The sequence below is a fragment of the Streptosporangium sp. H16 genome (assembly GCF_051918855.1).
GTDB lineage: Bacteria > Actinomycetota > Actinomycetes > Streptosporangiales > Streptosporangiaceae > Streptosporangium.
Map to the genome: position 1 here is coordinate 1 of NZ_JBPXMD010000007.1, position 56,577 is coordinate 56,577.

The window sequence follows — 56,577 nt, forward strand, 5'->3', positions numbered from 1 at the left end:
GACCGGACCTGCCGTTCGCCTACGTCTTCGGCCGCGGCCACTTCACGGTCTCCTACTACGGCGCCAACGTGTACCCGGAGAACATCGCGATCGGCCTGGAGCAGCCGGAGGTCAACACCCTGGTGACCGGCAAGTTCGTGCTGGAGGTGACCGAGGACGCCGAGCGCGACCGGCATCTGACGGTGACCGTCGAGCTGGCGCCGGGCCTGCGCGGCTCCGACGAGACGTCCCAGGCGATCGGCCGCTCGATCCTCGCCCAGCTGCGCCGCCTCAACAGCGAGTTCGCCGGCTACGTCCCTCCGGCGAAACAGCCCCCGATCGTCCGTCTCCGCGAGACGGGCGACCCCGAGTACTTCCCGCCCGGCGCCAAGCACCGCTACACCCGGGCGTGATCGCTCCTCAGACCACGCGTCCTTTGGTCGATGCGGCGGCTCGAAGGGTTCACCGCGGACGAACCCGCCCTTTCAGCGTGCTCACCAGAAGTCGAACCGGGCCGGAGAACACCGGTTCGGACAACGTCACCTACGCGACGTCGGGCCGTGTCATCAGCGGGGACCGCAGATGCGACGCCAGGCTGGGGCCGGTCAGGGGCACGGTGCTCCACGTCGCCGCCGCTGTCCCCGCGGCGGCGTCGACCACCAGCCGGACCCGGTGCGGGGTGGTGATGACGTAGAGCTCGGCGACGAACGTGTCGCCCCGCCAGGCGCCGGCCGCGACGACAGGGCGGCCGAGCGGCGAGCTTTCCCGCCAGTCGCCGTGACCGACCTCGACGTCGAGGAACGACCCGAACCGCAGCAGCCATCCACCGTCCACGGGATCGACGATCACCGTGGTTCCGTCGGGCAGAGCCGAATCCTCGCCGGAGGCCTCGACTCTCGCCTTGACGGAACGCTCCGGGGCGGCCGAACCCGGCACCGGCGCGAACGACAGCCGCCGCAGCCGATCGGCGAGGACCTCGTCGTCCCGGGTGCTTCCCGCGTGGTCCGTGCCGGGCAGCAGGCACTCCCATATCGCGTCGAGCACCGCCTGCGCCTGCGTGTGGGCGCCGGTCACGGCGACCACGAGATCGTGCGACGGGACGACCACGCACAGCTGGCCGAAGGAGCCGTCACCGTGGTAACCGTGACGCGACACCCAGAACTGGTAGCCGTAACCGCAAAGGTAGTCGGCGTCCCCCGACCCGTCCCCCAAGCGCAGCGTCTCGATGTGCCGTCTGGTCGCGAGCTCCACCCATTCGCGCGGAACGAGCCGCCGGTCGCCCCAAAGGCCTCCGCGCAGCAGCAGTTCGCCGAAGGCTGCGACGGCCTCGGTCGTGAGGTGCAGGCCGTGGAATCCGAAGGCGGCACCGCTCGCCACCCGGTCCCATTCGGCGTGGTCGACGCCCATCGGCGTGAAGAGGCGCTCGTCGAGCAGTTCCGGCAGGCCGCGGCCCGTGACCCGTTCCACCATCCGGGCCAGGACGAAGGTGGTCGGATTGTCGTAGGCGTGCCGTGTTCCCTCGGCCTCGGGAAACGGTACGCGCAGGAAGCCCTTCACCAGGTCGCCCGGTTCCAGGCGCCAGGCCTCGGCGAGGCTGTCCGTGCGGTGTCCGGCCGTCATGGACAGCAGGTGGTGAACGGTGAGGCGGCGTCCCCGCTCCGAGATGCCGGCCGGAACGTGGTCGGGCAACACGTCCACCACCCGATCGTCCAGCGAGAGCAGCCCGTCGGCGATCGCGAGCCCCACGGCGATCGAGGTGAACGACTTGGTCATCGAGTAGAGAAGGTGCGGGCGATCAGCCGAGTACGGCGCCCACCAGCCTTCGGCGACGACGTGACCGTGGCGTACGACCATGACGGAGTGACACTCGACGGATCGCGCTTCGAGCCGGTCCAGCAGCGCGGTGACCGCGCGGGACGACATCCCCGAGGCGGCCGGTGTCGACCGCGGCAGCAGGGTGCGCTGAGAAGGCATCCCGGCACCCTAACAAAACCTCCCGATCGAGGTGCGAGACATGTCTCGGAGCCGCCGGCTACGCGAAGCCCGTACCGGGCGAACGCCGGTTCCCAGGGTTCTCGTTGCGATCCAACCCCCGTTCAGCCCCGTTCCGGAGGGACCGACTGCGCCCGCTGGTCCAGATGGAACCGATCTGAACGGGCAGGAGCAGAACCGCTGACGCGGTTTGTGTTTCCCGCGCGACATCTGGTCAGCCATGACAGGGAGCAACCCAGAAGGTTCCGCTGGAGTGCGCCGCCTTAGGCTTGACGCATGCCAGGCTTTGAGATTGTCACGCATGTCATGGCGCCACCGGAAAGAGTCTTCGACATCTCGTTGGACGTGGATGTTCACGCGGCCTCAATGGCGGGATCTTCCGAGAAAGCGGTCGGAGGTGTGACCACCGGTGGCTTGAAGCTGGGCGATACCGTTACATGGTCGGCACGACACTTCGGCATCCGCTGGCGAATGACGTCTACGATCAGCGCTTACGATCGCCCTGGTCATTTCGTCGATGAGCAGGTGTCAGGACCCTTCAAGCACTGGTACCACGCTCACCATTTTCAACCTTACGACCATGGCGGCACGGCAATGCGCGACGTCATCGAATTCGCCGCGCCTCTCGGTCCTCTCGGAAGGATCGCCGAAATGCTGGCTCTCCGTCACTACATGCCAAAGTTGATCCGGGTTCGCAATCAGCACATCAAGCAGGTCGCCGAAGCCACTCTCGCGGCTGATTGAAGGTATCCCCGTTACCTGTGCCGCGTGTAACGGGACCACCGGCCCACACTTGCCAAGCTCGCCTCATGCGCAACAGCAGGGACACACAGAAGCGTCACTCGGCAGGCAGGTGATGGCCCATCAGCTTTCCGGGGGCTACTTGGGGAGCCACTCGAACAGGCGATCATAAACTGAACCAGACGGATCGGAACGCCTTGACGGTCACCGCCGCAGATCGAGAACCTTGCCTGCATGGCAACAAAGGCATGGTTCAATGCCGAATCTCAGATGGAGCCCGGTACAGAGCTTTTTCAAAGTGGGCGCAGGTTCCAACTCTGGGGCCATACCGCCAGCCACGGCCAGCCACTGCTTCGCAGCACGGCCGGACCGGGCAGGCAGGGCAGGAAGCACGAGACCACGATCGAAGTGCTGTTCAAACCGATCGGCGCAGGATGACCGACCATACCGAACGCCCGCTGCTCTTCCTTGACGTCGACGGGCCGCTTCTCCCGTTCGGCGAGGATCCGCACCGCGCACCGCGAGCTACTACACCGGACTCGCGCCCGGCGCGGTTCACCTGCGAGGTGGGGCGTCGGCTGGCGGCGCTGCCCTGCGAACTTGTTTGGGCGACGACCTGGGAAGAGGAGGCGAATGCCGAGATAGCACCCCGGATCGGGCTGCCGCGGCTGCCCGTCGTGAGCTGGCCGGAGTCAACCGACCAGCATGAACGTGAGGACCAATGGTTCGGGCTCTGCTGGAAGACCCGGACCCTGGTGAACTGGGCGGGAGGACGCCCGTTCGCCTGGGTCGACGACGAGATCACCGACGCCGACAGGGAGTGGGTCTCCGCGCACCATAGCGGCCGGGCTCTCCTCCACCACGTGGAGTCATATCGGGGACTCACCGACGAAGACTTCACAGTCCTCGATCAATGGCTTCGAGCCCTGTGAATCACCCGCGATCCACGGGGTTTGACAATTGCTCTCCACGTGGTCGCTCACCCGCCGAAGCGCCTCAGCCTCATCGAGCCCACGCACAAAGGTGAGGCACCACAGGTCGCCCAACCCATGGTCATTGGCGAGCCAGGCGACGTCGGCGTGACTGATCTTCACGTGTGCGCTCCCTACGGATGCTCCGGATGTGCCGCCACGGTAACGATCAGATCCGACAACCACGCCACCCTTCAGTACCCCACGACCTCGCGCGGCGTCTGTCTCCGTCGGGGGCACTCGGGATCCGGGATGGACAGGCGGGCGAGGGGCCGGTTCGGGTCGCGGTCCGGCGCCGTCCCGTGCCGTTCCGGACGGACCGGGCGCGCCCGCTGGTCCAGGCCGAACCGATCGGGACGGGCAGGACCAGAGCCGCTGACGCGGTTTGGCTAGCATCCATGCTTACCGGACAGACACGAGGGAGGACGGCGTGGTGATCGTGCAGCGGATCGTGATCCGGTGGACCAAGCAAGCGCGCGGTGCCGAGGAGGCCACGCGCCGGCGCGAGATTCCCTCGGCGTTCGAGCTGCCGCCGACGCCCGACGCGCCGCTGGTCGTCCACGACCTTCTCGCCGACGAACGGACCGGATACGCGCCCACCGCGACGGTCGACGGTCATTCGTTCCCGGCGCGGCTCAACGGGCTGCGGTTCCAGCTGTCCGGAGCAGCGGTCGCGGTGGAGCGAACCCCGGTGTGGGCCGCGTACCCGACCAACCGTCACCCCAGCCGGGTGTTCCTGCTCCACCCGGGAGAACGTGCGCGTTACCGGGCCAACTTCCGCTTCAGCGGCTACGGCACCCAGTGGTACTACGAGCAGTGGACCGTCAACATCGCTCACGAGCCATGGCGGCGCGACCTTTTCCTGGCGGAGAAGGTAGACCATGACAAGGACGAGCGGGTTTCCCTGTACGGCGGGTACCGCTGATCCACGAGCGACCTGCCTCAGGACACGTGAGCCGGCCAGGTGAGCGGGACACCCGCCGCTCACCGGCACCACATCCGTTCGAGTTGGCCTGAGTGCCAACGGTCACACCGGGAGCGGCAGGTATTCGAACCAGTCGAAGGCGGCCGTGTTGGTGCTCGGGTGGCCGTTGGAGGAGGCGTAGAGGCCGATCATGGCGCCGGTGAAGCCTCCGGCGACGGTGGAGCCGAGGACGCGGCCGTCCACCGGGGCAGCGAGGTCGGTCCACTCGCCGGGGCGCAGCGCGTAGCGGGCCTGGTAGTCCTGGCCGTGGGCCTCCACGCCCAGCCACAGCGGGCCGGACGGAACGACGTCGGCGCGGGCCAGAAGGGTGTCCGTGCCGCCGGAGCGGCGGGTGAGTTCCAGGCCGTGCGCGGTGAGGACGAGCGTGATGTGGAAGTCGTCGTTCTGGAACAGGACGAGCCCGGCGCACTCCTCCCCCCGCGGGCGGAACTCCATCACCGTGTGGGCCGCGAAGGCGATGTGCTGCTGCCGCCGGGCGACCAGGCTGGGCGCGGCCCGCTCGCGCAGGCTCTGCGGTCGCAGTCGCAGGGTGAGACGGCTGTCGGCCAGGTTCCAGTACGGTTCGCGGGGCGTGCGCAGGTGGTTCCACACCGGTGCGAGGCGCGGGGCGTCGAAGTGGTCGCAGGCGGGGGCGGCGGGCCAGCGGCGCGCGGGGGTCGAGGGGGCCTGCGCGTACGGTTCCACCTGGTCGAAGACCGGCCAGTCGTCCTCCCAGTGGACGCGGGTGAGGAAGGTCTCGCGGCCCAGGTTGTAGCCCTTGGAGGCGCGGACGGCGGCCGTCGTGGGCTGGTCGCCGGCGGGTTCACCACGGGAGCCGCCGTCCGGGGAGTCGGCGGATCCGGTGTGGAGACGGTCCTCAGCGAGAGGGACCGGCAGATCGCCGTAGGGGCGGGTGGCGAGAAGGACCGACCACCACTCGCCCTCCGCGTTCCGGACCAGGTCGGGGTGGCCGACGCTGGTGATGGGGTGGCGCAGCCCGAGGTGGCGGTGGGTGAGAACGGGGTTGCGCGGGTTGCCCAGGTAGGGTCCGGTGATCCGCTCGGCTCTCGCGACCATCACGGCGTGGTCCTCGGCGGTGCCGCCCTCCGAAGTGAGCAGGTAGTAGAAGGCGCCGATCCGGTAGATGTGCGGGCCCTCGCACCAGACGCCGCCGCGCTGCGCCGCCTCCCAGATCACGTGCTCCTCGCCGAGCAGCTTCAGCGTGGCCGGGTCGAACTCGCGCAGCCAGATCTCGCTGTCGCCGTCGTAGCGCCCGGCGTCTCTCGGCCGGGTGCCGGTCATCCAGGCGCGGCCGTCGTCGTCGAAGAACAGCGAGGGGTCGAAGCCCCTGGTCTCGGGGAACCACACCGGCTCGCTCCACGGCCCGGCCGGGTCGGTCGCGGTGACCAGGAAGTTGCCCGGCTCGTCCATCAGCGTGGTGATCATGTAGAAGACACCCTCGTGGTGCCGGATGGTGGGCGCGTAGATGCCGCCGGACGGCCGTACGCCGTCCAGGTCGAGCTGGGACGGCCGGTCCAGGACGTGGCCGAGCTGCCGCCAGTGCACGAGGTCGCGGCTGTGGAAGATCGGCACTCCGGGGAACCACTCGAAGGACGAGGTGACGAGGTAGTGGTCCTCGCCCACCCGGCACACCGAGGGGTCGGGGTGGAAGCCGGGGATAACGGGATTGGCGTACACGAGACTCCCTTGGTGGCCAGATCTTCCCTCGAGGGCCCCGGTGACCCGGGGCGGGCTCGGCGTGGGCGGACGTGTCAGGGACCTGCACCGGTGAGGTTCCGGAGCGGGTTGGGGATGGCCCGCGCGAGGCCGGCGTGGGCGGACGGGTCAGGGACCTGCCCCGGGCCTTCGGGCGTCACGGAGGTTCCCCGGAGACAGGTGACCTTCCGAACACGGATCCGAAAGGGGTGCCGGACCCCCACCCCCCTGAAGGCCGGGCCCGGCACCCCCCGGAGCCGGGCCCTGTCCTCTGGAGGAGGACGGACCCGGCAGCTTGGCGGTCGTGTCTACCTGGCGAGCTGGAACACCCCCACCTCGACGTGTCGACGTGGCCCCGCCAGGTCGGGTCGTTCCAGGTCGCGGCGGCCGTACGGGCGGTGCCCGTGGCGTCGTCGACCTGGACGTCGAAGCCGAGCGGGGCGTGCGTCAGGCGCCGCCGCGCGGTTCCTCGGCGCGTACGTTCTCGGCGCGCACGTTCTCACTCACCGCGCAGGTTCTCGGCGAGCAGGTCGAGCAGCGGCTGTCGCCGGACGCAGCGGGCGAGGGCGAAGGAGTCGGCCAGGGCGGTCAGTTCCTCGTCTGAGCAGCCGCGCAGCAGCTCCGCGTACTCAGGAAGCAGCGCCTGCGCGATGAGGATGTGCCGGATCAGGTCGTCGGTCTGGTAGCGGGCGCCCCACGGGTAGGGGTCCCAGGACGGGAACTCGGTCTCCATCAGCCGGTGCAGCGGGGCCAGCTCGCTCGCCGACTCCTCCATCGTCGAGCCCCACCGGTCGGCGCCCAGCCGTCCCTTCTTGGCGATGAAGTCGCCGAACCGGCTCATGTACGGCTCGCCGGCGCTGACCAGGCCCTGCAGCCCGACGTCCTTGTAGGTCCACAGCGACCAGCCGGCCTCGTAGGAGTCGAAGATCTCCAGCTGGTCGCGGAGGATCTGGTAGCGCTGCCGGTCGATCTCCGGGTCGCCGGTGTAGACGGGTCCGAACTCGCCGACCCAGATGGGGGTGCCGGTCTCGCGCTGGAAGGTGGTCCGCCGCTCGAAGGAGAGCTCCAGCTGGGCCCGGTCCACCCACTCGCCGCGGGTGTGGCCGGGGTAGGGACCGCCGTGCGCGAACCCGGCCAGGGCGTAGTCGTGGCAGACGAAGACCGTGTTCTCGTACACCTCACGGAAGATCGAGAAGTCGGTGGAGTAGGTGTTGCCGTCCAGGAACAGCACGTGCTTCGGGTCGACGGCGCGCACGGCCTTGACCAGGCGGTCGTAGAAGGGGCCGACGACCCGCCCGCTGCGGTCACCCGGTTCGTTGATCGGGTTGTATCCGGCCACCCAGGGGTTGTCCCGGTAGCGGTCGGCCACGGCCTCCCACAGGTGGACGGCGCGGTCCTGGAAGTGCCGGTGCTGCCAGAACGCGGCGACGTGGGTGGGGTTGTCGGAGTGCCAGTGCTGGTTCTGCGCGCCGGGCAGGGCGTGCAGGTCGATGACACTGTGGATGCCGTGCTCGGCGAGCAGGCCGATCACCCGGTCCAGGTGGCGGAAGCCGTGCTCGACGATCTCGAAGGGGCGGTCGTCGGACTCCAGGTGGCGGTAGTTGATCGGGATGCGGACGCAGTTGGTGCCGAGCCCGGCGAGCAGCGCGGCGTCGTCCGCGCCGAAGAAGGAGGTGAGCAGCCGGTCGAAGAACAGCTCGGCCCGGTCCTCCCCCAGGACCTCCCGGACGGCCTCGCGCATCGCCGACTCGTTGGCCGGGTAGCCGGTGATGAAGTTCTCCATGTTCAGCCAGCCCCCGAGGCCCACTCCACGCAGCCGTACCGGGGTGCCGGCCGAATCGACGAGACGCGATCCGGCGACACTCAGGGTCATGGTGTCTCACTCTCTACTCAGGCGATGGGATTCGGGTCAGCCCTTGGTGGCACCGGCGGTGAGACCGCTGATCAACTGACGCTCGGCGACGGCGTAGAAGGCCAGGGCGGGCACCATCGCGACGATGACGTAGGCCAGGACCCTGGCGATGTCCGTCATGTACTCCCCCTGGAACTGCTGGACGCCGAGCGGCAGCGTCCACAGGCCGGGGTCGTTGAAGACCACCAGCGGCAGGAAGAAGTTGTTCCAGCTCGCCACGAGCGCCAGCACCGAGACGGTGGCCAGGGCGGGCTTGGCTATCGGCAGCAGCACCCGCCAGAAGAAGCCGAAGGGGGTGCAGCCGTCGATGATGGCGGCCTCCTCGATCTCCCTGGGGATGGACCGGAAGAACGTCCGAAGGATGATCACGGTGAGCGGAAGGCCGAACGCGGCCTGCGGCAGGATCACCCCGAGCGGGTTGTCCAGCAGGCCGAACGTGCGCAGCAGGACGAACAGCGGCAGGATCGCCACCGCGAACGGGAACATCAGCCCGATGGCGAACAGCGTGAACAGGAACTCCCGCCCCCGGAAGGCGAACCGGGCGAAGGCGAAGGCGGCCATCGCCGACAGCCCCACGACCAGCACGGTGGTCGCGACCGCGATGAACAGGCTGTTGAGGAGCTGGCGCCAGAAGGCGCCGGAGACGATCACGTCGGTGTAGTTCTCGGTGACCCACGGGGAGGGCAGGCCCAGCGGGTTGCTCGACAGCTGGCCGGAGGTCTTGAAGCCGCCGAGCAGGCCGTACAGGAAGGGGATGACGATGAAGACGGCCGCCACCCAGATGACCGCGTGGATCGGGTACGTGCGGAGCCGGGCGATCATCGGCGGTCCCCCATGGTGGTGCTGGCCCCCTCCAGGTCCCGGCGCAGGACGAACCGCTGGTAACCGAGGGCGAAGACGAGACTGATCAGGAACATGACGACGCTGATCGCGCTGGAGTAGCCGATCTGGGACCGCTTGAAGCCGTACTCGAACATGCTGACGGCCATGGTCTCCGAGGCGTGCGACGGGCCGCCGCCGGTGAGGATCCAGACCAGGTCGAAGAGCTGGATCGTGCCGATGACGGACAGGAACGCGCTGACCCGGATGGTGGGGCCGAGTAGCGGCAGGGTGACGTGGCGGAACACGTCCCAGCCGCCGGCGCCGTCGATCCTGGCCGCCTCGCTCAGCTCCTTGGGGATGCTCTGCAGGCCGGCCAGATAGATGATCATGTGGAACCCGAAGTACTTCCAGGTGATCACCAAGAACAGCGAGAACATCACGGTGTCCGGTTCGGACAGCCAGGTCCAGGGCTCCAGCCCCCAGGAGACCAGCAGCTGGTTGGCCATGCCCGTCTCGGGCGACAGGATCATCGAGAACAGCACGCCGATGATCGCCTCGGAGAGCATGTACGGCGCGAAGAACAGCAGCCGGTAGAAGGCCCGCCCGCGGATCCGCTGGTTCAGCATCACCGCCAGGCCCAGCGAGAGCGGCAGCTGCACCGCCAGGCCCAGCACGATGAGGATGGCGCCGTTGCGCAGGTCGCCGGCGAAGATGTCGCTGGCGAACAGCCGGGTGAAGTTGTCCAGGCCGATGAAGTTGCTCGGCGGGCCGATGCCGTTCCACTTGAAGAGGCTGGTGTAGCCGGCCACCAGGATCGGCAGCAGCACCAGGAGGGCGAACAGGATCAGCGCGGGGAGGACGAACAGGATCGCGGTGACCCAGCCGCGACCTCGGCGAGAGCCGCCCCGCCCCCGCCTCGCGGCGGGTCTCTCGGAGGGAGGGGCCGGACGTGCGTCCGGCCCTGTCGTCGTCGTCACCGTTTTCATACCGGGCGGCTACTCCGACTCCGACTTGGCCGTCTCGGTGATGGCCTGGACGACCTCCTCCGGCGTCTTGGTGCCCCCGATCAGCTCGGCCACGACGTCGTTGACCTCCTGGCCGACGGCCGGCGGGTACTCCTGGTCGAGGTAGAGCTGGAAGCCGCTGGCGGCCGCGAGGGTCTCGGAGACCGTCTTGATGTGGGGGTCGGTGACGGCGTCCTCCTCACCCGTCTTGAGCACGGGCAGGACTCCTCCGGCCTTCACTGCCTTGCTGTGGTTCTCCGGCTTGAGCGCGAACTTCAGGAAGTCCAGCGCGGCGGGCGGGGCGTTGACGCTCACGGCGAGGCCGCCCCCGCCGCCGAACGCGTCGCCCGCGGCGCCCTTGCCCCCCTCCACCGCCGGGAAGGGGAAGAAGCCGAGGTCGTCGCCGAGGCCCTTGCCGGAGTCCTTCTGCACGGACGGGGCCCACTGGCCCATCAGCTCCATGGCGGCCTTGCCGTTCGACACGTTCGCGGACTGGCCGTCGGGGGTGGAGTAGTCGGCGCCCAGGAAGCCCTTCTGGAACGGCTGGAGGTCGACGAGTTCCTTGAGTTTCTGCCCGGCGGCGACGAAGTCGGGACCGGTGAAGTCGTTGGTGGTGCCGGCCTGCTTGAGCGCGTCCAGCCCGGCCACCCGCATGGCCAGGTAGGCCCAGTAGTAGTGGCCCGGCCACTTGGCCTTGCCCGCGAGGGCGATCGGGGTGGTCCCGCTCGCCTTCAGCTTCTTGACCGCGTCCAGGTACTCGGTCCAGGTGGCGGGCGGGGTGGTGATGCCGGCCTTCTTGAACAGCGCCTTGTTGTACCAGAAGCCGACCATGCCGATGTCGGTGGGCAGCCCGTAGGTCTTGCCGTCGAACTGGTAGGCGGACAGGGCCGCCGGGGTGATGGTGTCGATGACGTCGCCGGCCTCGGACGACAGGTCCTTCACCAGGCCCGCCTCGATGTGCTGCTTCAGGACGCCGCCGCCCCAGGTGGAGTACAAATCGGGTGCCTTGCCCGACTGGGTGAGCGTGGCGAGCTTCGGCTTGTAGGAGTCGTTCTCGATGGAGATGTTCTTGATCGTGACGTTCGGGTGAGCTGTTTGATATTCCTTGATGGCATTGGCCCAGAACGTCTTCATGGGGTCCGCCGTCGCCAGGTTCCAGAACTCGAAGGTGACCTTCTCCGAGCCGGTGGTCGCGCCGGCCTGGGCCCCGTCGCCGTCTCCGCTCGTACTGCAGGCTCCGAGAAGCAGAGCGGATGCCGCCAGAGCTACCACGCCTCGCCGACTCAGCATGGGATCCCCTTTCGGGAGTTTGCTTGAAAATTTCACATATTCCCCGAATATTTCGTGTTCCGGAGAATAGGTAAACTCGCGGTTACGCGTCAATAGCCCCGCGGTAGTGATCCCGGACCACGAGAACCACCTCCCCGGGAAAGCCTCCGAAAGGTTTCAGTTAGTATTCGCCGCATGCCAACCAAGCCGCGCGTGACGATCGCCCTGATCGCCGAGGAGGCCGGGGTCTCCGCGCCCACGGTCTCGAAAGTCATCAACGGGCGGCCCGAGGTCGCGTCCGAGACCAGGCAGCGGATCGAGCACCTGCTGCACAAGCACGGCTACCGGCGCAGGACCGGCCAGGGCGACGCCCCCGTCGGCCTGGTCGACCTGGTCTTCACCGAGATCGAGAGCCCGTGGGCGATGGAGCTGGTGCGCGGCGTGGAGACCGCGGCCCGCGAGGTCGACGCCGGGGTGGTCGTCTCGGTCCTGCACAGCCACGCGGGGCCCGGCAGGGACTGGGTGGAGCGGATCGCCGCCCGGCGCACCGACGGGGCCATCCTGGTCGGCTCCCGGATCAGCGCCGACCAGCACGGCCAGCTGGCCGCCAGGTCCATCCCGTTCGTGGTGGTGGACCCCGAGGGCGAGCCGCCGCCCGGGGTCGCCTCGGTCGGCGCCACCAACTGGAACGGCGGCCTGGCCGCCACCCGCCACCTGCTGGAGCTGGGCCACCGCAGGATCGGGATGATCGGTGGCCCCGCCGACATGCTGTGCAGCCGGGCCCGCGTCGACGGCTACCGGGCGGCGCTGGAGACCTCGGGGATCGCGGTGGACGCGGCGCTCATCAGGTACGGCGACTTCCTGGTCGGCTCGGGCCGCGACCACGGCCACGACCTGCTGTCCCTGGACGAGCCGCCCACCGCGATCTTCGCCGGCAGCGACATGCAGGCGTTCGGCGTCTTCGAGGCGGCCAGGCAGCGCGGCCTGCGGGTCCCGGACGACCTGTCGGTGGTGGGCTTCGACGACCTGCCGCTGGCACGTTCCGCGTGGCCTCCGCTCACCACCGTACGCCAGCCGCTCCAGGAGATGGCGGCACTGGCCACCCGGATGGTGCTCGGTCTCGACCGCGGCGGGCACGAGCCGCGGCGGGTGGAGCTGGCCACCGACCTCCTCGTCCGCGAGAGCACCGCCCGCCCGGCCGGTTGACCGGCCCCGCCCAGTCCCGCTCGGCCCCACCTGGCCGCCGCCTGCCCGGCAACGCCGTCCGACCGGCCCCGACCGGTCCCGCCGGGTCGGCCCCGCCCGGTCGGCCCGCGCCCGGCGGCCCACTCCGCGCCGCGAGGGGCTGTTGACGGCTGCTCTCGAAACATTTACGGTAATCGACACGAAATGTCTCGGTAATCTTGTGAAACTTTCGGAAAGCGGGTTTCCGCATGTCTCGACGTCACAGGGCACTGCTGACACCGGTCCTCATCCTTCCCCTCCTCGGGTTCAGTCATGCCCCGGCGGAAAGCGCTTCCCCTATCCGGGTGGACCACCACGGCGTTCTCCAGCGGATCGACGGCTTCGGTTTCTCGCAGGCGTTCCGGCGTAACGAGCTGGTCCGCGCGCTGCCCGCCGCCAAGCAGCGGGAGATCCTCGACCTGTGGCTGAGCCCGGAGAAGGGCGCCGGGCTCAGCATCCTGCGCCTGGGCATCGGCTCCTCCCCCGCCGGCAGCCCGTACGACCTGATGACCTCCATCCAGCCCGAGGACCCCGGCGGGCCGGGCGCGCCCCCGAAGTACGTCTGGGACGGCGACGACGGCGGCCAGGTCTGGCTGGCCAAGGAGGCCAGGCGCTACGGCGTGACCCGCTTCTACGCCGACGCCTGGAGCGCCCCCGGCTACATGAAGGACAACGGCTCCGACAGCAACGGCGGGACGTTGCTCCCCGAGTGGCGGCAGGCGTACGCGAACTACCTGGTCCAGTACGCGAAGTTCTACGCCACCGAAGGCATCAGGATCACCGACATCGGGTTCACCAACGAACCCGACCTCACCGTCTCGTACGCCTCGATGCGGTTCACCCCCCAGGAGGCCGCCGAGTTCGTCAAGGTGCTCGGCCCCACCGCGGCCCGTACCGGGCTCAAGGTGGTCTGCTGCGACGCCGCCGGCTGGTCCCAGCAGCGCGAGTACACCGCCGCCATCGAGGCCGACCCCGTCGCGCGGCGGTGGGTCGCCACGCACGCCGGGCACCCCTACGTCAGCCCGGTGGACGGCCCGCTGCCCACCGACCGGCCCGTGTGGATGTCGGAGTGGTCGCCCAACGGGACCACCTGGAACGAGGCGTGGGACGACGGCAGCGGCTACGACGGCTTCGCGGTCGCCCAGCAGATCCACGACTCGCTCACCCTGGGCAGGGCGAACGGCTACGTCTTCTGGTTCGGCGCCTCGCGCGGCACCACCCGGGGACTGATCCAGATCGACGAGGCCACCGCGACCTACCGCGTCTCCAAACGCCTGTGGGCGCTGGCCGCCTACAGCCGCTTCGTCCGCCCCGGCGCGGTCCGGCTCTCCGTCGCCGCGGACGACCCCGCGCTGAAGGTCACCGCCTTCCGCAACACCGGGGGCTCGGAGGTCGTCGAGATCCTCAACACCTCCACCGCCCCCGTCACCACCAAGATCACCACGCGCCCTGGCCGGGCCACCGCCTACCTGACCGACGCCGAGCACTCGCTCGCCGCCACCCCGCTTTCCGGGCTGAGATCCGGCAGGACCCTCACCCTCGCCCCGCGTTCCCTGACGACGGTGGTCGTACGGTGACGCACCCGCCCGCGGGCGGTCTCCGGGTCTCCGGTCGCGCATCGTGCTCCCCGCGACCGGAGGCCGGGAGCTCGCCCGAACCACCCGGACCGCCCGGACGGCCCGGACCCTCTGAGACGGAAGGACCGAGATGATCCGGGTGGCGATCGTGGGCACCGGCGGCATCGCGGGGATCTGCCACCTGCCCGCGCTGCGCGCCCAGACGCACCGGGCGCGGGCGGTGGCCGCCGTGGACGTGGACGAGGCGCGGGTCAGGGCGTTCTGCGCCGAGCACGCGATCCCGGGGGCGTACACCTCCCTGGAGGCGATGCTCGACGCGGAGCGGCCCGACCTCGTCCACCTGTGCACCCCGCCGCACCTGCACGCCGCTCAGGCGGTGACCTGCCTGAAGGCGGGCGCCTGGGTGTGGACCGAGAAACCCGCCTGCCTGTCGCTGGCCGAGTACGACCTGATCGCGGCGGCCGAGGGGCCCGGCCACGCCTCGGTCGTCTCCCAGCACAGGTTCGGCTCCGGCGCGCGGCACCTGCGCGCCCTCGCCCCCGAGCTGGGCCGCCCGCTCGTCGCGCTCTGCGTGACCGCCTGGTACCGCGACCACGCCTACTTCGACGTGCCCTGGCGCGGCCGGTGGGAGACCGAGGGCGGCGGCCCCACGATGGGGCACGGCATCCACCAGATGGACCTGATGCTGTCGGTCCTCGGCGACTGGTCGGAGATCCGCGCGATGACCGGCACGCTGGACCGCCGGATCGAGACCGAGGACGTCTCGATGGCCGCCGTCCGCTTCGACTCCGGCGCGATGGCCTCGGTGGTCAACAGCGTGCTGTCCCCGCGCGAGGAGAGCTACCTGCGCTTCGACTACACCGAGGCGACCGTGGAGCTGCGCCACCTGTACGGCTACCGCAACGCCGACTGGACCTCCACCTCGGCGCGCTGGAACCCTCCCGAGGACCTGCCCAGCTCGCACGAGGCGCAGCTGGCGGAGCTGCTGGACGCCTACGAGCGCGGCGAGCGACCGCCCATGAGCGGCCCCGAGGGGCGCCAGGCGCTCGAACTGATCACCGGCCTGTACGCGTCGGCGTTCACCGGCCGGCCCGTGCTCCGCTCCGACCTCACCCCCGACCATCCCTTCTACCACCGGCTGGACGGAACCGCATGGAGCTGACCTTCACCGAGCGCGGCGTAGAGATCCTGCGCTACGTCTACCTTCCAAAGACCCCGGTCTTCGAGTCGCCCAAGCCGTACTTCCACCCGATCAGGACCCTGGCCGGAGACGTGGTCAGCACCTTCCGCCCGCACGACCACCGCTGGCACAAGGGCCTGCAGATGACCGTCTCCGACCTGTCGGGGGAGAACTTCTGGGGCGGCGGCAGCTACGTCCGCGAGGCCGCCGGGTACGTGGACCTGCCGAACAACGGGACCATGCGGCACGAGGAGTTCCTCTCTCCCGGCGTGGAGCGCCTGACCTGGCACACCCAGGGCGGCGAGCACTGGGTGGACGAGGTGAGGACCTTCGAGGTGCGCGACGTGCTGGACGACTCCTGGGCGCTGGAGCTGTCCACCTCGATCACCAACGTGCGCGGCAGGGACCTGGTCTTCGGCAGCCCCACCACCAACGGCCGCCCGATGGCCGGGTACTGCGGCCTGTTCTGGCGCGGGCCCCGCTCCTTCGAGCACGGGGAGGTGATCGCCGAGAGCGGCGAGGGGCCGGAGATGATGGGCGAGGAGTCGGCGTGGCTGGCCTACACCGGCCGCCACGACGAGGTGGACCGCTCGTCCACCCTGCTGTTCCACAGTGCCCTGCCCACCGTCTGGTTCGTCCGCACGACGCCGTTCGCGGCCGTCAACCCGTCCATCGCGTTCCACCGCGAGATGGTCCTGCCGCCCGGCGCGACGCTGCGCCTGAGCTACCGGATGGTCGTGGCCACCGGCGCGTGGGACCGTCCCCGGCTGGAGGCGTACGTCAAGGAGCACCCGTACCCGCAACCGGCGTGACCGGCCCGGCGCCGCGTCCGGCGAAGATGTCCGGCACAGATGTCCGGCAGAGATGTCCGGCAGGAGTGAGGAGCACCCGTGTTCGGCACAGGCGTGAGCGATCTGACCGTCTACGACTGGCCCACCGAGGACGGCCTGCGTGGAGGTTCGCCCCACCTGCACACGCTGTGCGCGGAGGCCTACACCGTGGTGGCCGGTTCCGGCAGCGTGCAGACCCTGACCTGGAACGGGTACGAGGAGACGGCGCTGGCTCCCGGCTCCGTCGTCCGGTTCACCCCCGGCACGGTCCACCGCCTGGTCAACGGCGGCGGCCTGCGCATCGTGATCCTCATGCAGAACAGCGGCCTGCCCGAGGCCGGTGACGCCGTCCTGACCTTCCCCCCCGACGTCCTCGCCGATCCCGCCCGGTACGCCGCCGCCGCGAGCTCGGCCCCGCGCGAACGCCGCGACCTGGCCGTCGAGGGGTTCCTGCGGCTGCGCGCCGAGGGCCGCACGGGCTTCGCCGCCTTCCTGGAGGCCGCCGCCGCGATCGTCGCCCCCCGCCTGGACGCCTTCGAGTCCCGCTGGCGCGAGGGCCCGCTGCGCGCCGCCGAGACGACGGGCGCCCAGCTGGCCGCGCTGCGCGGCGGCGACCTCGCCCACCTGCGCGAGGCCGCGGTCACCCGGGTGCCCGCCGTACCCCGCGACGGCATGTGCGGCCACCTGATGACCTACCCGGCGGACTTTCAGGACCCGCCGGACCGGGGCGGGGCCTGAGGAAGCCGGGGGGCGTGACACCGGGCTGCGCGGCGGCGCGCGCCGCCCGGTGTCACGTGACGGCCGGAACCGGGAAATGTCGGTGCGATCTTCTAGGCTGGGGACATGGCACGAGCTAACGATGACGTCGCCGCCGCCCTGGAGGAGTACGCCGAGCTGTTCGCGATGAACGGCGGCGACGCGTTCCGGGTCCGCAGCTACCAGAAGGCCGCCAGGGCGATCGCGGGGTTCCCCGACGACATCACGACCGTGCCCGTGCGGAGCGTGTCCGGGGTGGGCGAGGCGATCGCCAAGAAGGTCGAGGAATACCTGGAGCGGGGCAGCTTCCGCCAGCTCGACGACCTGCGGGAGAAGGTCCCCCAGGGGGTGCGCCGGCTGACCCGGGTGGCCTCGCTCGGGCCGAAGAAGGCCGTCTTCCTCTTCCAGGAGCTGGGCATCGACTCCCCCGAGGCCCTGGTGAAGGCCATCGGCGAGGGGCGCCTCGACGGCGTCAAGGGCTTCGGCGCCAAGACCGTGGAAAACCTCCTCAAAGGTGTCGAGCACCTGGCCGAGCACAGCGCCAGGATGCACACCGGGACGGCGATGGACCTCGCGGAGCGGGTCATCGCCTCGCTGCCGGGCGCCGAGCGGATCGCCTACGCCGGGTCGCTGCGCCGGATGAAGGACACCGTCGGCGACATCGACGTCCTCGTGGTCGGCCCCGAGTCGCTGATGGACGACTTCAAGGCCCAGCCCTACGTCGCGGAGGTCGTCGCCTCGGGGGAGAAGAAGACCTCGATCCGCACCGCCCAGGGCGTCCAGGTCGACCTGCGCCTGGTCCCCGCCGAGTCGTGGGGCGCCGCGATGATGTACTTCACCGGTTCCAAGGAGCACACCGTGCACCTGCGGGAGATCATCGTGAAGAAGGGCTGGAAGCTGTCGGAGTACGGCCTGTTCGACGGCGACCGGGTGATCGCGGCCGCGACCGAGGAGGAGGTCTTCGAGGCGCTCGGCATGGAGTGGATCCCGCCGACCCTGCGCGAGGACGGCGGCGAGATCGCCGCCGCGCTCAAGCACGAGCTGCCCGAGCTGGTCACCGTCGAGGATCTCAAGGGCGACCTGCACACCCACACCGACCTCACCGACGGCATCGCCTCCCTCGAGGACATGGTCGTCGCCGCCGCGGCCCGCGGTTACTCCTACTACGCGGTGACCGACCACGCGCCCGACCTGGCGATGCACCGGATGAAGCTGGAAAAGGCCCTGGAGCAGCGCGAGCGCATCCACGCGCTGCAGAAGAAATACCCGAAGATGCGGCTGCTGCACGGCAGCGAGCTGAACATCGCCCCCGACGGCTCGGTCGACTGGCCGGCCGAGGTGCTGGAGGGCTTCGACGTGTGCGTGGCCAGCGTCCACTCGCACTTCAACCAGTCACGCGCGGAGATGACCCGGCGGTTCGTCGCCGCCTGCGAGAACCCCCACGTGCACATCATCGGCCACCCGACCACCCGCAGGATCGGCATCCGCCCGCCGGTGGACGCCGACTGGGACGAGGTGTTCCGCGCCGCGGCCCGCACCGGCACCGCGATGGAGATCGACTCCTTCCCCGACCGTTCCGACCTCCCCGCCGACCTGGTGCGGCTCGCGCACCACCACGGCGTGAAGTTCTCCGTCGACAGTGACGCCCACGCGGTCCCGCACCTCGACAACCAGCGGTTCGGCATCGGCGTCGCCCAGCGCGGGTGGCTCACCACCGACGACGTGATCAACACCTGGCCGCTGAAGCGGCTGCTGGCCTTCCTCGGCCGCTGAGGCGACGGCCGGAGGCGGGGGCGTGCCACCCCCGCTTTTTACCTATCTATTCGGTAGGAAATATATGTAATCTGGGCGGCGCCGGACGCCCACGGACGGGTATCGGCTTCGGAAAAGATCGCCGGGATCACCCCGCCCAGAAGGCATGCCTACCATGCGAAATGGGAAGGTTACGGAAAGTGATGATCGGCGGGCCTCCGCACCTCGCCAGAGAAGACGCCCGAAAGACGCCGGAGGTCCTACGGAGGAAACGAGAGGGAAACGTGCCGACGTGATGATGGCAACACGTGTTCTCCGATTTCTCGCATTTTCCGCCAGGAGGCCCGACCGATGCGCCAGCTGACCGCGCTCGACGCGCAGTTCCTTCACGCCGAGTCGGCGACCACGGCTGCCCACGTCGCGGGACTGGCCATCCTCGACCCCGCCTGCTCCAGCCTCGGGACCGTCACCCGCGAGTGCCTGGTCCGGCTGCTGCGCGAGCGGCTGCACCTGGCCCCGGCGCTGAGGCTGCGCCTGGCCACCGTGCCGTTCGGCCTCGACCGGCCGTACTGGACCGAAGACCCCGAGCTCGACGTCGCCGGCCACGTCCACGAGGTGACCCTCGCCGGCCCCGGCGACGACGCCCAGCTCGCCGAGAAGGTGGCCAGGATCCACGAACGCCATCTCGACCGGGACCGCCCGCTGTGGGAGATGCACCTCATCCAGGGCCTGACCGGAGGCCGCGTCGCCCTGTACGCCAAGGTCCACCACTGCGCCATCGACGGGGTGTCGGGGGCGGAGCTGCTCGCGGCGCTGCTGGACCTCACGCCCGAACCCCGTGCCGTCGAGCGGCCCGCGCCCGGACCCCGGACCACCGCCCCCGGCCTGGCCGGCATGCTCGCCGGCGCCGTGGCCAGGACGGTGCTCCAGCCCGCCAGGACGCTGTACTCGCTGGGCCGCATGGCGGCCGAGCTCGACACGATGCCGCTGACCTCGGCGCTGCCCGGCGCCCGGCAGGTGGCCGCCGCCACCCGGCTGATCGCGGGAAGGGAGACCGAGCCGCCCGAGCCGCCCATGCTGACCGCGCCGCGCACCCCGTTCAACGGCCCGATCGGCGCCGAGCGGCGCTTCTCCTACGGGTCGATCCCGCTCGCGGACGTCAAGCGGGTGGCCAGGAGCGCGGGGGCCAGCGTCAACGACGTGGTCATGACGCTGTGCGCCTCGGCGCTGCGCGCGTGGCTGCGCGAGCGCGACGCGCTGCCCGACCGGCCGCTGATCGCCGCGGTCCCGGTCGCGGTCCGCACCGCGAGCGCGCGGGAGGTGGTCGGCAACCAGATCTCCGTCATGGTCACCCCGATCCCGACCGACCTGGCCTGTCCCCGCGAGCGCCTGCGCGTCATGGCGGGCACGATGCTCAGCGCCAAGCGGCGCTTCGCCGGCGCCCCCACGGCCTGGCTGGGCGAGCTGTCGTCGATGCTGCCCTCGGCCGTCACCGCGCTGGCGACCTCCGCGGTGTTCCGGCTGGCCTCGATCGTGCTGCCGCCGATCAACCTGATCGTCTCGAACGTGCCGGGGCCGCAGCTCCCGCTGTACCTGTGCGGGGCCAGGGTGCTCGCCTACCACCCCATGTCGGTGCTCACCGACGTGAGCGGCGGGGTCAACATCACCTGCTTCTCCTACGACGGCTCGCTCGACTTCGGCATCCTGTCCTGCCCGGACCGGGTGGCCGACGTGTGGCGGCTCATGGGCCACCTGCGGGAGGCCATGGACGAGCTGATGGAGCAGGTCGAGCCGCCCCCGGCCGGGCGGATCGACCCGGCGGGACCGCCCGTGCCGGCCAGGGAGATGGCACCCGTCTGAGAGCGGGGGCGCCACCCGGAGAAGGGCGGGAGGGGGCGGGGGTGCTTCCCGGAGAAGGGCCGGACGGGGGGCGGGGACGCCTCCTGGAGAATCACCGCCGATGTCCCGCAACCGCGCGATTGGTCAAGAAATAGAGTTGGCCCATGAGCTTTTCTGAGCTGAACCTGTTCCCTCTCTGCCTCGGTGGCAACGTATTCGGCTGGACCGCCGACCGGGACGACTCGTTCGCCGTCCTGGACGCCTACGCCGAGGCGGGCGGAAACCTCGTCGACACCGCGGACGTCTACTCCGCGTGGGCTCCCGGGCACGCCGGCGGGGAGTCGGAGACCGTGATCGGCGAGTGGATGGCCTCTCGCCGCAACCGCGACCGGATCGTGGTGGCGACCAAAGTGGGCTCGCTGAGCGGTCGCACCGGGCTGTCGGCGGCCAACATCCGCGCGGCGGCCGAGGACTCGCTCCGGCGGCTCCGCACGGACTACATCGACCTGTACTGGGCCCACGTCGACGACGCGGCCACCCCCCTGGAGGAGACCCTCGGCGCGTTCGACGAGCTGGTCACCGAGGGCAAGGTACGCAACATCGGCGCCTCCAACTACAGCGCCGAACGGCTCGCGGAGGCGCTGTCGATCTCCGAGGAGGCCGGCCTGGCGCGGTACGGGGTGCTGCAGCAGCACTACAACCTGCTCGAGCGTGACTACGAGGGGGCGCTGCGCGACGTGGTGGTCGAGGCGGGGCTGACCAGCACCCCGTACTTCGGCCTGGCCTGCGGCTTCCTGACCGGCAAGTACCGGCCGGGGACCACGGTGGACAGCCCGCGCGCGGGCCAGGCGGCGAGATACCTGGAGACGGAGCGCGGCCCGCGGGTGCTCGACGCCCTGGACAAGGTGGCCGCCTCCCACGGCGCCGTGCCGGCCACCGTCGCGCTCGCCTGGCTGGCCGCCCAGCCCACGGTGGCCGCGCCGATCGCCAGCGCCCGCAACGTCGAGCAGCTCCGGCCGCTGCTCGCGGTCGCCGACATGACGCTGTCGCGGGACGAGCTGGCCCTGCTGGACGAGGCCTCCCGCTAGGGACGGCCGGAGCCCGCCGGGCGCGCATGACGACGGGGCCCGGCCGCGACGCGGCCGGGCCCCGGGTCCCCGCACTTCCGCACACGGTTCGTACGGGGGGTCACAGTACGGGGGGGCACAGTAGGGGTTTAGTGCGGGGTGGCCTTCTCGGCACCGATGCCGGTGAGCGAGCGGACCTCGATCTCCGCGTACTTCTCCGCGCTGTACTCCTTGCTGAGGCGGGCACCGATGAACCCGGCCAGGAAGCCGATCGGGATCGAGACGATGCCGGGGTTGCTCAGCGGGAACCAGGCGAAGTTCGCGTCGGGGAACAGCGCGGTGGCGCTGCCCGAGACGACCGGCGAGAAGATCACCAGGACCAGCGCGGAGACCAGGCCTCCGTAGATGGCCGAGACCGCGCCCGCCGTGTTGAACTTCTTCCAGAACAGGCTGTAGAGGATCGCGGGCAGGTTGCCCGAGGCCGCCACGGCGAAGGCGAGCGCGACCAGGAAGGCCACGTTCTGCCCCTGGGCGAGGATGCCGAGCCCGATGGCGACCGCGCCGATGACGAAGGCCGAGATCCTGGCGACCAGGACCTCCTCCTTGTCGGTGACGTTGCCGCGCTTGAACACGTGCGCGTACAGGTCGTGGGCGAAGGAGGAGCTCGACGCCAGCGTCAGGCCGGCGACGACCGCCAGGATCGTGGCGAAGGCGACCGCCGCGATGATGGCCAGCAGGACGGTGCCGCCCACGTCGCCGAAGATGGCCTTGCCGACCGCCTCGGCGAGCATCGGCGCCGCCGTGTTGCCCGCCTTGTCCTGCGCCACGATCGCCTTGCCGCCGACCAGGGCCGCCGCGCCGAAGCCGAGCACGAGGGTGAGCAGGTAGAAGGTGCCGATGATGCCGATGCCCCAAAGGACCGACTTGCGGGCCTCCCTCGCGGTGGGGACCGTGTAGAAGCGGATCAGGATGTGCGGCAGGCCGGCGGTGCCGAGGACCAGCGCCAGGCCCAGGCTGATCAGGTCGATCTTGCCCGCGAGGCCCTGCGCCTCGGTGCCGTACTTCAGGCCCGGCTCCAGGAAGGCCGCGCCCTTGCCGCTCTGGGTGGCGGCCTCGCCGAGCAGGCCCGACAGGTTGAAGCCGTAGTGGCCGAGCACCAGCAGGGTGACCAGGGTCGCGCCGCCCATGAGCAGCACGGCCTTGACGATCTGCACCCAGGTGGTGCCCTTCATGCCGCCGACGACCACGTAGACGATCATCAGGATGCCGACGCCGACGATCGTGAGCGCCTTGCCCGTCGGCGAGGTGACGCCGAGCAGCAGGCCGACCAGCGCGCCCGCGCCGACCATCTGGGCCAGCAGGTAGAAGATCGACACCGTGATGGTGGAGACGCCCGCCGCCGTGCGGACCGGGCGGGGGCTCATCCGGAAGGCCAGCACGTCGGCCATGGTGAACTTGCCGGAGTTACGCATCAGCTCGGCGACCAGCAGCAGCGCCACCAGCCAGGCGACCAGGAAGCCGATCGAGTACAGGAAGCCGTCGTAGCCCGACAGGGCGATGATTCCGGCGATGCCCAGGAAGCTCGCGGCCGACATGTAGTCGCCGCCGATGGCGAGGCCGTTCTGCACGCCGCTGAAGGACCGGCCACCGGCGTAGTAGTCGGTGGCGTCCTTGGTGTTGCGGCTGGCCCAGAAGGTGATGCCCAGCGTTCCCGCGACGAAGAGCAGGAACAGGATCGTGGAGAGGGTCTGGTGGCTCATTCGGTCTTCCCCTCGACTCCGTGGCGGATCTCGTCGGCCAGCGGGTCAAGCTTCTTCTCGGCGAAACGGGAGTAGGCCCAGGCGATGCCGAACGTCGACACGAACTGGAGCAGACCGAAGATCAGCGCCACGTTGATGTTGCCGAAAAGCTTCGTGCCCATGAAGTCGCGCCCCCAGGCGGACAGGACGACGTACAGCAGGTACCAGGCGAGGAACGCCGCGGTCATCGGGAACGCCCAGGCCCGGAAACGCCTCTTCAACTCCTGGAATCGTGCGTCGGTCTGAATTTCTTCGTAGACCGACGAATCATGTTGCCTGGCGGTCACAGGACCTCCCAAAATGTGATCTGGATCACGGACAACGTAGGGGTGGACGCTACCCCTGGAGGAGACCCGCACGCGCTCTCTTCGCCGAGGCGCCGCCGCGTCGCGTTCAGTTGGACCGGGCTTGCGGTGAAAGGTCCGTCTCGTACGACGAACGGTTCCCGCAGGAGCCCGATCTCACCACGGCCCGCCCCGCAGGGCGTAAACGCCGGCACAGCAGACCGTCAGGCCGACCACCGCCAGCAGCAGGCGGTAGTCGACGAGCGACACCAGCACGGCGCCGCCGAGCAGGGACAGCAGCTGGGTGAACCCGGTGAGCGACTCCAGGGCGGTGGAGACCCGGCCGACGAGGTGAGCCGGGCTGCGGCGCTGCACCAGGGTCGTCCTGGCCACCCCCTCCAGGGTCAGCCCGGCGCCCGCCACCATCATCGCCCCCAGCACGACCGTCTCCGCGGGGATCACCCAGCACAGGACCGCCACGCCGTACAGGCCGATGCCCGTGCCGATCGCGAACAGCTCGCCCCGGCGCGCGATCACCGTGGAGCTGCGCAGCCCCCCGGCGATCGCGCCGAGGCCCATCACGGTCGAGGTGAACGCGGTGAACTCCGGCGATCTGGCGAGACCGTGCTCGATGACCGCGAAGATCAGCGATTCGGCGGCCCCTGCCACCGAGCACATCAGGCAGAGCGCCACGGTCGCGCGGCGCAGCGTCGGTTCGGCGGAGAGGTAGCGGGCCCCGGCCCAGAACTCCTCGCGCCAGCGCCCCGAAGGGGCCGGCGAGACGCGCGCAAGGGGCTCCGGCGCGGGGAGCATCGCGAAGACCCCCGCGGCGACCAGGAAAGTGATCATGTCGAACAGCACGAGCGCCCCGAGCCCGAAGGTGGTGTAGACGGCCACGCCCAGCAGCGGCCCGAACAGGCGCAGTCCCTGCCGGGTGGTCTGCAGGGCCCCGTTGGCCTCGGCCAGCAGGTGCTCGGGCAGGATGGCCTTGAGCAGCCCGCCGAGCGCGGAGAAGATCACCGCGTACGAGCAGCCCATGGCCGCGGACACCGGGTAGATCAGCCAGACCGTGTCCGGCCCGGTGACCGCGACCAGCGGGGCGAGCGAGACGCCCGACAGCACGCAGGTGACGATCAGGAGCCTCCTGCGGTCCACCCGGTCGATCAGGTATCCGAAGAGGGGCGAGAAGCACAGGGGCAGGATGAAGAAGAACAGGGTCAGCCCGGCCGCGGCGTCGGAGCCGGTGAGACTCTTGGCCAGGATCCCGGGTACCAGCAGCAGCGAGGCGTCGCCCAGCAGGCTGACGGCCATCCCGAAGTAGACGAGCCGGAACCGGGGCCGGCGCAGGACCTCCGGCATCACCGCTGACCGGCGCACCGGTGTGCCGGCCGGCTCCCGCGCGGCACGGCGGCGGGCCGAGGCTCCGACCGGCTCCCGCGCGGCACGGCGGGCCGAGGTGCCACCCGGCTCCCGGGTAGCACGGCAGGGGCGTCACCGACCTCGGCGAGCGCCTCATCACCGGAACCGGCGAGTAACAAACCTAGTCAGAACAACCGAAATATCGGCCCATAAGCGTCATTCCGTCACAGCTCGCCGGAGCCGTCAAGAGGACCGGGGCCGCCAGTCACCCCGGTCCAGATTGAGGATCTCGGGGGTGTGCAGGCGCACCATCGTGCGCGCCACGTTCGGCGGGATGCGCCCCGGCGTCAGCAACGAGACAACCACCATGACGAGGAAGGCGATCGGCACCGTCCACGCGGCGGGCTGGGCCAGCAGAGCACCGACCAGGCCGGTGTGCGGCCCCCCGCCGATCGTCATCAGCACCGCACCGCAGGCCAGGCCGCCACCGGCGAGCAGCCCGGCCATCGCGCCGGCGGGGGTGAGCCGCCGCCACCAGATGCCCAGCACCAGCAACGGGCAGAAGGAGGAGGCCGCCACCGCGAACGCCAGGCCGACGACGTCGGCGACCGGCAGCGAGCGGGCGAAGGCCGCCAGCCCCAGCGGAACGATCACCGCCAGCACCGCCGCCGCCCGGAACGACCGCACCCCGCCCTTGAGGATGTCCTGCCCGATGACCCCGGCGACCGAGACCGTCAGCCCCGAGGAGGTCGACAAAAACGCCGCGAACGCCCCGGCCGTCACCAGCGCCGTCAGCAGATCCCCGGCCACGCCGCCGATCAGCCGCCCCGGCAGCGACAGGACCACCGTGTCACTGCCCTCCAGCTCAGGGACGTAGATCCGGCCCAGCGCGCCGTACACCGCCGGCAGCAGGTAGAAGGCGCCGAGCAGCGACAGGACCACCAGCGTCGTACGGCGCGCCGCCCGGCCGTCGGGATTGGTGTAGAAGCGGACCAGCACGTGCGGCAGCCCCATCGTGCCCAAAAACGTGGCCAGGATCAGCGAGTAGGTCGAGTAGAGGCCGTACTCCCTGCCGGTCGACAGCGGCAGCGCCCACGTGGCCGCGTCCTGCGCGCTCAGCCCCGGCGAGCCGCCGTCGCGCCACGCCAGCAGCAGGAACACCAGCGGCACGGCCAGGGCGGTGAGCTTCAGCCAGTACTGGAAGGCCTGCACGAACGTGATCGACCGCATGCCGCCGGACATGACGTTCACCGCGACCACGGCCGCCACCAGCAGGCCCCCCGCCCATTCGGGAGCCCCGGTGATGGCCCGCAGGACCAGGCCCGCGCTCTGGAACTGCGGCATCAGGTACAGCCAGCCGATCAGCACGACCAGCACCCCGGCCATCCGCCGCACCGCCATCGACTCCAGCCGCGCCTCGGCGAAGTCGGGCAGCGTGTACGCGCCCGAGCGGCGCAGCGGCGCGGAGACCAGCACCAGCAGCACCAGATAGCCGCCCGTCCAGCCGACCGGCAGCCACAGCATGTCGGCGCCGTAGGTGAGGATCAGCCCGGCGATGCCCAGGAAACTCGCGGCCGACAGGTACTCCCCGCCGATGGCGGAGGCGTTCCACAACGGGGAGACCGTGCGGGAGGCGACGTAGAAGTCGGAGGTGGTCCGCGACAGCCTGATCCCGAACGCGCCGATCAGCACCGCCGCCAGCACCACCAGCACGACCGCCGTCACACCGTACGCGGTGCTCATCCGACGCCTCCCCCGACGTCCCCCATGCCGCCTCCCCTGCCGTCGCCCCTGCCGTCCTCTTTGACGCCTCCCGTGACGTCTCCCGCCGCGGAGACCTCAGGTTCCGGCCGGAAGATCTCGGGCTCCGGCCCCGGGACGGTCCGTCGCCTGGTCAACGGGCCCTGTCCACCAGTTCGGCGAAGTGCCGCTCGTTGCGTTCCGCCTGCCGGACATAGAGCCAGGCGCCGACCACGAACGCCGGGTAGATCAGACCGCCCAGCACCGCCCAGGGCAGCGGGATCCCCAGTACGTGGACCGCGTGCAGCTCCGGCACCAGCAGGAACATCAGGGGCAGCCCCGCCACCACGCACCCCAGCACCGTGCAGACGAACAGGGCCAGGCGGAACTGGGTACGGACCAGCGAGCGCATGTACACCTCGCCCAGACGGGTCTGCTCGTCGATCTCGCGGGTGACCGGGTACCGGGGGTGGCGAGGCGCCATCGTGCGGGGGCTGGTCACCACCTCGCGCCGCGGACGCTCATCCCTGCGCGACCGCTCGGCATCCCTGCGCGACCGGTCGGCGTCCCTGCGCGTCCGCTCGGCGTCCTTACGCGTCCGCTCGGCATCCCTGCGCGACCGGTCGGCGATCCACCGGCGCGGCTCGGCCCCCTCACCGGGCTCGGGGTCACGGCTCATTCGGACCTGCCCCTGCGCGCCCTGCGAACCAGGAGGTCGCGCAGCTCGCGGGTGTGGCGGCGGCTGACCGGGATCTCGGTCTCGCCGATGCGGACCACGCACCGGCCCGAGTCGATGTGCAGCTCGTCGATGTGCTTGACCGCGACCAGATGGCTGCGATGCACCCGTACGAACCCCGCGGAGGCCCAGCGCTCCTCCAGCGTGGCCAGCGAGATGCGCACGAGGTGGCTGCCCCCCGCGGTGTGCAGGCGGGCGTAGTCGCCCTGCGCCTCCACGTACCGGACCTCGGTACTGGCCACGAACCGGGTGACACCGCCGAGCTCCACCGGAATGGTGTCGGGGTCGGCGCGGCCCGCCCCCTCGCTCTCCGGCAGCTCCGCGGAGACGAACACCCTGCGGATCGCCTCGGCCAGCCGCTCCGGCCGTACCGGCTTGAGCAGATAGTCCTCGGCCTTGATCTCGAAGGCGTCGACCGCGTGCTCCTCGTAGGCCGTCACGAAGACCACCCGCGGCGGGTTGGCGAACTGCGAGAGCAACCGGCCGAGCACCACCCCGTCCAGGCCGCGCATCCGGATGTCGAGGAAGACCGCGTCGATCGGCCGCCCGTCGGCGATCGCCCGATCCAGGACGCGCAGCGCGGCGGCCCCGTCCCTGGCCAGGGAGACCTCTTCGATACGGGGGTCGTCCCGGAGCAGGTAGGCCAGGTCCTCCAGCGCGGGAAGCTCGTCGTCCACCGCAAGGACGCGCAGGCCGGTCACGGTCACTCCTCCAGATCGTTCACGAGGGAATTTCTAGAGGGTGATGAATCAGACATCGCCTGTCAACTTTTCGGTAGGGGAAGGTCCGGGCCAGGCGTGGGCTCAACGGGCGGAGACACCCGGATGGTACTTGGGCAGGCGGACGCTGACCTTCGTTCCCGCCCCCTTGGCCGTCTCCGCCACCAGGCCGTACTCGTCACCGTAGACCTGGCGCAACCGCTCGTCCACGTTGACCAGCCCCACTCCCCCGGCCCCCGAGCGCTCGTCGGCGTCACCGGCCAGGATGCGGCGCAGGCGGTCGGGCTCCATGCCGACGCCGTCGTCCTCCACGCTGATCCGGCACTCGGCCCCGGCGTCCTCGGCGACGATCGAGATGCGCCCGACCCCGGGCTTGCTCTCCAGCCCGTGCTGGACCGCGTTCTCCACCAGGGGCTGCAGGCACAGGAACGGCACCGCGACCGCGAGCACCTCGGGGGCGATGCGCAGCGTCACCTGGAGCTGATCGCCGAAGCGGGCCCGCTCCAAGGTGAGGTAGCGGTCGATGGAACGCAGCTCCTCCGCCAGCGTGGTGAACTCCCCGTGCCGCCGGAAGGAGTACCGGGTGAAGTCGGCGAACTCCAGCAGCAACTCGCGGGACCGGTCGGGGTCGGAACGGACGAAGCTGGCGATGGTCGTCAACGAGTTGTAGATGAAGTGCGGGGAGATCTGCGCGCGCAGCGCCCGGACCTCGGCCTCCATCAGACGCGTTCTCGACCGGTCCAGCTCGGCCAGCTCCAGCTGCGAGTCGACCCAGTTCGCGACCTCGTGGGCGGCCCTGACCAGACCCGCCGAGGCGTGCCCGCCGTACGAGGCGAGGGAGCCCACCACCCTGCCGTCGGTGGTGAGCGGCACCACCACGGCGAACCTGATCGGGCACTCGGGAAGCTCGCACGAGACGACCTCGGGGCCCAGGACCCGGGTCCGGCCCCCGGCGAGCGTCTTGGCGGCGTGGGCGAACGCCTCGCGGGCGTGATGGTCGCCCTCGCCGTCGTAGACCAGCAGCCGCTCCTCGTCCGTGATCGCCAGCGCCGGGGAGCCCAGCAGCTCCCGAAGATAGCGGGACGCCTTCTGCGCCCCCGCCTCGGTCAGCCCCGCCCGCAGCGGCGGCGCGGCCAGGGAGGCGGTGTGCAGGGTCTCGAACGTGGCCCGCTCCGCAGGGCTGCTGCCCAGCTCCCTGCGCCCGCGCAGCACCCGCCACAGCACCAGGGCGGGTACGCCGACCAGGGCGGCGACCAGCAACACGGCAACGAGGGGTTCCACGCTCCGGACCTTATACGCCCGGCCACGCCCGCGCCTCACCCATCGGGATCACACCCTCCCTCCACATCGGAACAGGGTTGAACAGGATCTTCCATGCGGTACGAGGTGAGCACCCGGCCCGACCCCTTTACGTTGTAGATCAAGATGATGCGCCGCCCTTCCGGCCGCGCGGGTCCGCCCGCCGCCTTCCCCGCGGCCGGAGACGGCCGGACGCTCATCGCCGAGCACCGCCGAGCACCGCCGAGCCCCGCCGAGCCCCATGCCCGCCTGGCAGCCGGTGCGGGAACGCGCGCGGGGCGGCTCTCAGGGCCGCTCGGTCCCCGCCGGCAGTGCCTCGCGGATGCGGCGGGCGTAGGACTCGGCCTCGGCGGGGTCCTCGTATTTCGTACGGGGCCAGAAGAAGCCGCGCAGGCCGTCCTTGCGGTTGCGGGGAACGATGTGGGTGTGCAGGTGCGGGACGCTCTGGCTGATCCGGTTGTTCATCGCGACGAACGTACCGGCCGCCTCCAGGCCCCGCTCGACGGCGGCGGAGAGGGCGCGGACGCGCTCGAAGAACGGGCCGACCATCGCGACCGGCAGGTCGGCCAGCGTCTCGGCGTGGGTCCGCGGGACCACGAGGACGTGGCCCTTGAAGACCGGCCGCGTGTCCAGGAAGGCGGCGGCCACGCCGTCGGAGAGGACGACGTGGGCCGGTCGCTCCCCGGCCGCGATGGCACAGAACAGACAGCCCTCACCTGGCACCACTTCGGAAACCGGCATCACGTCAGGATAGGAGACGCCGGGCGGCCCGCACGATCCCCCGGCGGCGCCGGAGCGGGACCGTCTCGTCAAGGCGTCACCGGGCATCGGCGGGCATCGCCGGGGGTCACCCGGTGTCACCGAGCGTCACTGGGCGTCACTGGGCGTCACTGGGCGTCACCAGCCGAGCTTGGCCGCGCCCGAGATGAGGGACCTCGCGATGACCATCCGCTGGATGTCGTTGGTGCCCTCGCCGATGGCCATCAGGGGCGCGTCCCGGTAGAGGCGTTCGAGGACGAACTCCTGCGAGTAGCCGTAGCCACCGTGGATCCGCATCGCCTCCGTGGTGGCGCGCAGCGCGACCTCGGAGGCGAAGTACTTGGCCATCGCGGCCTCGGAGTTCACCGCGCCGCTCTCGGAGCGGACCGCCGCCCAGTAGGTCAGCAGCCGGGCCGCCTGGATGTCGGTGGCCATGTCGGCGAGCTTGAGCTGGATGGCCTGGAAACCGGCGATCGGCTGCCCGAAGGCGTGGCGCTCGCGCGAGTAGCTCAGCGCGGCGTCGTAGGCGCACTGGGACAGGCCGACCGCGCGGGCGGCGATGTTGATCCGGCCGAGCTCCAGGGCCGACAGGGCCTGCTGCATGCCCCGCCCCTCGGTCCCGCCGAGCAGCGCCGACACCGGGACGCGCACGTCCTGCAGCACGATCTCACAGGTCTCGGTGCCCTTGTAACCGAGCTTGGGCAGGTCGCGGCTGACGGTGTACCCGGGGGTTCCGGCCTCGACGAGGAGCAGGGACATGCCGCGGTGCGCGGGGTCGGTGACGGAGGTCTTGACCAGGACGGGCATCGGATCGGCGTGCCTGGCGTTGGTGATCCACGTCTTGGTGCCGTTGATCACGTAGTGGTCGCCGTCGCGTACGGCCCGCGTCTGGATGCCCTGCAGGTCGGTGCCCGCCGCGGGCTCGGTCAGCGCGATGCCGGTACGGCGGGCGCCGGTGGCCAGGGCCGGCAGGTAGGCGTCCTTCTGCTCCTCGGTGCCGTACCTGGCGATCATCCAGGCGGCCAGGGAGTGCGAGCCGAGCACCCCGGCCACGCCCATCCATCCGCGGGCGATCTCCTCGAAGACCAGGGCGAACGACACCCGGTCCAGGGCGAGCCCGCCGTACTCCTCGGGGATCGTGATCCCGAACAGCCCCATCTCCTTGAAGCCCTCGACGATCTCCGTGGGGTAGCGGCCGGCCCGTTCCCACTCGGAGGCGACCGGCACGATCTCCTTGTCGACGAACTCCCGCAGGGTCCGGCGGAACAGCTGCTGCTCCTCGTCGAGCTCGAAGTCCATCACGGGGTCCTTTCCGCGAAGCGGTCCTCAGGGGGTGGGCGGGCCGGTCCGGGCTCGCCGGAGGGGCACGGCCGTCAGGGGGTGAGCGGACCGGTCCTGGCCCGTGGGAAGTAATTCTTGTCCTGCGGCGCGTCGCGGCGGTAGACCATCACCGCGCGGCGCCAGGACATGACCTCGTCGCCGTCCTGGTTGAGGCCGCGGGTCTTGCAGGTGACGATCCCGGCGTAGGGCCGCGACCGCGACTCCCGCTTGTCCAGCACGATCGACTCCGCGTACAGGGTGTCGCCCAGGAAGACCGGGTGGGTCAGCCTGATCTCGTCCCAGCCGAGGTTCATCAGGGCGGTCTGGCTGACGTCGATCACCGAGATGCCGAGCACGATCGCCACGGACAGGCCGGAGTTGACGATGATCTTCCCGACCGGGGCGCGCTCGGCGAAGTGGGCGTTGAAGTGGTTCTGGTTGGTGTTCATCGTCAGCAGGGTGAACCAGGTGTTGTCGGCCTCGCTGATCGTGCGGCCGAGCGGGTGCTGGTAGACGTCGCCGACGACGAAGTCCTCGTAGTACCGGCCGAGGCCGGGTTCGTGCACGGTCACGGTCTCTCCCCTGGACGCCGGGACCTCGACGCTAATCGTCCGGTGTTTCGGCGGTCAACGACCTGCTCCGTGCCGTTTCCGGGTAGGCCTACACGGCCGGGTCGGCGGGGCTAGCATTCACGCTGATCGAGATGCCGAGATGCCGAGATCGCGAGAAGAGGCCCCGTGGAGCAGATTCCCTACGACGAGTGGCGCGTGAGTGCCGTCGATCCCGCCTTCAGCGAGTGGATGCGCTCTCTGAGCGAGCCGGAGTGGACGGCGGTGGTGAGCCACCCGTTCGCCGCCTCGATCACCCGGGGTGACGTCCCCGACGACGACATGCGCCGCTACCTGGTCCAGGACTTCCAGTTCGTCGACTCCTTCACCGCCCTGCTCGGGGCGGCCGTGGCCTGCGCGGACAGCTTCGAGTCGCGGGTGCCGTTCGGCCAGTTCCTGGGCGAGATCGCCACCACCGAGGAGCTGACGTACTTCCACCGGGCCCTCGCCGCCCTCGGCGCCACCCCCGCCGAGATGACCTCCCCGGAGCTGGAGCCGGTCACGGTGGACTTCCGCGCCCTGATGGACGAGGCCAGGACCAGCCTGGACTACCCGCTCGTCCTGGCGGTGCTGTGCGTGGCCGAATGGTCCTATCTCGGCTGGGCCTCCCGCGCCGAGGAGCCGCTTCCCGACAACTTCGTGCACCGCGAGTGGATCGAGCTGCACGAGGGCCCGGCCTTCCGCGCCTGGGTGCACTTCCTGCGCGACGAGCTGGACCGGCTGGGTCCCGGGCTGGACGAGGAGGGGCGGCTGCGCGTGCTCGACTTCTTCCGCCGCGCCGTACGGCTGGAGCTGCGCTTCTTCGACATGGCCGCCGGTTCCTGACCCCTCGCCCCCGAACCGGGCACGCCGGGCGGTCGCCCGCCTCCGCCTCCGGGGTGGGACCCTTCAGTCCTGGTCCCGCTCGGGGGCGGGGGCGGGTGCCTGGCCCTGGTAGACGCCTCCGGCGCCCACCTGGGCGGCGTGGACCTCCTCGTCAGGGGCGTACAGGCGGATCTGGACGCCGTCGGGGTCGGCGAAGCCCATCGCGTGACCCGCCGAGGCCCGGAAGACCGGGCTGTGCGGGACGCCGAGACGGTCGAGGCGGGCGACCCAGTCGTCGAGCCCCTCACGGGTGACCTGGAGCGCGAAGGGGTCGGCGTCGAAGAGCACCCTGGCCAGGTCGGGGTTCTCACGCAGCGCGATCTGGAAGGCCGCGCCGGGGACCGTGAAGCTCATGCCCCTGATCACGCCGTCCTCGTCCTGGAAGCTGGTGTGGTGCTCCAGCCCCAGGACCCGTTCGTACCAGGAACGGCTCCGCTCCAGGTCGCTCACCCAGATCTTGAGGTGGTGCACACCGGTCAGTACGGCGTTCAACTCGTCTCCTCAGGGTGCCTGCGTCGTCGTGACTCCTCAGGGTGCCTGCGTCGTCGTGACGGTCGTGGTGAAACGGTGCTCGCAGAATCTCTCCCGCGCCTGCGTCCGGCTGAGACCGCGCTCGGACTCCTCCCGGTCGAGCCCCTCGAAGCTGTCGAAGCCGAGCCTGGCCACGGCCCTGGCCTCGGTGCCGGGCGCTAGGCGGGCCGTGAAGACGATCCGCCCCCGGTGCGGGAGGTGGCTTCCGGCGGCACACCAGACGCCGTCGGAGCGCTCGCGGCAGCGCAGGACGGAGATCCGCGCGCCGGCGCCGTCGAGCAGCACCGCCCGGGTGGGGCCCCGCGCGCCCTCGGGGAAGCGGCCCCCCACCCAGAAGGCGCCCCAGTAGGGGGCGAAGGAGGGGGTCCAGATCATGGAGTAGTCGAGGGTGTAGGAGACCCGGCCCTGCGAATCGGGGCGCGGCGCGGCCCCGGCCGTCAGCTCGATGCCGATCAGCGGCTCGCCCTGGCACTTCCTGGCGGCGGTGACACAACTGGCCTGGGCCTGCGGCAGCGGGGACAGGGCGGCCGCGATGAGGGCGAGGCCCGCGGCGACCCCGAGAGCACGGCGCATGAGACCTCCTGTGTCCTGCCCCGAGAATCGTGTCCTGCCCGAGGACATCGTGTCCTGCCCGAGAACGCTACATGCGCGCGGTCCCGCGCGCGTCCGAGATCAGCATAGTTCGCCCTTCCGGGCCGCAAACGGATACCTGGCGGGGACATCGGTCGCGGGAAGGCCCGGGTGGGCGGAGAGGAGGGGGTCCGCCGCCCACCCGGAAACGGTCAGATTACCCCGACAGACATGAGTTTGGCTCGCTTGCGCGCACAGGCATCGGCCGGATCTCCGGTGACCTCCCCGTTCCACCGGCGCCCGGTCAGCGTTCGCCGGGACCGGGAAGGGGGTCGTCCTCCTCCTTCGCCTCGTCCCTGGGCTCGGCGTACGGCTCGCTCTCGGGCGGATGGCCTCCGGCGATCTGGCGTTCCCGCATGAGCTCGGCGTCGAACTCGGCGCCCAGCAGGATCGCCATGTTGGACAGCCACAGCCAGATCAGGAACACCGCGACGGCGCCGAGCGTGCCGTAGGTCTTGTCGTAGGAGCCGAAGTTGGCGACGTAGGCCGCGAACCCGGCGGAGACGACGACCCAGAGCAGCACCGCCAGCAGCCCGCCGGGGCTGATCCAGCGGAATCCCGGCTGGCGGACGTTGGGCGCGGCCCAGTAGAGCAGCATCACCAGGCCCGCGGCGATCAGCACCAGGACCGGCCACTTGGCGTACCCCCAGACGGTGACCGCGGTCTGCCCGACTCCCAGGGCCTCGCCCGCCAGCTCGGCGAGCCTTCCCGTGAAGGTGACGGCCACCGCCGCGGCGGCCATCAGGACGACGACCACCAGCGTCAGCCCGACCCTGAGCGGGGTCAGCTTCCACAGGGGGCGTCCCTCCCGGATGTCGTAGATCGCGTTTCCGGCCCTGACGAAGGCGGCGATGTAGCCGGAGGCCGACCAGAGCGCCACCAGCAGGCCGACGATCGCCAGGAGACCCCTCGTGCCGCCGCTGCCGCGCACCTGGTCGACCTGGTCCTTCACCAGTTGCGTGACGTCGCCGGGGGCGAGCGCCGCGACCTGGACCAGGATCGTGGAGATCACGTCCTGGCCGACCAGTCCGAGCACGGACACCAGCACGATCAAACCGGGGAAGATAGACAGCACCGCGTAGTAGGTGAGGGCCGCGGCCCAGTCGGGCAGGCCGTCCCGCTGGAACTCCAGGACGGTCCGTCTGAGGACCCCCCACCATGCCCTCCTGGGCAGTTCCGAGGGAGTCTCGGGGACAAGGGCGAGCCGCCCCCGCGAATCGCCGGGGGCGGCCCTGCCGGTGCTGCCGGTCATCTACTTCTTCTTGCCTCGCCGCAGCACGCGGAGGACGACCAGGACGAGCGCGGCGATCGCCGCGATCGTCACCACCGGGCGCTTGCCCGCCTCGGTCGTGACCCTGTTCGCCGCGTCCTTGATCTCGACGGGAGTCACTTCCTTGACCCGGCCGACGACCTCGGGGGCCGCCTCCCTCACCCGCCCGACCATCTCGGGAGCGGCCACCTTGACCCGCTCCACCATCTCGGTGGCCGTGGTGGCGGTCGCCGCCCCCGCCTTGCGCAGGTCGTCGCCCACCTGAGCGGCGGTCTCCTGCAAGCGGCCCTTGACGTCGGTCTTGTGCACCAGTGCCTCCACTGTGTCGCCCAGTTCGCGGCGGGCGTCCTCGATGTCCCGCCGCACGTTCTCCGTGTCGTTCCCGTCGTCTCCGACGGTCTTGCCGCCCCCTGCCGCGCCGCCGCCGGTGGCACCGGTGTTGGCGTACGGGGTGGTCGTCGCCGCGGTGTCCGGGGCGGCGGCGGCGAGCGCCGCGCCCTCCGGAAGCCTGGGCGTGCCGTCACGCTCGGACTCGGTGACGCCGAGGTCCTCGCGGGGCGTGCCGTCCGGCTGGTTCGGCGGGATGTTCAGCGATCCGCTCTCGTCCGGCGTCACCGGCTCGTCGACGCCCTTCCTGCGGGATCCGGTGGTTCCGGCCACGGCCTGGGGCCGCTCGGGTCCGCCCGGGTCTGTCTCAGTCATCGGTGCGCCCTCTCTTTCACCGCGTCGATGTCGTCCTTGACGCTCTCGATGGTCCGTTCGGGGGTCGGCGGGGCGGCCTCGGCGACCTGGCGCTTGCCGAAGAACCCGAGCGCGCCGGCCACGACCAGCAGCACCCCGCCCACGAGCGCGGCCGCCGCCCACGGGGGCATGACCCGCGCGAGAAGCAGGATCACCGCGGCGACCAGGGCACCGGCCCCGAACAGGGCCACCACTCCCGCCCCGCCGAACAACCCCACGCCGATTCCCGCGTGCTTGCCCTTCTCCGTCAGCTCGGCCTTGGCCAGGCGCAGCTCGTCCTTGACGAGACGCGAGACCTGCTCCGACATCTGCCGGATCAGCTCGGACGTCGGCAGTGATTCCTTGGTGTTGGTCATGGGCTGCCTCCTCCCCTACAGGAAAGGACGTCTACCCTCTCCTCCCCCGGCAAACATGGGTCTGGCTGCGATGATCACAGGGGGACGCGGGTGCTCACCGGCGGCACCCGGGGCATCGGCCGCGGCGGGACCGGGCGTTCCTGGAGCGCGGGACACGTCGATCACGCCTCACGGCCGGGACTACGCCATGATCGTAGGGAGGCCCGCGTGTCCCAGTGGTGGAAAAGTAGAGGTACGGGCGAAGATGAGCCTCTTGGGATGGTGCGTGGCACGATGAGCGCGATCAGAAAGGCGGCACGCTAGAGATGGCACAGATCGTCGGCGGCGGAAGCCCGGTCAACGACGCCGAGCGACGGGTCATCGCGCATCTGCGAGACAACGCCCCGGACGATTGGCTGCTGCTGCACAACATCGAGGTGCCCCGCGGGGACGACACCTTCGAGGTGGACGTGATCGTCCTGACCGGTCACTCGCTCTGCGTCATCGACGTCAAGGGCACCCGCGGCCGGATCGAGGTCGCGGGAACCCGCTGGTTCCCGCAGCGGCGGGAGGCGTTCGGCTCCCCCGTCGCCAAGCTGCGCGGCAACGGGCGCGCGCTCAAGGGCCTGCTCACCCAGGAGCGCCGCGAGCTGGACCGGGTCTACGTCGACAGCCTCGTGGTGCTCACCGGGACCGACGCGGAGCTGGTCGACCCCGCCGGCCGCGACTCGCGGCACGTCACCGACCTCGCCGGGCTGATCGGCACGCTGGGCGACGCCTCCCGCGTCAGGCGCGGCCACACCACCGACACCGCGCCGTACGGCACCGCGATCATCGAGGCGCTCAACGGGAGCGTGCGGCGCTCCACGGCGCCGCCGCGCTTCGGCAGCTGGGTGGTGGAGGAACAGCTGGGCGGCGACAACCGGGTCACCGAGTACCGCGCGATCAACGCGACGGTCCCGGGCAGCGAGACGGTCCTGCTGCGCGTCTACCGGGCCGACCCGCTGGCCGAGGAGGAACCGAGGGCGGCCGAGCGACGGCTGATCACCAACGCCTACCAGGCCCTCACCAGGATTCCCCCGCACCCGTGCGTGGTGCGGGCCCGCGACTTCTTCGCCATCGACGACGAGAGCCGGTTCGTGCTGGTCCTCGACGACGTGCACGGCCAGGCGCTGCACCTGCACCTCACCGCCCCCACCTCCACGCTCTCCACCGCCGCCCGGCTGGACGTGGTGGAGGACATGCTTCTGGGCCTGGCCCACGTGCACGCCAACAACGTGATCCACCGGGCGCTCAGCCCCGCGTGCGTGCTGGTGACCGAGGAGGGCCGGGCCATGCTCACCGGGTTCGACTACGCCAAGCCGGGCCCCCGCGCGCACACCGTGGCCAACGAGCTGCCCAACGTCCTCGACACCCATTACGCGGCCCCCGAGTGCCAGGCCATGCCGGAGCGGATGACGGCGGCCTCCGACGTGTACGCGGCCGGGGTGATCGCCTTCCGGCTGCTTACTGGGAGGCTTCCCCCGGTCACCCCCGACGCCGAGCCCGCCTCCGGCGAGGCGCCGGTGGAGGTCCCCGTGGAGGTCATGGACCTGCTGCGGCGGATGCGCGACCACGCGACGAACAAGCGTCCCGGCGCGGCCGAGGCTCTGGCCGACCTGCGGCGGATACGGCGGCCCCGCCCGCCGGAGCCCGCCGTGGCGGACCTTCGGACCCAGGACCTTCGGCCGCGGCACCTCGGCCACCCTCAGGTTCCGGCCCTTCGGGAGGTCGTCCCCGAGTTCCCCGGCGTCCCTGAGATCCCTGAGATTCCCGAGATTCCCGCCACGGCGGGCGCCGTCGTGGCGGACACCGGACGGCCGGAGGATCGCGGGCCGGAACACCACCCGCGGGAGGCCGGCCCGCAGGCACCCGCGCGGTACGAGGACGAGCACCGGAAGGGCCTACCGGCACCGGAGCCGCTGCTCGACAGGCTCAGGACGAGATTCCGGCGTATCACCGGAAAACAGCCGTAAAGATTCACCATAGAAAAGAGGCGAACCGGCCGACGGCCGTGCGGGGGCCGGGCCCTGGCCCTCGGCCGGGGCCCTGGCGCGCCGCCGGACGGCGGCGTCAGTGGCGGGTGCGGCCGCCCCGGAAGCGGGCGAGGAGCCCGCGCAGCTTCTGCTGGTTACGCGGGTCGCGGGCCAACGTCTTGGCCTTCTCCATGTGCCGCTGTCCCTGCGGGGTGCGCAGATAGTTTCGAACCCGATCCATCAGCGATGCCATGGTGTCCTCCATCTGTCGGAAACCTCCGACTACCCGCTGAGACCGGTTCCAATCACCACGATCACCACGGCACCCGGCTCCCCGGGGCCGCACCGGGCTCCCCCGGGCTCCCCCGGGCTCCCCCGGGCTCCCCCGGGCTCCTCCGGGCCGCATCGGGCTCAGGAGTCGACGAAATCGTCGGGGACCATCACCCGCAGGCCATTGGGGACGGTGCGGATCATGATGGGGGTCATCAGGCGGACCTCGCCGTCGACGTCGGCGGCCATCGGCGGGTCGGTCTCCAGGTACATCTCGCGCCCCACCACGAAAGGGCCTCCCGCCAGGCTGCGCCAGCGGCCGCTGCCGGCGCGGACCATGGTCTCCAGCAGCAGGCGCAGGCGCTTGCCCGAGCCGAGCTGGTACGCGACCAGGCGGCCGTTGTCGATGCTGATGTCCCTGGCGACCTGCCAGCCGCCGTGGAAGCGGCCGTTGGCGATGTTGAGCTGGTGGGTGAGCAACTCGTGGCGGCGTCCGTCCACGGTGAGGAAGGCCCGGAACGGCTGGTGGCCCGGGAGGATCGTCAGGGCCGTGAGCGGGTAGGCCGCGCGACCGAGGAGACGCTTCACCCCGTGCCGCACCTTGCCCGCCACCTCCACGGAGACCCCGAAACTGGCCAGGTTGGCGAACTCGCGGTCTCCGGCGACGCCCAGGTCGATGTCGGCGACCTTCCCGGTGCGCAGGACCCGGATGGCTCCGGCGAGGTCGAGGGGGACGCCGAGGCTGCGGACGAAGTTGTTGGTGGTGCCCAGGGGCAGCACGCCCAGGGCGACGTCGCGGTGGGCGACGTGCTTGACGGCGGCGCTGAGCGTGCCGTCGCCGCCGCCCACGACGAGCAGGTCGGGCTCGTCGGCCAGGGCCTCCTCCAGGGTGGCGCGCAGGCGTTTGGTGTCGACCACCGGGAAGAAGCGGATCGAGTCGAACCCCTGGGCCCGCAGCGCGCGGACCACGGCGGGGTAGTGGCGCCGGCCCCGGCGCGAGCGCGTGTTGACGACCACGCAGACCCTGCCCTTGGTCCGGATGGCCTCGGTGTGCTCGGCCTTGCTTCGAAGCTCTCCCACGCTGCCCCTATCCGATCGGGTGGTTGCCCGTTCAAATGGTAGGGCCCCGCCGTCGGTGACGGCGGGGCCCCGGGGCCCGTGGGCCCTCATGTGCCCGCTGGGCGGGGTGATCTACTTCTTGGGCGGGGTGACCTGCACGATCGCGCCGAGGTTGCCCGGGAACGGGGTGACCAGCTTGAGCTTCACGCCCAGCGCCTTGCCCTCGTCACCGGGGTTGCCGGAGCCGAGGACGTGGCCGTTGCCCATGTCGGTCCCGTACAGCTCGGTGGCCGGGGTGCCGTCGGCGTTGACGATCCGGGTGCTGTAGGGCTGGTCGTCCTTGGAGGGGACGACCGTGGAGGCGTCGAAGTCGCGGTAGAACAGGCTGGTGCCGCGCGCCTCGAACCCGGGGTACCAGGTCTTGGCGTCGGTGAACTCGGAGACGCCCTTCTGCGCGGCCACCTTGGTGCAGTACTCGCTGAAGGGCTCGCCCGGCCCCTCGAAGCACTCGGTGAAGGGGTAGGTCTTGGAGAAGGAGAAGGCGGCGTTCGAGGTCTGCACGCGGCCGTTCATGTTCTTGAGCGTGGTGGGGTCCTTCTCTGCCGCCGCGCCGGTCCGCCGCAGCGGGTCGAAGTGGGAGTCGACGAGGAGCAGGCTGCCCTTGGAACCGATGCTCGGCGCCAGTTCGAGGTTGTTGGCCAGCGAGTTGTTGGTGTAGTTCGAGTCGCGGAACCACACGAGCAGGCCGGGGGCGTTGTACTTGACCTTCTCCACCTTCCACGCGCCCTCACGCGAGTAGTTGGTGGTGTAGGTGTACTGCAGGCCCTTGTCGAACCCGTCGAAGTTGCGCCACTCGGCCAGGTAGAACCGGGAGACCTCGCGCTTGCCGTCGTTGACGACCCAGCCCGCGCCGGTGGTGCCGTTGAAGGTGCCGCGGCCGGTCGTCCAGCCGGTGGCGCCGCTCTCCAGGTCGTCGCTCCAGACGGTCTCGGCGCCGTTGGTGAGCGCGAAGTCGTCGACGTGCCAGCCGCGCGGGGTGAAGGCGGCGTCGGTGTTGTAGGTCAGGCGCAGCTTGACGGTCGTGCCGGCGAACGGGGCGAGGTCGACGTAGTCGTGCCGCCAGCCGTCGGTGTTGCCGGTGAGGCCGTACTTCTTGTCGCCGAACGTGGCGAGGTTCTTGTTGGGGTCGGCGTAGTCGTCGCCGGTGGAGACCAGGGCGCCGCCCTCGGTGTAGACCTTCTGCTGGGCCCAGGTGGTGCCGCCGTCAGTGGAGATCTCGACGAAGCCGTAGTCCCAGTCCTCCTCGATCTCGTAGTTGTTCCACATCCAGAACTTCAGGTCGGTCCCTGCGGGCACCTGGACGTCACGGCCGATCTTGACGTCTGCCCACTCCTGGTCGAAGTTGGACCAGAGGGTCTTGGTGCCGCTGTGCGGCTCGACCATCGTGACCGGCGGGCTCGTCAGGTTCACCCGGACGCCGTCCTGGGTGAGCTTGGGCGTGCGCGAGGCCTGGCCGATCGTCACCAGGCCGCCGCGGTCGCCGGGGTTGAAGACCTTGGGGTTGGCCCAGCCGAGGATCCACTTGCTCCAGATGCTCATGTGGGTGGGCATCGACTGGAAGATCGGGCCGCTGTGCGAGCCGCTGGACATGAGGTCCCAGAAGTCGACGGCCGAGGAGGCCTGGCCGCTGGTGTCGTAGAGGTCCGGCAGGCCCAGGTCGTGGCCGTACTCGTGCGCGAAGACGCCGACGCCGGAGTCCTCGGGCTGCACGATGTAGTTGGAGATCTTCACGTTCTCACCGGGCACCTGGTAGCCGCCGGCCACCGCGCTGGAGTGCGCCCAGATCGCGTAGGTGCCCTCGGCGCCGCCGTCGGAGGACTTGTCCTTGCCCGCGTGGACCAGGACCAGGTGGTCGACCACGCCGTCGGGCTCGGCGAAGTTGCCGTCGCCGTCGGCGTCACCGACGTCCTCGATGTCGTAGTCGGCCCAGGGGAAGTCCGGGTCGGTGGCGACCAGGGTGTTGACCGCGTCGATGGCGAGCTGGCCGGCCCCGAGCGGGTTGTCCGGGTGGCCGCTCATGTCCTGCACCGGCTGGCCGCAGGCGCGCGCGCCGTAGTAGGCCTCGGAGTGCGGGACCTTGATCCACGGGCTGGCCTGCCCGGTGACCGTGTAGGCGCCCTTGGACATCTCCTCGTACATGTTCTTCATGGTGTGGCCGGAGATGTCGATGCCCTTGCGGCCGTCCCGGGGGTCGGTCAGGTCGGTGCGGACGCGCTGGGTGATGCCCTGCTTGGTGTAGAGCATCTTGTTGAAGTGGTCGGGGCTGAAGTCGGGCACCCAGAAGCTGTTGTTGTCCTTGTGGGACAGCGTGGCCGGGTTGGGGATCTTGTTGTGCAGCGGGCCGTTGAGCAGCGTGCCCGCCGGCTCGGTGACGCACTCGGCCGGGTCCTCGCTGTTCACGTCGAGCGGGCGGGAGAAACCGGAGAAGTCGTCGTTGGCCTTGTCGTTGAACTCCACCAGCAGCGTGAGGAGCCTGGCCGTCTTGACGGTCTTCGACTTCTTGAAGAGGAAGTCCGCCGGGTTGGTCCCCGTCCTGATCGCCTGGGCCTCACGGGCCGCCAGCACCCGCGCGGCGACGGGGTTGCCCGCGGAGTACTTCTCGGCGATCTTCTTGGACGGGCTGACCTTGCGCGCCTTCGCCGACGGCACGGCCGGGTCGTCGACCTCCGGCTCGTCCCTGGGGGGCGCGTAGTTGATGTAGTAGTCGGCCGCGGTCGGCTGGTACCTCGCGACCGAGGTGTCGCTCTCGGCCGACGCACCGCCCACGGCCAGTCCCGTGACGGCCAGGCCGAGCACGGGGACTATCGCGAGGAAACGCCTGCCGGCGCCTCCTCTGCTGACTCTGCCGGACAACATGTCCCCTTCCCTGCGCCCGGGTTGGCCGGACGCGTCCCGCTCATCGGCACGCCGTATGAGCGCGCCGAACCGGGAGATTAGACGAGAAGGTAAAGCCAGAGTCAAGAGTCCAAATGATGTTGCGAAACTGCAATAAAGTGCGTTTTGTCCGGAGAAGGCATGTTGGCGTAGGCCGTACAGTCCAACGTGTGACCGCTATCTCCGAACTCGTCGCAGCGCTCGCACCGGAGAAGGTGCTGACCGATCCCGACGTCACCGACTCCTACGCGCGGGACCGCACCTTCCTGGAGCCGGGGAAACCGCTCGCCGTGGTGCTGGCGCACACCAGGGACGACGTCGTCGCCGTGCTGAGGTGGGCCACCGAGCACCGGGTGCCGGTGGTGCCCAGGGGTGCCGGGACCGGCCTGGCGGGCGGGGCGACCGCCGTCGAGGGATGCGTCGTGCTGGCGCTGCACAAGATGGCGGCCATCAGGGAGCTGTCCCCCGCCGACGAGATGGCCGTGGTCGAGCCGGGCGTCATCACCGCCGACCTGGACCGGGCCGCCCGCGAGCACGGGCTGATGTACGCCCCCGACCCCTCCTCGTACGAGATCTCCACCATCGGCGGCAACCTGGCCACCAACGCGGGCGGGCTGCGGTGCGTGAAGTACGGCGTGACCCGCGACTCGGCGATGGGCCTGGAGGTCGTGCTCGCGGACGGGCGGGTGATCAACACCGGCCGGCGCACCGTGAAGGGCGTGACGGGGTACGACCTGACCGGGCTGTTCGTCGGCTCCGAGGGGACGCTCGGGGTCATCACCGCGGCGACGGTACGGCTGCGCAGGGCCCCGTCGGTCTACCCGGCGACGATCGCGGCCGAGTTCACCTCCCTCAGGGACGCCGCCGCCGCCGTCTCGGCGATCATCGCGGCCGGCTGCCAGCCGTCGCTGATGGAGATGCTCGACCGCAACACGCTCAAGGCCATCGACGACTGGCGCAACATCGGGCTGGAGGAGTCGACCCGGGCGATGCTGATCGCGCAGTCGGACGCGGCGGACGGCCCCGCGGTCTCCGAGCGGATGGCCGAGCTCTGCACCGCCAACGGCGCGGCCTTCGTGGCGGTGTCGTCGTCGGCGCAGGAGGCCGAGGAGCTGATCGGGGTCCGGCGGATGGCCTACCAGGCCAAGGAGCGGCTGGGCAAGTGCCTGGTGGAGGACGTGTGCGTGCCGCGTTCCCTGCTGCCGGACATGATCGAGAAGATCGAGGAGATCGCGGTCAAGTACGACGTGCTGATCAGCACGGTCGCCCACGCGGGCGACGGCAACCTGCACCCGGTCTTCATCTTCGACCACGCCCTGACCGAGCCGCCGCCGCGGGTGTGGGCGGCGGCCGACGAGCTCTTCAGGGAGACCCTGGAGATGGGCGGCACGCTCACCGGCGAGCACGGCGTCGGGCTGCTGAAGCGGCGCTGGCTGGCGCTGGAGACCGGGCCTGTGACCGAGGAGATCCACCACGGGATCAAGAAGGTCTTCGACCCGCTCGGCATTCTCAACCCCGGCAAGGCCATCTGAGCGGGTTTCCCCGCCGGAACGAATCTTCATCACCGCTCACGCTGGTAGCGTTCTGCCGCATATAAAGCATTTTTCCGGGGTTTGTTCGGGGGACCATCGTGACAAGGCCACTCACCGAGGAGGATCCACCGCGTCTGGGCTCGTTCGAGCTGATCGGACGGCTCGGCGAGGGGGGTCAGGGAATCGTCTACCTCGGGCGGGGGCCCGGGGGCGAACAGGTCGCCGTCAAGCTCCTGCACCACGGGCTGACCGGCGATCCCGAAGCCAGGGCCCGCTTCCTGCGCGAGGTGTCGGTCGCGCAGCGGGTGGCCCGGTTCTGCACCGCGGCCGTGCTGCACGCCGACCTCGCCGGCAGCCGTCCGTACATCGTGAGCGAGTACGTCCCGGGCCCGTCCCTGCGCCTGCTGGTCGACCGGGAGGGGCCCCGGCGCGGCGCCTCCCTGGATCGCCTCGCCGTCAGTACGGCCACCGCGCTGTCGGCGATCCACCGCGCGGGCATCCTGCACCGCGACTTCAAGCCCGCCAACGTGCTGATGGGCCCCGAGGGCCCGGTGGTGATCGACTTCGGCATCGCCAGGGCGCTGGACTCGCCGGGGATGACGGCGACCGGGGTGGCGATGGGGACCCCGTCCTACCTCGCGCCCGAGCAGCTCGGCTCCGGCGAGGTGACGCCCGCGGCCGACGTGTTCTCCTGGGGCGTCACGATGGTGTTCGCCGCGACCGGCACGCCCGCGTTCGGCCAGGACTCCATCGCCGTCGTGATCAACCGGATCCTGAACGCGCAGCCGGAACTGGGCACGCTGGAGGGGCCGCTGCGCGACCTGATCGCGGCCTGCCTGTCCAAGGACCCGGCCCGGCGCCCCACCGCCGAACAGCTCGTCAGCCACCTGATGGGCTCGGGCCCCACCACCCCGGTCCCGCGCCCGGCCGCCTTCCCCCTCCCCGGTGCCGGTTCCGTCCCAGTGCCCGGCCCCGGTACCGGCGTCGGTCCCGCACCCGGCGTCGGTCCCACGTCCGGCGCCGGTCCCGCGACCATGCCCGGGACGACCGCGCGACAGGGCGGGCAGGGTGAGCAGGGTCAGACCAGACCATCGGCGGGCGGGCCCGGACAGGCCGGATCGCGGCAGAACAGTCAGAAGCCCGGCGAGAGGAAGGCACCCCGGCCGGTGGGACTCCTGCTCGCCGGGGTGGCGGTGGTGGCCGCGCTCGGCATGGCCGCCGGGGCCGTGGTGCTCCTCCAGGACGACGGCAAGGCCTCGGCGGCGCGGCCGGCGGCGACTCCCACCGTGTCGGAGGCCGCGGACCAGGAGCCGACGCTCGTCCCCGACGACCCGCCCGACGCCCTGGAGGAGTCCGCCCGGCCCTCGGAGACGGCCTCGCGGAAGGAGACCGAGACGGCCGTCGCGCTCACGCCGCACCCGTCCCGGCGCACCTCGCAGCCGTCCTCCAGGGCGGCCGGGAATCCGGACCCCGCCACGGAGAGTCCGACGCCGAGACCCGGCGGATCCCCCTCGCGGACCCCCGGGCCGACGACCATCATTGTCATACCGACGACCCCGCCGCCGAGCGGCACTCCCAAGCCCTCGTGGTCCCCGAAGCCGACGCCCACGCCCACCGTCAAGCCGCGCCCGAAGCTCAACCCCTACAAGGCCACCAGCCTCTGCGGCAGCGGCTACAAGGTGGTCAGCTCCAAGGCCCTGGGCCGCGCGGCGACCGTCCATCTCCTCTACAACACCGCCCAGGGCAGGAACTGCGTCGTCACCAAGTCCAGGTACGTGGTCCCCTCCAAGATCGCGATGAACGCGATCCTCAAGGTGAAAGGCGGCTCCACCAGGAGCGACCCCGGCAGGTTCACCGCCTACGCGGGCCCCGTACGGCTCCCCGCCGCCAAGAAGTGCGTCATCTGGGGCGGCTCGTACGGGTCGATCACCTGGAAGAGCGGCTGGAGCCACTGCGGCTGAGCACGTGGTATCAGCCGAGGGCGGGCATTCCACCCATGGCGCTGAGGGTGGTGCCGTTGACGTAGCCGGCGGCCGAGGAGGCGAGGAAGGTGACGGCTCCGGCGATTTCCTCGGCGTCCGCTGGGCGCTGCAGTGCGACGGCCTTTCCGGCGGCTTCCAAGGCGTCACCGAAGGCGGCGGTGCCTTCGGTGCGGGTAGGGCCGGCCGCGACGGCGTTGACGCGGACGCCTGCCGGGCCGAATTCCGCGGCCCAGACACGGGTGAGGGATTCCAGGGCGGCCTTGGTGGCGCCGTAGATGCCGGTGCCCAGGCCCGGTGCGGTGGCGGCACCGCTGCTGATGTTGATGATCGCGCCGTGCCCGCGCCGGACCATCGCGGGTGCCAGGCCTTGGACGAGAAGGTAGGGGGCGCGCAGGTTGATGTTGATGTGTGCGTCGAAGGTCGCCTGGTCGGTGTCGGCGGTGCGGGCGAAGTGGAAGACGCCTGCGTTGTTGACGAGGATGTCGATGTCTCCGGCGCGTTCGGCCAGGGCCGTCACCTCGGCGGGGTCGGAGAGGTCGGCGGGTTCGAAGCGGGCGGAGCCGCCCAGCGCTTCGACGCACTGGAGGGTGTCGGCGGCCCGCTCGCGGTCGCGGCCGTGGACGATGACGTGGGCGCCGCGTTCGGCCAGAGCCAGGGCAGTGGCGCGGCCGATTCCGGCGGTGGCTCCGGTGACCAGTGCCGTCTGGTCGGCGAGGTCCTTGTTCACGGTGTTCCTTCTTCGTGCTCTCGATGATGTTCAGTGGGTGCGCCGGGCATGCTGCTTCCGGTCATCCGGCGCTCTCTTCTGCGGGAAGGGCCCCTCCGTCGGGGTGCCCGCGACCAGGGTCAGGGCAGCACGGCGATGCGGCAAACATCTTTGCCGTGGTGGCAAACTGGAGGCATGGACGAGGGAACAGCGGCGACGATGGCGGCGGTCGGTCCCCGGTTGAGGGCCCTGCGCACCCACCGCAACATCACGTTGACCCAGCTCTCCGAGACGACCGGCATCTCCATCAGCACGCTCTCGCGCCTGGAATCAGGACAGCGCCGCCCCACCCTCGAGTTGCTGCTGCCGCTCGCACGGGAGCTGCGTGTGGCCATCGATGAGCTGATCGGCGCACCCCACACAGGAGACCCGCGGCTGCACTTCAAGGCGGTCACCCGCAACGGCATGACGCTCCTGCGGCTGACCAGGCGCGCCGGAAACCTGCAAGCCTACAAATTGATCATCTCCCCCCGGACACGGCCGCTCCAGCCCGAACAATCCAGCCACGAGGGCTACGAATGGCTCTACGTGCTCGACGGGCGCCTGCGCCTGGTCCTGGGCGACAACGACCTGACCCTGGGACCGGGCGAGGCCGCCGAGTTCGACACCCGCACACCGCACTGGTTCGGCAACGCCGACGAACACCCCGTCGAAGTTCTGACCCTCTTCGGCCACCAAGGAGAGCGCGCCCACCTGCGCGCCCGCCCCACACCGGCCCAGCCTCACCAGGAAGCCCCCGCGGACGACCGCCCCTGAACACCCTGCGGCGAGTACGTCCCAGCCCGGGTACCGGTGACGAGCTGCAAGATCACCCCGAGTGTGAACCTACGAGCAGGACCGTCGTGGCAGGACCGGTCTCCGTTACGAGTGTGCGGCCTGTGGGCATAGCACCGAATCCGCGATCACCGCGTCCACGGAGGCCCTGCCCCACTCCGCCGCGATCAGCACGCCGGTGTCCAGGATCAGGCGTCGGGCCACGCGCTCCTCATCTCGTCGTCGACCGCCTCCCTGGCCGCCGCGACATCGGCCTCGAAATCGGCGTCCAGCGTCCCCGCGGTCCTGGCCAGGAAGGCTTTGACCATACGCCCCGGTGCCGTGGGCGCGGGACCGATCACCGCGATCCGCTTACCCCCACGAGTGCCCACGATCGTCTCCCTCCGCTCGGCCTCGTCCATAACGACCGTGAAGCTCCGAGACGCCTCGGTGGCAGTCATCACCTTCATGAAATCAGACCATCTGATTTTTGGCGGAGATTCGCTGATCGTTCCTCCCTGCCGTCGGACACTCCTGGATCGCGGGCGCGAGAAGCACTCGGCTCTTCCCACCCGGCCCGCCTCGCCGGCCCGTGACGGCCTCATCGACGGAGCCCTGCGCCCGGCACCGCGTTCCCGGGCGGGTCGGTGAACAGCTCGGATGTCCACCGATTCGGCGCCGAGGCCAGGAGCGGATGAACCGTAGCCCGGATATCGGTGAACCGATATCCGGGCAGACAACACACAACGCAAATGATGGGTGCTTATCAACAATGGACCAGCAAATGCATTTATGGTGAGATGCATCGGTGACGTCCTCCGATATGACTTCAACCGCGAGATACGCAATCGAGGCATATCGCAAAGTGGCCGAGCTCGCGCAGACCAACGCACCCGCGCTGAACAGAGCGGCTCAGGTGATGCAGGCCAATACCTGGGTGGGTGGCGGAGCGTCCTATTTCACCAAAGAACTGTTCGCCCACCGAGTACGGCTTCAGCAGGCGTTTCAGACCGCCCTGGACGAGATCGCCGAACTGATCGCGCGCCAGGGCGGGGCCGTTCCCCCGCGACTACAGGTGATCACCCCGCTCCAGGCGAGCATGGCCGCGGGTGCCGGCGGGTTCAAGGGGATGGACGTCGGCCAGATGGAGCTCCTCATCAGAGAGCTCGACCGGGCCGGCGACCCGCTGGCGGAGGCCGGCTCTCACCTGCAGAGCGCCTGCTCGGCGCTGTGCGTGGCCCCCGGCGCCGGTCCTGCGGTCGGTTCCGTCGGGGCCTGGGCCGAGACCCAGACCAGAGATCTGCGAAAGCGTCTGGAGACCATCACGCGCGTGACGCCGATCGCCGAGAACGGACTTCCCGTGCAGGGGCCGTTCCCCGGCATGAACACGATCGGTGCGGGAGCGGCGGCTTATGGGTTGTTCGGCGCGTTCGACACCGCGCCGAACAAGGCCAGAGACCTGCTCTCCCGCGCGAGCGGAGGCGACACCAAAGCCCTGGAGGGGATACTGGAACTCCAGAGGGAGGGAAAGGACGCCGGCTTGGCGCAGCGGGTCAACGCCTGGTGGAGGACGCTGAGCCCCGCCGTCGCGAAGGAGCTGACCAGCACGGCTCCGGGCCTGGTCGGCTCGCTGAACGGGCTGCCCTCGGCCACCCGGGACAGGCTCAACCGGACCTTCCTCGACCGGGAGGAGAAACGGCTGACCACCATGCTGGCCGGTTTCAAGGAGAAAGCGGGGCGGCCCGAGTTCGCCGGCCAGGCACGCGCGGGACTGGAGGCGGCCGGAGAGCGGGTCGCCACCATGCTGAAGAGAGTCCAGCAGGTGAGAGCGGCCCTCGCCAAGGGAGGGCAGAACGGCTTCCCCCCGGCGCTGCTGCTCTCCTTCGACGCGGTGAACGCACACGGCCGCGCGGTGGTGTCGTACGGCGACCCTGACAAGGCACACAACATCACCACCTACGTGCCGGGATTCACCACCCAGGTCGAGGGCGGCGCCGCCGACTTCGAGCGCGCTTTGGTCACCTGGACTACCGCGAGCGGGCTTGCGCCCGGAAAACAGACGGCCTCGATCGCGTGGCTCGGCTACAACGCTCCGCAGATCGACCTCGGATTGGTCGCCCCAGGCCGTTCGGTGGCCACGGACGGCGCAGCGGAGAAGGGCGCTCAGGAACTGGCCTCCTTCGCCGACGGACTGCACGCCACCCATGACCTCGCCGTACCGGCCCGTCTGACCATGGTCGGCCACAGCTACGGCTCGCTGACCACCGGCAAGGCCGCCACGCTGCGTCCTCCCGGGACGTTCGCCGACGACCTGGTGTTCGTCGGCAGTCCCGGCGTCGGCACCTCCCAGGCCGCCGAACTGGGCGCGGGCAGTCATGTGTGGGTAGGGGCCAGTGACAATGACCCCGTCGCCAAGCTCGGGCGGTTCGGTGGAGACCCGGACTCCCCCGAATTCGGCGCCACCCGTTTCCGCGCCGGCGAAGGCGGCCACTCCGATTACTGGAGAGATGATTCGGATTCTTTGATTAACATCGGCCTCATCGTCACCGGAAAGTTCGACAAAGTTGAGAAATATTAGCTCCCATTCTCTAAATGGTATACATGGCCCCACGAGCTGAAATTTTGCGAAAAATCGCACAAGATACTAATCGGGGTAGCCCCGAGCGGTAGAGCGCATTTTGAAAGGAACTCATGGCACGGCGATTACGTGTATTCGCGGCGCTCACCGCGTTGGCGATGATCGGCTGGCTCAGTGGCTGCACGAAGGATTCGACGATGAATGATGGACCGAATATCTCCGAAGCCCAGGCCCTCGCCCGAGTGGAAGAGCTCACCCGTCTAGTCCTCGCGGGAGTCAAACCAACCCCTGGCCTGGACCTCATCCCCACAAGTCTCGCCGATCATCCTTGCATCCCCAACGAGGGGAACATCCCCACCGGTAAGATTTATATCATTCGAAAATACTATCTGACGGGGATTCCCAATGAGCGGCTTGTCGAGGCGGCTCGAAAAATTCAGGTGAACTGGGAGGGGCTCGGACATAAAATCACAAACGAACATGCATTCGACACGGGAGAGCCACGCCTGTCCGGTCGGAGCAGTGACGACTTTCGCCTCGCCCTCAATACAGTTGAACGAGAATCCACCCTGCAATTTTTATTATCGGTGAGCTCGCCATGCTTTCGCCCCGACAAGCCATCCCCATCTTCCTCCTGACGCGCCGAACTCGTTTCCCCTTGATCGCATGGCTCATCGGCCGAACTCCGCCGAGCCATACCGGAAAAGTCAATATGGGCGCACGAAAAGGGATACGATACCTGGCCAGCTACACCCCCGGCATGACCGCACTGTGCCGGACGGGAAGGGTCGCCCGGCACGGTGACGTCACGGTCAGTCCAGGTACGGCTCGTGGTCGCCCGGCGGGCAGGACGGGTTGCACAGCACGTCGACCCAGACGTCGGCGACCGGCGCGGTGATCTGCTCTACGACCTCGGCCGGGATCACGTCGTCCGTGACGTCAGCCCAGATCAGGCGTACGGCGGCGGCCAGCGTGACGATGCAGGTGCCGCAGCGCACGCAGAGGCGTACGTCGCTGAGCATGTCCAGGACGGGCAGCGGGCCGCTCACCGGGATCCCGGTTCTACGCAGACGAACCAGACGGTCTTGCCCTGCGGCGCGGACTCGACGCCCCACCGGTCGGCGTAGGCCGCGACGATCGCCAGCCCGCGACCGTGCTCCTCCTCCGGACCGGCCAGGAGCGGGGTAGGCCACACAGCGCCGTGGTCGGTGACCTCCCCGCACACGATCCGCCCGTGCCGGTGCAGTGAAAGGGTGATCGGCGCCCGCCCGTGCACGACCGCGTTGCTCACCAGTTCGGACACGACCATGGTCACGTCCTCCGTCACGGCGGAGATGCCCCAGGTGACGAGGGCCTCCCGCGCCAGTCGGCGCGCGGCGCCGACCACTTCGGGATCGGCGGGCAGATCCCAATACGCCTCAAGAGCCCTGCGAGGTGTCTTCATGAGCTTCTCCATCCGAGGCGAGACCGACAGAGCGGGTGCGGCGCTTACCGTGCGTGGGCTCGAAGCCATGAGGCCAGAGCCCGGCCAGGGCCACAGTCGACGTTGCGCAGCATCACGACTCACTTACAGAACGTGTTCGCTTGACGGCCCTATGATGTGGTCTGCACAGTCGATACTGCAACTCTCATTTTGAAACTCGACCGATATGTCTTCCCTTGCGTCGAGTGCTCTACGATCAGCATCCCTACGCCTTGGAGGCAAGCGATGACAAACAGTGGCAGCCCGACTGTGCGCCGTCGACGTCTGGCTACTGAACTCAGGCGTTTACGCGAAGCCGCCGGTCTGACCATGGAGGAGGTCGCGCAATCACTGGATCTGTCGCGGGCCACGATTTCGCGCCTCGAAGCGGGCAAAACAGCCCGACCACGCCCTCGCGACATTCGGGACATTCTCAAGCTGTACAAGGTGGGAGATCCCCAGCGAGAGGCGGTCATGGACCTCGCCCGAGGTGCCCGCGAGCGAGGATGGTGGGAGCAGTACAAGGGTGTCTTCACCGGCACCTATGTGGGACTCGAAGCGGAGGCATCCTCAATTGACACTTTCGAACCGCTTGTGATCCCTGGATTGCTGCAGACCTCTGCGTATACGGCCGAACTGACCCGGGCCTCGCTCGTCCACGACCCGGCCGAGATCGACAAGCACGTGGAGGCAAGGATGCGCCGACAGGAGATTCTGCAGCGCCCGAATTCACCCCGATACCGAGCGATCATCGACGAGGCGGCTCTTCTGCGACCAGTGGGTGACGTAGAGGTCATGCGCGGCCAACTTCGCAAGTTGATCGACACCCATCCTCTTGAGCACGTGACCATTCAGGTCATTCCGATGTCGACTGGCCCGCACATCGGCCTGTGGGGTCAGTTCGTCATCCTCGGCTTCCCTGATCCCAGTGACCGGAACGTTGTCTACGTTGAAACCCCGACAGACGGCCTCTATCTCGAAGAGCCCGAACACCTCGAACGCTATAACCTGATAATGCAGCGCCTCGTCGCCGACGCACTTGGAGCTGACGCCTCGATCGCTTATCTGTCCGAACTGATCGACCGGTTGTGAGGCACCAATGGATCTGTCCGGCGCCGAATGGCGCAAGAGCACCCTCAGCCAGGGTGGCGGCAACAACTGCGTGGAAGTCGCGCTGAACCTTCCTGGCATCGTTGCGGTACGTGATTCGAAGGCTCCCGACGAGCCGAGCCTGATCTTCACTCCCTCGGAGTGGTCCGCCTTCATCGGCGGTATACAAAACGGCCTGTTCGACTGACCAAAACCTGCCGCGCAAACACAACCGAGGTGAGCCGAGAGGAAATCGTGGACCTTACCCGGCCCTACCACCTGATCTGGCGAAAGAGCTCCCTCTCCGGATCGGGCGACAACTGCGTCGAGGTCGCGGCACTCCCCGGTGGAAGTCAGGCCGTACGGGATTCCAAAGACACCGGGGGCCCCATCTTGAAGTTCTCCTCGGGCGAATGGACCGCATTCGCCCGAGCGCGGTGAGCTGTCGGCGTCCGTCGCTGTTCTCGGAGTCCGGTAAAACGTTTTCTGAGTCCAACGAAACGGCAACGGAACCATGGAGGGCAAAAGCAGTGATCAGACGCTTGAGCGTGCGGATCACTTCCCCCCGGGTGGTCAGATCCGGCGCAGGCGGCGGATCGGCGGGATGAGCAGGAGGGCGGCGCAGACGGCGGCGGTGACGCCGGTCGAGACGAAAAGCAGGTCCCGGGGTTCGACGATCGAGGAGACCGGGCCGACGAGGGCCTGGCCCACGGCGACGCCCGAGACCGAGCCGGCGACCTCGTAGGCGGTCACCCGGTTGAGGACGTCCGAGGCCACCTGCGTCTGGACGCTCGTCGACCACATCACCGACCAGAACGCCCAGGAGGCGCCACCGAGCAGATGTCCCGCCATCAGCGGGAGAGGCGGGAGCTCCAGGGCGACCGACAGCGGGATGCAGGTGAAGCCGGTCAGGGCGACCGCGCCCGCGGCCAGCGGGTGGGCGGGGCGGAAGCGGATCGCGACCAGGCCGCCGATCACGGTGCCGGCGCCGAGGGCGGCCATCGCCCAGCCGTAGGCGGCCTCGCCCAGGCGGTCACCGATCAGCCGGGAGCCGAGCGGGATGTAGGGGCCGAAGACGAACATGCCGAAGAAGACCCAGACCAGGATCACCGACCACATCCAGCTGCGGGAGCGGAACTCCGTCCAGCCGCGCCGCAGGTCGAGCAGGACCGTCGAGGATTCCCCGGCCCCGGCCCCGGCGGCGGGGGCGGGGGCGGGGGCGGGGGCGAGCCTGATCAGGGCCAGGCAGAGGCCGCTGACCAGGAAGGTGGCCGCGTCGAGGGCGTAGACGGCGCCCGCGCCGGTCAGCGCCATCAGCGCTCCGGCCAGGACCGGGCCGCCGAGCTGGGTGGCCGCGTCAGCGATCTTGAGGGTGCCGTTGGCCCGCTGGGGGTCCTTCGCGACCAGCGGGACCATGCCGTTGACGCCGGGCTGGAACATCGCGGCGGCCGTACCGGACAGCGCGGAGGCGACTATCAGCAGCCACAGCGACGGGGTGCCGGTGAAGAACGCGACGGCGAGCACGCCCTGGGTGACGATCCGCACCAGGTCCGCGCCGACCATCATGGCGCGTGCGCCGATCCGGTCGGAGAAGACCCCGCCGAACAGAACGAACAATACGAAGGGCGCCGTCCAGACGGCGAGAACGTACCCCACGCCCGAGACCCCGTAGACGGCGCCGACCGCCAGCGCCGTCGCGACCGGCATCATGGCGTCGCCCAGCAGCGACACCACCCGGGCCGCGAAATAGAAGGAGAAATCCCTGGTCCAGAGCGTGGGCGGGGCGCTCGGGGCATCTTCACGATCGAGAATCGCGGTCATGTGACGAACTCCATGACCACTCATTCTGGATATCAGCGCATATCCCCACAGACGTCCCGAATGACATTGTTGGGTACATTCTTGCCATGAAGCATCGCGTGGTCGCCTTGGTCGGCCCCACACAGGAGATGTACCCGGTGACCTGCGCGTCCGCCGTGTTCGGCTACCACGGTCCCGACATCCCCCAGCTCTACGACTTCCGGCTCTGCGCCGAGCGGCCCGGCCCGATCCCGACCACGCTGGGCGCCGACATCGTCGTCCACGACGGCCTGGAGGCCCTGACGGAGGCCGACACGATCCTCATCGCGGGCTGGTGCCCAGGCCCGGACGTCTCCGCCGAAATCGGCGCGGCGGTCCTGGCCGCCCACGGCCGCGGCGCGCGGATCGTCGGGATCTGCGCGGGTGTCCACGTCCCGGCGAGCCTGGGCCTGCTGGACGGTCGCGGCGCCGCGGCCCACTGGGAGCTCACCCACGAGCTGGGACGGCTCTACCCGAGGGTCCGCGCCGACGCGACCGTCCTGTACGTCGACCACGGCGACGTCGCGACGGCGGGCGCCACGGCCACCACCGTCGACCTGTGCCTCAACCAGGTCAGGCGCGACCACGGCGCGGCCCTCGCCATGCGGATCGGCCGGCAGCTGTCGGCGGCCCCGCACCGGGAGGGCTGCCAGCGCCAGTACCCCGCGCTGCCGACGACCGGACCGGTCCCCGACTCCCTCGCCCCGCTCCTCGACTGGATAACTGCCAACCTCGACCGGCCGCTGACCCTGGAGGACATGGCGGCCCGGTCGGGGATGTCGGCGCGCACCCTCAGCCGCCACTTCACCGAGCAGCTCGGCATCTCCCCCGGCCGCTGGCTGCTCGACCGGCGCATCGCCGGCACCCGCGCCCTGCTGGAGGAGACCGACCTCCCGGTGGAGACGATCGCCCAGCGCGTCGGCCTGTCCTCTGCTGTCAACCTGCGCCGCCGCTTCCACAAGGCGCTGAGCACCACCCCGGCCGCCTACCGGCGTTCGTTCCGCTGACCGGCGCCCGGCGGCCCGTACCTTCCGGGGCTCGACCGCTCCCCTGTCACACGCCGGAGGCTTGGAGGGGGGCGGTTTCCTCCCGGGCGGTCCAGAGCCGGGCGGACATCCACGCGATGCCCACGGCCGCGATCACCAGGCCGACCAGGTAGACCGGTACGGGCACCAGGTTCCTGAGCGAGCCCGGGATCATGCCGGCGGCGTAGAGCGCGATCGCGACGGCCGGGAGGGCGCCCGAGCGCAGGGCCGCGACGCTGAAGGTCAGGACTCCCGCGATCAGCACGACCGAGGTGACGAGGAACGCCCGTCCGGTGCCCCCGGCCAGCAGCCCGTCGATCGTGGGCCTGCCCAGCAGCGGGAAGACGTAGTGCAGCGTGTACTCGATCGCGAACGCCCCGGCCAGGCCGGCCGAGTTGAGCAGGTAGCCGATGAGGCCGAGCCTGCCGGCCGTACCGCGTATCAGTAAGTAGAGGCCGGTGATCGCGAAGAGGCCGGCGAGCGCGCCGAACGGTGCGATGGCATGGGTGAGCGCGGTCTCCGGCAGCGCGCCCGCGCGGCGCAGGATGTTGACCAGCAGCAGCACGGCGCAGACGAGGCCGGCCGCCCCGGTGGCCCGGTAGAGAGCTGATTGACGCATGGGGATACTCCATTCCTGTCGGTCATGACGCTCGTCATCGTGCGCGTTGCCGGCCACAAAGTTGA

At 70.0% G+C, this 56,577-nt stretch carries 53 protein-coding genes and 1 pseudogene; 24 read left to right on the forward strand and 30 right to left on the reverse strand.

Annotated elements, in window-relative coordinates:
- Positions 1-392, forward strand: a pseudogene (locus tag ACTOQ2_RS13435) (phenylacetate--CoA ligase family protein); the annotation flags it as partial.
- Positions 393-522: 130 nt separating this feature from the next.
- On the opposite strand, the gene ACTOQ2_RS13440 reads toward ACTOQ2_RS13435, so the two are convergent.
- The gene (locus ACTOQ2_RS13440; RefSeq protein WP_440099899.1) at positions 523-1,953 is read right to left on the reverse strand and encodes a serine hydrolase domain-containing protein; all 1,431 of its coding nucleotides are present in this window, start codon (positions 1,951-1,953) and stop codon (positions 523-525) included.
- 294 nt (positions 1,954-2,247) lie between these two features.
- Here ACTOQ2_RS13440 and ACTOQ2_RS13445 point away from each other — a divergent pair, with 294 nt between their 5' ends.
- The 4 genes from ACTOQ2_RS13445 (at position 2,248) to ACTOQ2_RS13460 (ending at position 4,608) form a co-directional block, all read left to right on the forward strand.
- Positions 2,248-2,715, forward strand: coding sequence for an SRPBCC family protein (locus ACTOQ2_RS13445; protein WP_440099900.1), 468 nt, complete (start codon positions 2,248-2,250; stop codon positions 2,713-2,715).
- A 231-nt stretch (positions 2,716-2,946) separates the two neighbouring features.
- Positions 2,947-3,150 (forward strand): hypothetical protein, encoded by a 204-nt coding sequence (locus ACTOQ2_RS13450; protein WP_440099901.1) that lies wholly within the window; start codon positions 2,947-2,949, stop codon positions 3,148-3,150.
- Positions 3,147-3,644: an HAD domain-containing protein gene (locus tag ACTOQ2_RS13455; RefSeq protein WP_440099902.1), complete on the forward strand. Its 498-nt coding sequence runs from the start codon at positions 3,147-3,149 to the stop codon at positions 3,642-3,644. The genes ACTOQ2_RS13450 and ACTOQ2_RS13455 overlap by 4 nt, the downstream gene beginning before the upstream one ends.
- A 469-nt stretch (positions 3,645-4,113) precedes the next feature.
- Entirely contained in the window at positions 4,114-4,608 is a 495-nt protein-coding gene (locus ACTOQ2_RS13460) for a hypothetical protein (RefSeq protein WP_440099903.1), read from the forward strand.
- 102 nt (positions 4,609-4,710) lie between these two features.
- Here the strand turns inward: ACTOQ2_RS13460 and ACTOQ2_RS13465 are convergent, their stop codons facing one another.
- From ACTOQ2_RS13465 to ACTOQ2_RS13485, 5 genes are all read right to left on the reverse strand, one after another.
- Complete coding sequence (locus ACTOQ2_RS13465; RefSeq protein ID WP_440099904.1) at positions 4,711-6,345, reverse strand: glycoside hydrolase family 43 protein; 1,635 nt, start codon at positions 6,343-6,345, stop codon at positions 4,711-4,713.
- A gap of 517 nt (positions 6,346-6,862) precedes the next feature.
- The gene (locus ACTOQ2_RS13470) at positions 6,863-8,236 is read right to left on the reverse strand and encodes a glycoside hydrolase family 5 protein (protein ID WP_440099905.1); all 1,374 of its coding nucleotides are present in this window, start codon (positions 8,234-8,236) and stop codon (positions 6,863-6,865) included.
- Positions 8,237-8,272: 36 nt separating this feature from the next.
- Positions 8,273-9,097, reverse strand: coding sequence for a carbohydrate ABC transporter permease (locus tag ACTOQ2_RS13475; RefSeq protein WP_440099906.1), 825 nt, complete (start codon positions 9,095-9,097; stop codon positions 8,273-8,275).
- Positions 9,094-10,074 carry a carbohydrate ABC transporter permease gene (locus ACTOQ2_RS13480; RefSeq protein ID WP_440099907.1) on the reverse strand — a complete coding sequence of 327 codons (981 nt, stop codon included), beginning with the start codon at positions 10,072-10,074 and terminating at the stop codon, positions 9,094-9,096. Before ACTOQ2_RS13480 ends, ACTOQ2_RS13475 begins: the two co-directional genes overlap by 4 nt.
- Positions 10,075-10,092: 18 nt before the next feature.
- A complete protein-coding gene (locus tag ACTOQ2_RS13485) occupies positions 10,093-11,391 on the reverse strand; it encodes an extracellular solute-binding protein (RefSeq protein ID WP_440099908.1) in 1,299 nt (432 codons plus the stop codon).
- Positions 11,392-11,565: 174 nt separating this feature from the next.
- On the opposite strand from ACTOQ2_RS13485, the gene ACTOQ2_RS13490 reads away from it, so the two are divergent.
- The 8 genes from ACTOQ2_RS13490 to ACTOQ2_RS13525 all read left to right on the forward strand — a co-directional run bounded on the left by ACTOQ2_RS13490 (position 11,566) and on the right by ACTOQ2_RS13525 (position 21,616).
- A complete protein-coding gene (locus ACTOQ2_RS13490; RefSeq protein WP_440099909.1) occupies positions 11,566-12,576 on the forward strand; it encodes a LacI family DNA-binding transcriptional regulator in 1,011 nt (336 codons plus the stop codon).
- Between the two features lie 323 nt (positions 12,577-12,899).
- Complete coding sequence (locus ACTOQ2_RS13495; RefSeq protein WP_440099910.1) at positions 12,900-14,171, forward strand: glycoside hydrolase family 30 protein; 1,272 nt, start codon at positions 12,900-12,902, stop codon at positions 14,169-14,171.
- A 130-nt stretch (positions 14,172-14,301) separates the two neighbouring features.
- Positions 14,302-15,333: a Gfo/Idh/MocA family protein gene (locus ACTOQ2_RS13500; protein WP_440099911.1), complete on the forward strand. Its 1,032-nt coding sequence runs from the start codon at positions 14,302-14,304 to the stop codon at positions 15,331-15,333.
- Entirely contained in the window at positions 15,324-16,163 is an 840-nt protein-coding gene (locus ACTOQ2_RS13505) for a PmoA family protein (RefSeq protein ID WP_440099912.1), read from the forward strand. Before ACTOQ2_RS13500 ends, ACTOQ2_RS13505 begins: the two co-directional genes overlap by 10 nt.
- Before the next feature lie 78 nt (positions 16,164-16,241).
- Entirely contained in the window at positions 16,242-16,919 is a 678-nt protein-coding gene (locus ACTOQ2_RS13510) for a cupin domain-containing protein (RefSeq protein ID WP_440099913.1), read from the forward strand.
- A gap of 105 nt (positions 16,920-17,024) precedes the next feature.
- Positions 17,025-18,710, forward strand: coding sequence for a DNA polymerase/3'-5' exonuclease PolX (gene polX / locus ACTOQ2_RS13515; protein WP_440099914.1), 1,686 nt, complete (start codon positions 17,025-17,027; stop codon positions 18,708-18,710).
- Between the two features lie 330 nt (positions 18,711-19,040).
- Entirely contained in the window at positions 19,041-20,549 is a 1,509-nt protein-coding gene (locus tag ACTOQ2_RS13520) for a WS/DGAT/MGAT family O-acyltransferase (RefSeq protein ID WP_440099915.1), read from the forward strand.
- Between the two features lie 143 nt (positions 20,550-20,692).
- A complete protein-coding gene (locus ACTOQ2_RS13525; protein WP_440099916.1) occupies positions 20,693-21,616 on the forward strand; it encodes an aldo/keto reductase in 924 nt (307 codons plus the stop codon).
- A gap of 128 nt (positions 21,617-21,744) precedes the next feature.
- Here ACTOQ2_RS13525 and ACTOQ2_RS13530 read toward each other — a convergent pair whose 3' ends face one another.
- The 10 genes from ACTOQ2_RS13530 to ACTOQ2_RS13575 all read right to left on the reverse strand — a co-directional run bounded on the left by ACTOQ2_RS13530 (position 21,745) and on the right by ACTOQ2_RS13575 (position 32,182).
- Positions 21,745-23,355, reverse strand: a complete 1,611-nt coding sequence (locus tag ACTOQ2_RS13530; protein ID WP_440099917.1) for a solute symporter family protein — start codon at positions 23,353-23,355, stop codon at positions 21,745-21,747.
- Positions 23,352-23,681: a DUF485 domain-containing protein gene (locus ACTOQ2_RS13535; RefSeq protein WP_440063628.1), complete on the reverse strand. Its 330-nt coding sequence runs from the start codon at positions 23,679-23,681 to the stop codon at positions 23,352-23,354. Before ACTOQ2_RS13535 ends, ACTOQ2_RS13530 begins: the two co-directional genes overlap by 4 nt.
- A gap of 174 nt (positions 23,682-23,855) precedes the next feature.
- Complete coding sequence (locus tag ACTOQ2_RS13540; RefSeq protein WP_440099918.1) at positions 23,856-25,037, reverse strand: MFS transporter; 1,182 nt, start codon at positions 25,035-25,037, stop codon at positions 23,856-23,858.
- Between the two features lie 243 nt (positions 25,038-25,280).
- A complete protein-coding gene (locus ACTOQ2_RS13545) occupies positions 25,281-26,780 on the reverse strand; it encodes a sodium/solute symporter (protein ID WP_440099919.1) in 1,500 nt (499 codons plus the stop codon).
- 151 nt (positions 26,781-26,931) lie between these two features.
- Positions 26,932-27,456 carry a hypothetical protein gene (locus tag ACTOQ2_RS13550; protein WP_440099920.1) on the reverse strand — a complete coding sequence of 175 codons (525 nt, stop codon included), beginning with the start codon at positions 27,454-27,456 and terminating at the stop codon, positions 26,932-26,934.
- Positions 27,453-28,214, reverse strand: coding sequence for a LytR/AlgR family response regulator transcription factor (locus ACTOQ2_RS13555; RefSeq protein WP_440063634.1), 762 nt, complete (start codon positions 28,212-28,214; stop codon positions 27,453-27,455). Before ACTOQ2_RS13555 ends, ACTOQ2_RS13550 begins: the two co-directional genes overlap by 4 nt.
- Before the next feature lie 102 nt (positions 28,215-28,316).
- Positions 28,317-29,513 (reverse strand): sensor histidine kinase, encoded by a 1,197-nt coding sequence (locus ACTOQ2_RS13560; protein WP_440063635.1) that lies wholly within the window; start codon positions 29,511-29,513, stop codon positions 28,317-28,319.
- A 303-nt stretch (positions 29,514-29,816) separates the two neighbouring features.
- Entirely contained in the window at positions 29,817-30,272 is a 456-nt protein-coding gene (locus ACTOQ2_RS13565) for an HIT family protein (RefSeq protein ID WP_440099921.1), read from the reverse strand.
- A 156-nt stretch (positions 30,273-30,428) separates the two neighbouring features.
- Positions 30,429-31,589 (reverse strand): acyl-CoA dehydrogenase family protein, encoded by a 1,161-nt coding sequence (locus ACTOQ2_RS13570; RefSeq protein ID WP_440099922.1) that lies wholly within the window; start codon positions 31,587-31,589, stop codon positions 30,429-30,431.
- A 74-nt stretch (positions 31,590-31,663) separates the two neighbouring features.
- Complete coding sequence (locus ACTOQ2_RS13575) at positions 31,664-32,182, reverse strand: MaoC family dehydratase (protein ID WP_362693245.1); 519 nt, start codon at positions 32,180-32,182, stop codon at positions 31,664-31,666.
- 165 nt (positions 32,183-32,347) lie between these two features.
- Here ACTOQ2_RS13575 and ACTOQ2_RS13580 point away from each other — a divergent pair, with 165 nt between their 5' ends.
- Positions 32,348-33,043 carry a TenA family protein gene (locus ACTOQ2_RS13580; RefSeq protein WP_440099923.1) on the forward strand — a complete coding sequence of 232 codons (696 nt, stop codon included), beginning with the start codon at positions 32,348-32,350 and terminating at the stop codon, positions 33,041-33,043.
- Positions 33,044-33,106: 63 nt separating this feature from the next.
- On the opposite strand, the gene ACTOQ2_RS13585 is transcribed toward ACTOQ2_RS13580, so the two are convergent.
- The 5 genes from ACTOQ2_RS13585 to ACTOQ2_RS13605 form a co-directional block, all read right to left on the reverse strand.
- Positions 33,107-33,574, reverse strand: coding sequence for a VOC family protein (locus ACTOQ2_RS13585; RefSeq protein WP_440099924.1), 468 nt, complete (start codon positions 33,572-33,574; stop codon positions 33,107-33,109).
- A gap of 36 nt (positions 33,575-33,610) precedes the next feature.
- Positions 33,611-34,186 carry a hypothetical protein gene (locus tag ACTOQ2_RS13590; protein ID WP_440099925.1) on the reverse strand — a complete coding sequence of 192 codons (576 nt, stop codon included), beginning with the start codon at positions 34,184-34,186 and terminating at the stop codon, positions 33,611-33,613.
- 301 nt (positions 34,187-34,487) lie between these two features.
- Positions 34,488-35,495, reverse strand: a complete 1,008-nt coding sequence (locus ACTOQ2_RS13595; protein WP_440099926.1) for a YihY/virulence factor BrkB family protein — start codon at positions 35,493-35,495, stop codon at positions 34,488-34,490.
- The gene (locus ACTOQ2_RS13600) at positions 35,496-36,215 is read right to left on the reverse strand and encodes a DUF3618 domain-containing protein (RefSeq protein WP_440099927.1); all 720 of its coding nucleotides are present in this window, start codon (positions 36,213-36,215) and stop codon (positions 35,496-35,498) included.
- Entirely contained in the window at positions 36,212-36,610 is a 399-nt protein-coding gene (locus ACTOQ2_RS13605; protein WP_440099928.1) for a phage holin family protein, read from the reverse strand. The genes ACTOQ2_RS13600 and ACTOQ2_RS13605 overlap by 4 nt, the downstream gene beginning before the upstream one ends.
- A 305-nt stretch (positions 36,611-36,915) precedes the next feature.
- Between ACTOQ2_RS13605 and mads6 the strand changes: the two genes are divergently transcribed.
- Complete coding sequence (gene mads6, locus ACTOQ2_RS13610; protein WP_440099929.1) at positions 36,916-38,604, forward strand: methylation-associated defense system protein kinase MAD6; 1,689 nt, start codon at positions 36,916-36,918, stop codon at positions 38,602-38,604.
- Positions 38,605-38,701: 97 nt separating this feature from the next.
- On the opposite strand, the gene ACTOQ2_RS13615 is transcribed toward mads6, so the two are convergent.
- The 3 genes from ACTOQ2_RS13615 to ACTOQ2_RS13625 all read right to left on the reverse strand — a co-directional run bounded on the left by ACTOQ2_RS13615 (position 38,702) and on the right by ACTOQ2_RS13625 (position 42,849).
- Entirely contained in the window at positions 38,702-38,857 is a 156-nt protein-coding gene (locus tag ACTOQ2_RS13615) for a hypothetical protein (protein WP_440099930.1), read from the reverse strand.
- A gap of 158 nt (positions 38,858-39,015) precedes the next feature.
- Positions 39,016-39,954, reverse strand: a complete 939-nt coding sequence (locus ACTOQ2_RS13620; protein ID WP_440063651.1) for a diacylglycerol/lipid kinase family protein — start codon at positions 39,952-39,954, stop codon at positions 39,016-39,018.
- 111 nt (positions 39,955-40,065) lie between these two features.
- A complete protein-coding gene (locus tag ACTOQ2_RS13625; RefSeq protein WP_440099931.1) occupies positions 40,066-42,849 on the reverse strand; it encodes an immune inhibitor A domain-containing protein in 2,784 nt (927 codons plus the stop codon).
- Positions 42,850-43,037: 188 nt separating this feature from the next.
- Here ACTOQ2_RS13625 and ACTOQ2_RS13630 point away from each other — a divergent pair, with 188 nt between their 5' ends.
- Complete coding sequence (locus ACTOQ2_RS13630) at positions 43,038-44,399, forward strand: FAD-binding oxidoreductase (RefSeq protein ID WP_440099932.1); 1,362 nt, start codon at positions 43,038-43,040, stop codon at positions 44,397-44,399.
- A gap of 98 nt (positions 44,400-44,497) precedes the next feature.
- A complete protein-coding gene (locus ACTOQ2_RS13635; protein ID WP_440099933.1) occupies positions 44,498-46,360 on the forward strand; it encodes a serine/threonine protein kinase in 1,863 nt (620 codons plus the stop codon).
- 10 nt (positions 46,361-46,370) lie between these two features.
- Here the strand turns inward: ACTOQ2_RS13635 and ACTOQ2_RS13640 are convergent, their stop codons facing one another.
- Positions 46,371-47,108 carry an SDR family NAD(P)-dependent oxidoreductase gene (locus ACTOQ2_RS13640; protein ID WP_440099934.1) on the reverse strand — a complete coding sequence of 246 codons (738 nt, stop codon included), beginning with the start codon at positions 47,106-47,108 and terminating at the stop codon, positions 46,371-46,373.
- A 174-nt stretch (positions 47,109-47,282) separates the two neighbouring features.
- Here ACTOQ2_RS13640 and ACTOQ2_RS13645 point away from each other — a divergent pair, with 174 nt between their 5' ends.
- Positions 47,283-47,903, forward strand: coding sequence for a helix-turn-helix domain-containing protein (locus tag ACTOQ2_RS13645; protein WP_440099935.1), 621 nt, complete (start codon positions 47,283-47,285; stop codon positions 47,901-47,903).
- A gap of 206 nt (positions 47,904-48,109) precedes the next feature.
- On the opposite strand, the gene ACTOQ2_RS13650 is transcribed toward ACTOQ2_RS13645, so the two are convergent.
- Entirely contained in the window at positions 48,110-48,361 is a 252-nt protein-coding gene (locus tag ACTOQ2_RS13650) for a prevent-host-death protein (RefSeq protein WP_440099936.1), read from the reverse strand.
- Positions 48,362-48,765: 404 nt separating this feature from the next.
- Between ACTOQ2_RS13650 and ACTOQ2_RS13655 the strand changes: the two genes are divergently transcribed.
- Positions 48,766-50,478, forward strand: coding sequence for an alpha/beta hydrolase (locus ACTOQ2_RS13655; RefSeq protein ID WP_440099937.1), 1,713 nt, complete (start codon positions 48,766-48,768; stop codon positions 50,476-50,478).
- A gap of 113 nt (positions 50,479-50,591) precedes the next feature.
- Positions 50,592-51,116, forward strand: a complete 525-nt coding sequence (locus tag ACTOQ2_RS13660) for a hypothetical protein (RefSeq protein ID WP_440099938.1) — start codon at positions 50,592-50,594, stop codon at positions 51,114-51,116.
- 174 nt (positions 51,117-51,290) lie between these two features.
- On the opposite strand, the gene ACTOQ2_RS13665 is transcribed toward ACTOQ2_RS13660, so the two are convergent.
- The gene (locus ACTOQ2_RS13665) at positions 51,291-51,527 is read right to left on the reverse strand and encodes a hypothetical protein (protein WP_440099939.1); all 237 of its coding nucleotides are present in this window, start codon (positions 51,525-51,527) and stop codon (positions 51,291-51,293) included.
- Entirely contained in the window at positions 51,524-51,922 is a 399-nt protein-coding gene (locus ACTOQ2_RS13670) for an ATP-binding protein (RefSeq protein ID WP_440099940.1), read from the reverse strand. Before ACTOQ2_RS13670 ends, ACTOQ2_RS13665 begins: the two co-directional genes overlap by 4 nt.
- Before the next feature lie 264 nt (positions 51,923-52,186).
- Here ACTOQ2_RS13670 and ACTOQ2_RS13675 point away from each other — a divergent pair, with 264 nt between their 5' ends.
- The 3 genes from ACTOQ2_RS13675 to ACTOQ2_RS13685 are packed head-to-tail and all read left to right on the forward strand — an operon-like array spanning position 52,187 to position 53,470.
- Positions 52,187-53,032 carry a helix-turn-helix domain-containing protein gene (locus ACTOQ2_RS13675; RefSeq protein WP_440099941.1) on the forward strand — a complete coding sequence of 282 codons (846 nt, stop codon included), beginning with the start codon at positions 52,187-52,189 and terminating at the stop codon, positions 53,030-53,032.
- A gap of 7 nt (positions 53,033-53,039) precedes the next feature.
- Positions 53,040-53,237, forward strand: a complete 198-nt coding sequence (locus tag ACTOQ2_RS13680) for a DUF397 domain-containing protein (protein ID WP_440099942.1) — start codon at positions 53,040-53,042, stop codon at positions 53,235-53,237.
- A 47-nt stretch (positions 53,238-53,284) separates the two neighbouring features.
- Positions 53,285-53,470, forward strand: coding sequence for a DUF397 domain-containing protein (locus ACTOQ2_RS13685; protein ID WP_440100216.1), 186 nt, complete (start codon positions 53,285-53,287; stop codon positions 53,468-53,470).
- Between the two features lie 132 nt (positions 53,471-53,602).
- On the opposite strand, the gene ACTOQ2_RS13690 is transcribed toward ACTOQ2_RS13685, so the two are convergent.
- Entirely contained in the window at positions 53,603-54,850 is a 1,248-nt protein-coding gene (locus tag ACTOQ2_RS13690) for an MFS transporter (RefSeq protein ID WP_440099943.1), read from the reverse strand.
- Between the two features lie 86 nt (positions 54,851-54,936).
- On the opposite strand from ACTOQ2_RS13690, the gene ACTOQ2_RS13695 reads away from it, so the two are divergent.
- Entirely contained in the window at positions 54,937-55,875 is a 939-nt protein-coding gene (locus ACTOQ2_RS13695; RefSeq protein ID WP_440099944.1) for a GlxA family transcriptional regulator, read from the forward strand.
- A 46-nt stretch (positions 55,876-55,921) separates the two neighbouring features.
- On the opposite strand, the gene ACTOQ2_RS13700 is transcribed toward ACTOQ2_RS13695, so the two are convergent.
- Positions 55,922-56,512: a hypothetical protein gene (locus tag ACTOQ2_RS13700; RefSeq protein WP_440099945.1), complete on the reverse strand. Its 591-nt coding sequence runs from the start codon at positions 56,510-56,512 to the stop codon at positions 55,922-55,924.
- Positions 56,513-56,577 lie beyond the last annotated feature (65 nt).

Coding starts and splice junctions, on each gene's coding strand:
- ACTOQ2_RS13440 (WP_440099899.1), bottom strand. CDS start 1,953: ATGCCTTCTCAGCGCACCCTGCTGCCGCGGTCGACACCGGCCGCCTCG.
- ACTOQ2_RS13445 (WP_440099900.1), top strand. CDS start 2,248: ATGCCAGGCTTTGAGATTGTCACGCATGTCATGGCGCCACCGGAAAGA.
- ACTOQ2_RS13450 (WP_440099901.1), top strand. CDS start 2,947: ATGGCAACAAAGGCATGGTTCAATGCCGAATCTCAGATGGAGCCCGGT.
- ACTOQ2_RS13455 (WP_440099902.1), top strand. CDS start 3,147: ATGACCGACCATACCGAACGCCCGCTGCTCTTCCTTGACGTCGACGGG.
- ACTOQ2_RS13470 (WP_440099905.1), bottom strand. CDS start 8,236: ATGACCCTGAGTGTCGCCGGATCGCGTCTCGTCGATTCGGCCGGCACC.
- ACTOQ2_RS13475 (WP_440099906.1), bottom strand. CDS start 9,097: ATGATCGCCCGGCTCCGCACGTACCCGATCCACGCGGTCATCTGGGTG.
- ACTOQ2_RS13485 (WP_440099908.1), bottom strand. CDS start 11,391: ATGCTGAGTCGGCGAGGCGTGGTAGCTCTGGCGGCATCCGCTCTGCTT.
- ACTOQ2_RS13490 (WP_440099909.1), top strand. CDS start 11,566: ATGCCAACCAAGCCGCGCGTGACGATCGCCCTGATCGCCGAGGAGGCC.
- ACTOQ2_RS13500 (WP_440099911.1), top strand. CDS start 14,302: ATGATCCGGGTGGCGATCGTGGGCACCGGCGGCATCGCGGGGATCTGC.
- ACTOQ2_RS13505 (WP_440099912.1), top strand. CDS start 15,324: ATGGAGCTGACCTTCACCGAGCGCGGCGTAGAGATCCTGCGCTACGTC.
- polX (WP_440099914.1), top strand. CDS start 17,025: ATGGCACGAGCTAACGATGACGTCGCCGCCGCCCTGGAGGAGTACGCC.
- ACTOQ2_RS13520 (WP_440099915.1), top strand. CDS start 19,041: ATGCGCCAGCTGACCGCGCTCGACGCGCAGTTCCTTCACGCCGAGTCG.
- ACTOQ2_RS13525 (WP_440099916.1), top strand. CDS start 20,693: ATGAGCTTTTCTGAGCTGAACCTGTTCCCTCTCTGCCTCGGTGGCAAC.
- ACTOQ2_RS13530 (WP_440099917.1), bottom strand. CDS start 23,355: ATGAGCCACCAGACCCTCTCCACGATCCTGTTCCTGCTCTTCGTCGCG.
- ACTOQ2_RS13540 (WP_440099918.1), bottom strand. CDS start 25,037: ATGCCGGAGGTCCTGCGCCGGCCCCGGTTCCGGCTCGTCTACTTCGGG.
- ACTOQ2_RS13545 (WP_440099919.1), bottom strand. CDS start 26,780: ATGAGCACCGCGTACGGTGTGACGGCGGTCGTGCTGGTGGTGCTGGCG.
- ACTOQ2_RS13550 (WP_440099920.1), bottom strand. CDS start 27,456: ATGAGCCGTGACCCCGAGCCCGGTGAGGGGGCCGAGCCGCGCCGGTGG.
- ACTOQ2_RS13565 (WP_440099921.1), bottom strand. CDS start 30,272: ATGCCGGTTTCCGAAGTGGTGCCAGGTGAGGGCTGTCTGTTCTGTGCC.
- ACTOQ2_RS13570 (WP_440099922.1), bottom strand. CDS start 31,589: ATGGACTTCGAGCTCGACGAGGAGCAGCAGCTGTTCCGCCGGACCCTG.
- ACTOQ2_RS13590 (WP_440099925.1), bottom strand. CDS start 34,186: ATGCGCCGTGCTCTCGGGGTCGCCGCGGGCCTCGCCCTCATCGCGGCC.
- ACTOQ2_RS13595 (WP_440099926.1), bottom strand. CDS start 35,495: ATGACCGGCAGCACCGGCAGGGCCGCCCCCGGCGATTCGCGGGGGCGG.
- ACTOQ2_RS13600 (WP_440099927.1), bottom strand. CDS start 36,215: ATGACTGAGACAGACCCGGGCGGACCCGAGCGGCCCCAGGCCGTGGCC.
- ACTOQ2_RS13605 (WP_440099928.1), bottom strand. CDS start 36,610: ATGACCAACACCAAGGAATCACTGCCGACGTCCGAGCTGATCCGGCAG.
- mads6 (WP_440099929.1), top strand. CDS start 36,916: ATGGCACAGATCGTCGGCGGCGGAAGCCCGGTCAACGACGCCGAGCGA.
- ACTOQ2_RS13615 (WP_440099930.1), bottom strand. CDS start 38,857: ATGGCATCGCTGATGGATCGGGTTCGAAACTATCTGCGCACCCCGCAG.
- ACTOQ2_RS13625 (WP_440099931.1), bottom strand. CDS start 42,849: ATGTTGTCCGGCAGAGTCAGCAGAGGAGGCGCCGGCAGGCGTTTCCTC.
- ACTOQ2_RS13645 (WP_440099935.1), top strand. CDS start 47,283: ATGGACGAGGGAACAGCGGCGACGATGGCGGCGGTCGGTCCCCGGTTG.
- ACTOQ2_RS13650 (WP_440099936.1), bottom strand. CDS start 48,361: ATGACTGCCACCGAGGCGTCTCGGAGCTTCACGGTCGTTATGGACGAG.
- ACTOQ2_RS13660 (WP_440099938.1), top strand. CDS start 50,592: ATGGCACGGCGATTACGTGTATTCGCGGCGCTCACCGCGTTGGCGATG.
- ACTOQ2_RS13670 (WP_440099940.1), bottom strand. CDS start 51,922: ATGAAGACACCTCGCAGGGCTCTTGAGGCGTATTGGGATCTGCCCGCC.
- ACTOQ2_RS13675 (WP_440099941.1), top strand. CDS start 52,187: ATGACAAACAGTGGCAGCCCGACTGTGCGCCGTCGACGTCTGGCTACT.
- ACTOQ2_RS13680 (WP_440099942.1), top strand. CDS start 53,040: ATGGATCTGTCCGGCGCCGAATGGCGCAAGAGCACCCTCAGCCAGGGT.
- ACTOQ2_RS13690 (WP_440099943.1), bottom strand. CDS start 54,850: ATGACCGCGATTCTCGATCGTGAAGATGCCCCGAGCGCCCCGCCCACG.
- ACTOQ2_RS13695 (WP_440099944.1), top strand. CDS start 54,937: ATGAAGCATCGCGTGGTCGCCTTGGTCGGCCCCACACAGGAGATGTAC.
- ACTOQ2_RS13700 (WP_440099945.1), bottom strand. CDS start 56,512: ATGCGTCAATCAGCTCTCTACCGGGCCACCGGGGCGGCCGGCCTCGTC.